The following is a 57,671-nucleotide window of genomic DNA, read 5'->3' as shown; positions in this document are numbered from 1 at the left end:
AATATGGAAGAACTTGACCAAATCGTCTTTTACTCCTTGGAAAAGGCAATTAAACTGTATCGTCAGTTTGCACAACGTAGACTTAATCAGCATGGCTTCGATATTACCATTGACCAATGGCTAATCTTGACAGCCGTTCGTGACCAGCCAGATTGGACTCAGCAACAAATCGCCAAAACCGTTTTCAAGGACGTTGCATCAGTCACTCGAATGATTGATCTATTAGTCAAAAAACAATACCTCACCCGAATCGGCAACTCGGACGATCGAAGACGATTTACTCTTACTCTTACCGATACTGCTCGGCAACTTCTTGATGCTATGCAACCCGTTATCGTCAATAACCGACAATGTGCTTTGCAGAATCTTGATGAACAACAACTCACCCACCTTCAGAATATGCTTCACCTATTAATCAAAAACTGTCAATCGTAAACACGATGAAAATCAACTATTGTTCTCCGAAAATTTTCTCCTTACCTGAGATATATCTCCTAAAAACAAGAAGGTTAACCAAAATGGCCAATTGTAGTTAGCAAGACGGATAATTTATAGTGTCGCTTCGACCACCCTGTAGCCTCATTATAAATGGGGTCGTAAAGCCATAATGATCTTGTACTTTCCTCCCGGAAACTCTGAAACTCTACATAAGCCTACTAATTGATCGTAATCTATGTTTTTAGAAAGACATCCCTCATCTCATTCCAATCACTTCCTGATCACTTCGCTTTTGAAAACTCTGCTGATCGTGCTGAGTGTGTGTTGTCATTTACAAACGCAAGCCCAACCGAAATTAGATACGTTATCTATTCTTTTCATCGGCAACAGCTATACCTACTTCAATAATCTTCCAGTAGTGGTCAAATCAATTGCTGCACATAACGGACAGCCTATAAACGCAGAGATGATTGTCGCCGGGGGCATGACGTTGAAAGGTCATTGGCACGACTCGACTCATGTGGCCCTTAAAAAGCTGCAAAGTCGCCACTGGGACTTTGTTATTATGCAAGATCAAAGTCAACTTGGTTTGGAAGGGGCGGGACCTGAACCAATTGATAAACATTGGATTGCCAAACCCGATACGTTTTACAGATATGCTCAATTATGGAGTGAAGAAATAAAGAAACAGCAAGCAACACCCTGTTTTGCCACGACATGGGCTAGGGAATATGACCCATCCGCTCAACCCTTGTTAACGCACGCATACACCACTATTTCTCGACAAACAAGGGCACTTCTCATTCCTGTCGGGGATGTTTGGCAATACTGCCTGACTACGTATAAGCAAATTAAGCTTTATCAATCCGACGGTTCCCATCCGACTCAGGCAGGCTCCTTCTTGATGGCGACTACGGTATTACAATCGCTCTTACCTACGCTCAAACTCAGAGTCGGGTATCCTGTTATAGGCTTACCTGTTGATATAAGGGGGAAAGTGCTGAATACAAGTATTCATATAAATGGGTCGCAAAACTATACGATATACCCTTCAACCAATGAAGTCGTTTTAATCGGATTAGCCAAGAAAGAGCAAGAGATCCTATTAACCGTTAGTCAGCAAACAGAACGTATTAGACGAAGTTTAATCAGTCATGACAACAAGCTTCCAAATGGTCTATTGTATCATTAGGATGATTCCAGGACAAGTCAATCTTTGTCAGGACGCGGTCTCTGAGAGAATGTTTCTTATTTTTCTCTCCTATAAAAGATAGCAAGTCCAGATGCTATTTAGTAAAGTTTTAGGACAATAAGGTAATCATTGTCTCACCCCCAATCACGAGGCAGATACATGAATAGTTCCTTGTCTCAAGTAAGAGCATATACCTGGAAAATGCTTTCGTCTCAAGGAGTAGCCATTTTTGAGAAGCACTATCTATGATCCCTTCTCTTAATTTTGGTGACCAATCTCAACCATATACACGAACCAGCCTACTAGTACAATATACATCACCGCTACAACTACCCATATCTTACCATCCTGGCGTAATAATTCCGTTATCTGACCCAAAGATGAGTAATCCAAAAACTCAGTAAAGTGAAGCCCACAAAAGCGGGTCTGATGATGCGCTTGATGGAATTAGCAGTATCATATTGGTTAAACGCTGGATTCCCTCCGTTACCAGGATGTAACGAATCCGTCAATCGGGGTAGGATGAGAGGGATGAAAACAGCAAAGGCAAAGATGTTATAAACAGCTGATATCCTGGCACGACGCATCTCATCATCCACTGACCCCGTAACACAAAATAGGCTAGATACAACAGCATGCCAACCGCGACTCCATTGGTTTTAGGATCGTTGGGCCACAAATCGCCCCAGGCGAAATAGGCCCACACTGATCCGGTATTACAGCCTAACACCCCAAATAACAGAGCCGTGTTAGCCAACTCAACCGAAATAAGATCGTCATCCAGCTTTCCCTTTCTTAAATAGCGGATCGAGAACATGGCCAATCAGGTGAGTAAAACGGCCGCTTTGGGGGTCCGATTTGAAATAGCCGGAAAACGAACTGAAGTATACAAAGGACTAATCGATTGGGCTATGATACTCGAAAAAAGCGGATAAGTCGTTTGTAATGGGAATCGGCTTTGGTCTGCTCATTAGCCAGGAGTTGAGGCAGGTAGTCCTTCAAGACATTCAAATTGGTGAACCGGGCCAGCGTAATGGCCAAACAGACCAATAATAAGTTTCGGAAAATGTGCTCTGGAATATCCGGAAAGAACCTCCTACATTTGGCAAAAACCGAGCCGCCGGAGCGGTGGCTTGGACAGGGTGGTAAACATGATAAGTTTTAGCGAACATAAACTTACCATCGGTCAGCCACTTTTCGGCTTTTTACCCTTCATGTCCAGTAATCTGGAGTTTTTGCCCCATTTCTCTAAACCAGGCTATCCATATTGGGAAAAGTATAGCATTTTTATTGTAGACATCTCCGATCTAATTAATAAGACTACGTTTATGGATTTTAATCCGGAAACAATGTTTACAAATGACCTGGCGAGTGACAGTAGAGTGGCAACGACAATAGAACAGTGGAGAAAAAAAGGGTTTATTGATCCTCCTACGATTTGTCTCTGCAGACAGTTTAAGAACAAACTATGCATTTCAGACTGAAGGGCATAGAACAAAATTGACTTATTTGTCAGGAGTGAAGCAAATTTAATAATCTCCCATCTTCACTTATTAGATTTTAATTAAAAATAATTTTTGTGCAATTTATAACTCGTTTGCTTACCTCCCATATGAAAATTGTGTCGATGCTAATCTTTAGCGTAATAGTATATCTTATTACGCCTCCATCTGTAATGACGGCTTCAGCACAGTCCCCTGGTGTTGCTCTGCCGGTAAAAAAAATAAGCAACGATACCCTCTTAACAGCTTACAAACAATCCATCAGTGATGTGTCACATGGCCGTTATCTGGGTGCCTCATTTGGATTACTCAAAAGGTTAGGCGTCGAGAGTGCAGCGCAAATTGATGATCCCGATGTTGTAGATCAATGGGCTCAGGTCATGTCCACCATGACTAGCATTCCTACATTTAATAAGGCGAAAGGCGCAGACTTCCATGTACCGAAAGAACAGATTGCCATGCTACAGTTGTCTACAGCAGTCTCAGCCATCGATGAAATAGTCAAGCGTGCGCGTAAAACACGTATCGTCATTCTTAATGAAAATCATCTGGATCCACGTGGACGTGCTTTCGGTCTTGAAGTGGCGCATGCACTAAAACCACTCGGTTATACAATTTTGGCAGTAGAAGCGCTTAGGCCATATGCAGATGACCAAGAAGAACGTAGCAAGATGGAGCAACTTGCGGCCGATGGCATCGTTAGAGGGTCGGGTGACTTTTATAGTGGATATTATTTTGACGATCCTGTTTTTGCCGATTTCATCAGACAATCACTCGCGATGGGATATCGTCCGGTGTCCTACGAAACTGCCAGTCGCGGATACACAGCTGAAGAGCGCGAACAGGCACAAGCCGATAATTTGATACGTCGAGCCGTGCAACCGTTTCCTGAGGGCAAAATTCTCATTTATGTCGGCGAACGTCATGCCGCTGAGGGGCCCATTGCAGGTGAAGAAAAGCCATATCGGAAAATGGCAGCAATCATTAAACATAAAACGGGAATTGATCCGCTGACAATTGATCAGGCTGGATTGTCCTCCGTTCCAATGAACCGGCCCGATGTTGACCTCTACAAAATTGCCGCGTTGAAGGCTTCGAATGTATCGGTTGTGTTGTTCGAGCATGGCAAGCCTTTAACCACTGGTCTTTTAGCAGGTGCGGTGGATTTGCAAGTGGTTCACCCACCGCTTAAACTGATCAATGAAAGGCCCGACTGGATGTTGAAAATGAATCGAGCTCCCAAACTCATTCCCAATGCGCTCCTGCCAAAATCAGGTATCCGACTGGTTCAAGTGTTCGTTGCAAATTCCCCTGCTGATGCACGACCAATAGATCAGGTACTAGTTGAGGCCGGTAAAACGCCGCCCGTTTTAATGCTGCCGGTTATCAATGTTCGCTATCTTACACAAGATTTTTAGATCCGACTGAGGCTGTTAGAACATAGTTTTTACTGGAATAGCCGATCCACTTCATTCTACGAGGAGCTACAAAGGAAGGGAAGCAGTCCAATAGATTGATTGTGCATCGTCTGTAATAATCGTATGCTACGGATAGTACCGCGGTGGCCGGTCCGCCGGTGCGGTACCACTTGACAGTTATTAAAATAAGCCGTCCAATTAAACACCCCATTTTTGAAGCAGACGAATGAAGATTCAACCGTCTCAAATAGGAGCGTTTGGTGAGCACAAGTAACGGATGGCTACAAATCTATTTTGGTGGAATTGCGAATTAGATAAATAGGTTGAGCCAGTACTTGATAGGATGATTACGACTTCAGTAACTTACTCGCTCTCTCTAAACAATCATTCCGGTTAGGTAAAGCCTCAATTCGGTTAATTTATCCAGTTGTCTGTCGTCAACCTTTGCAAAAACAAAAACACAGACATGAACATCGTACTTACTGGATCGATTGGCACCATCGGCAAACCATTGACAAAACAGTTGGTTGAGGCAGGCCATTCCGTAACCGTCATCACCAGCAAGCCCGAACGGCAAGCAGCTATTGAAGCATTAGGCGCCAGGGCGGCCACTGGTTCATTCCTCGACGTTGATTTCCTAATCAAAACATTCAACGGCGCTGACATCCTATACCTCATGGAAGCCTGGGAAGGGATCGGTAGCATTTTTGATAAAGATGTCGATTTTGTAGCCGCTTTTGAACAAATCGGTAACAATTACAAGAAGGCAGTTGAGGAGTCGGGCGTTAAACAACTGGTGCATTTAAGCAGTATAGGTGCCCACACCGAACAGGGCACAGGTAGCCTTTATCTGCATCATAAGGTCGAGAACATACTCCGACAACTAGCGGATAATATCTCCATTAAATTCATGAGACCCGTCGGCTTTTACACCAATCTGTATCGATCTATCGATTCCATAAAAACCCAGCATACCATTCTGCAAAGCTATGGCGGGGATAAAAAGGAACCCTGGGTATCTTCGTTGGATATAGCGGCTACCATCGCTCAGGAGATGGAAAAGCCATTTGTGGGCAGAACCGTACACTACCTGGCCAGCGATGAAGTGTCGCCCAATGAGGTGGCGCAGATGCTGGGCGAAGCGATTGGCCTTCCGGAATTGACGTGGACCGTCATAACGGATGAACAAATGCAACAGGGCATGTTGGCGGCCGGCATGAATGAGTGGATCGCCAAGGGCTTTGTCGCCATGCAGGCCGCTCAACAGAGTGGGAGCTTGTATGAGGACTTCTATCGCCATAAACCCACGTTAGGCAACATTAAATTGGCTGAGTTCGCCAAAGAATTTGCTCAGGTATACCACAACAAAACCAGGTAGACGATGAAAAAGGTACTCATTACGGGAGCCAATAAAGGTATTGGTTTTGAAACGGCCCGCCAATTGCTACAAAATGGCTATTATGTGTATATAGGTAGCCGAAACGTAGAAAATGGTCGGGCTGCAGTTGAGAAGTTGAACGCCGAAGGATTGATGCATGTGGAAGCGGTAAAGGTAGATGTTACCGATTCGGAATCCGTACGGGCAGCCCGCCAGGAAATAGGTCGTAAAACCGATGTATTGGACGTATTGATTAATAACGCCGGGATCAATGGGGGCATGCCCCAATCGTCACTGGAGGCTAGCGTTGACCAGTTCAAACGGGTATTCGATACGAATCTGTATGGGGTGGTTCGAGTGACGCAAGCTTTTATCGATTTGCTGAAAAAGTCTCCTGAGCCTCGTATCGTCAATGTATCCTCCAGTGGCAGTTCACTCACCTTGCATAGCGATCCTAACTGGCTCTATTATTCCCACAAAGCGGCCCTTTACCCTTCATCGAAAGCGGCCCTCAATATGTATACCATCGATCTGGCTTACCAGTTAAGAGACACGCCCTTTAAGGTAAATGCCGTTTGTCCCGGTTTTGTGGCGACCGACTTTAACAATCATCGGGGTACGGGTAGCGTTCAGGAAGGGGGCACTCGTATTGCCAGATATGCCATGATCGGCCCCGATGGACCAACCGGAAAATTCATTGCGGAGGAATATAGCCCCAAAACGGGAGAAACTCCCTGGTAAGTAAATTGCTTATAGACCCTACACCATTGCTCCATGAAAAAGGAAGAAAACTCATTGCACAAGGTTGACTCGTTGAGTCGCTTCCACCGGATGTTTGGGCTTCAACAGCCTAAACATCCGTTAATCAGCTTAATCGATATTGAGCAAATGAACTATGAGCCAGCCGCTTTACAGGGCTCTTTAGTGCTTAACTTCTACAAGATTGCCTATAAAGCAAGCCTTTGCGGCAAAGCCCGGTACGGACAAAACTACTACGACTTCAGTGAAGGCGGCTTAGTGTTTACCGCACCCGGTCAAGTGTTTGAAAGCCCCGATGGCAGGGCTACTAAGGGCAATATACTACTGATTCATCCCGATTTTCTGCTTTCGTATGAAGTAGCCAAAAAAATCAAGCAATATGGTTTCTTTTCGTACGCAGCTAACGAAGCCCTTCATTTGTCTGACGAGGAAAGAACGACAATCATGACGGTATTGAGGATCATTGATGATGAACTGAAGAGTCGGATTGATGATTTCAGCCAGGATGTTATTGTTTCCCAGATCGAGCTGCTGCTTACCTACAGCAACCGGTATTATAAGCGGCAATTCATTACTCGAAAAGCGGTTAATAACGACTTACTGCAAAAGCTGGACGATAGTTTAGATGATTACTTTGCCAGCGAAATCTCCCTGAAGCAAGGGGTTCCCACGGTTCAGTACCTTTCGGACTTGTTGCATGTCTCGCCCAGCTATCTGAGCGACATGCTGCGTTCGTTAACCGGCCAAAATGCCCAGCATCTGATTCATCATAAATTGGTTGAGAAGGCCAAAGAATTATTGTCAACGTCGACTCTATCGGTTGCTGAGATTGCCTATCAGCTAGGTTTTGAGCACCCTCAGTCTTTCAGCCGTTTGTTTAAATTAAAGACTACGCTTTCCCCACTGGAATTCAAACAGTCGTTCAACTAGCGGTTTATCAATAATCATAACGTCACCTGGCACGTCTCTTTCTGTTACTCGATCTATCTCTTTACTATGTAGGCTAATTAAACGCCCATTAAAAGAGATGATTCAGTAGTTGTTCTGTAAAATCATTCTGTTTTCGCTTCAGTCTCAAATTGTTATCTCACTAATCAAAATCAAAATCTCACATTTTAGCTGAGTTTGTGAGACTGATCTTTTCTCCAAATGATGACTTATCCGCTCAGGCGGCCCCGTCCCTTTCCGCAGAACTACCTACATTTATTGTGGCCTAACCGGCGACCATCCGAAAAGATGGGTACCTGGGAAAAGAGCTTCCTATATGACATGAATCAGGTTAGCAAACGAGCCTATAAAAATAAAGTGGTAAATAAGGCCTTTCCTGTTTCGAGGAACACAATAAAAGGCTAAGAGGGACGTTTTGTATCTGTTACGTTATTTCAGCCCCATTGGTCTTACCCGTGGGGCTTTTCCGTGGTCTCTATTACTGAATTACTGACTGTTTCCGGTATGGAAGGCGTGTCTGATCAACTCCCGGCTCAACCCGATCAACCAGCTCCAGAAAAGCTGAGGTTTGATGCCGCTAATGATTTTCTAACGATCTGCGATCGTCTGTCGACTGGTTATGACAGCGGCTATTAGTGGGAAGATGTGCAACGGGCATTACGCATTGCTGCTGGCTTAGAGAAATGGCCGGATTAATTTGTTCTCTACCGTACCTCCTCTCCCACTCGCTCAACAAGTAACTAAAAATAATAATTTAGATATTATACAATTAGTAAATCGGCAGGCGAAAGATTATTCTATGCATTTTACATTTTCTAAACGACCGTTTAAGGCCTGTTATAAGAAAAAATCTTGAAAAAGCTACCCGTCAACCTTCCTCCAGGATCCATGGCAAGAGTAGGAATTGACCAGTATGAACCCTAAATGACCGTTTAGCATTTGTAACAAGGATTCAATCAACTGCAACTGTCATCTGACGCCAATCACTCTCAGAATTTGTGGCCACTCCGATTGCTACATAACTGTGATTAAACGGCATCCACCGCCGTCTGATCACAGTCGTAGTCTCTGACTACAAGTCAAACGTAATCGGCAGATTATATCGACAGGCAACGACTAAGCCATTCACTTTACCCGGTGTCCAGGCAGGCATACTCTCAACAAGTCGAACGGCTTCCGCATCTAACGCTGGATCCAAGCTTTTCAAGGCACGAGCCTCTTCAATGCCGCCCCGCTCATTGACAATAAAGCTGACAAACACTTTTCCTTCTTTCTTGGCTTGGCGAGCAGCCTGGGGATACTTCATATTCTCCCGTAAATACGTTCTCAATTGGTTCATACCGCCCGGAAATTGAGGTGGTTCCTGAACGACAGTAAAGATTTTACGAACGGGGACCGAGTTGGAATCTAGGGGAGCTTGTTGGGCTTGAGCCGAAAGAGCCAGGCCGCTACCTAAAAGAATGATTAGTGCGTAAGAAGGCATAACTATAAACGTTTCTAGTTGACATCCACTGCGGCTAAGTCGTGTTCAAACGTAGTCATTCCCAAAAAGCCAAGGCCGTATTTTTGAGGTAGTGGTCATTTTCTTAGATGTCTATTCGGCCTTCAATTGGTCGGATACGATAGTTGTAAACTCTAGTTGTCTACGTTAAACTGAGGTGGTCCGATTTAGCGGCACACTGAATTTGTCAGGTTTTGTAATACTGGTTTTCAAACTGATCAGGGCTTTTATAGCCCAGCGACGAATACTTTCTCACTCGGTTATAGTATACCTCAATATAGTCGAAGAGTTCAGTCCGCGCATCCTCTACGCTTAAAAACGCTCCGTCTTCCAATAATTCCGCTTTTAGGCGGCTCCACAACGACTCCGCAAAGGCATTGTCGTAGGGATCGTCGGCCCGACTCATGCTGGGCCTGATATGCCACAAACTCGCTAACTCATTCAACTCAGTTGATACGTACTGCCCACCTCGATCCGAATGAATAATTAGACCTTCGGCAGGTTGACGCAACTGTAACGCACGGCGTAATGGAAGTATAACCAGTTCATCCTCCATCGTTTCACCCACTTGCCAGCCCACCACTTTGCGCGAAAATAAGTCCATCCAAGTAGCTAAGTAGGCCCAACCTCCATTGACCAAAGGCAGGTAAGTAATGTCGCTGACCCAAACCAAATTAGGAGCTTTGGGTAAAGGCTGATCTAACCGCAAATTTGGCCAGTAGCCTCTTCCGTGGGTGCTGTTAGTGGTGCGCGGCACAAATGATTTAGGCTGAATGGCTTGCAAACCAACTACTTTCATCAGCGTTCATACTTGATGACGACCTAACACACATCCCTTTTCCTGCAGCTCAGCCCTAATGCGTCGACTGCCATAGCGTCGTTTGTGCGCATAGAATACCTGCTCCACTAATTTTTGATGTGCTGCCTTTCCTGGCGTTGCTTGATAAGTCCCACCCCGCAGATACCGATAGTAGGCAGTTCGGCTCACTTCTAACACTAAGCACAGCGTTTCTACCTTAAATTGATCAGCCAGGCTCTTCACCACTTCATATCGTTGCCTCAGGTCTGCCGACTGATAATGCTTAAGGCTTTTTTTAAGATCTCGCGCTCTACCTCAAGTTGACTAATACGTTGCAACATTCGCTGATTCTCAATAAATACCTCCGAAGTCTGACTCGAAGAGTAGTGTTTTTCTTCCCCTTTGTTCCGCTGTTTACATTTGTAGATGAGGGCTTCACTAATGCCCAGTGCCTGAGACACATATGGCACGCTCTGACCGTTATCAATCATTTTCAGCACGTCGGCTTTGAAGGTAACGTCGTATTTACGACGTTTGAGCGGTTTGTTTTTTGGCTGCATGTTCTTGCAAGTTAAGCAAGTTCACTGTGCCGATAAATTAGACCATCTCATATAAGTCTACCATTGAACTGAATTAGCCAGCCATTTAGGAAGGAAAAACCGTTACCAACGATTCATAGACTATTTCCCGCCTTACAACATGAAATCAATACTATTCAACGACTAATTTTAGGTGATGACTGCCCCTGAGAGCTAGTTTTAGCCTCTCAATTAAACCTTCCCCTTCCTAAACTGATGACAATACTACGTATCTGCTGGACCATCGATGGCATCACCCTATTGGTCGCCCTTTATGTATTCTTTGACGGCCTAGCTACTGATACGCCTGAGTATGGGTTTTATATTGGTTGGTTTGCTTTATTAAGCCTACTGATGGCAGGCTTGTTGGGGAGTTACTGGTTGCTCAACCACGATCACCCCAGATGGGCTATTTTGGTGGCTAGTGTACCGGCTATTTTAGCCACTTTAGCTGGCCTGTGGATGCTATTGCTACTGTTGTTATATAAACAAGGTGGAAACAGTAAATAATGGATTTGTTGGCATTTCCTGACCGACAATAATCAATGCCTTGCTTCAAACCCAATTAGCTAACATAATTGCACTTATATAACAGAGACTGTATGCTAAAATTGGTCACTATGCTGCCCTTTTTGATGGCAACATACGGTTATAGTTTTTCCCTGTTTTCGAAAGAATCAATACCCCTATCGTATGGTTATTCAAAGAGAGAAGAGCTTGAAGATAGCTTAGATATTCAGTACGTTGATCTTCATGTTAACCAATTACTTTTTTCCGAGGTACAGAAGTATATAAGAGAGCAAAGGGATAGCTCTAGCTTATTTAAAAATGGCTATGGTTACGTGACCGTTGGCGGAATTATGTTAGATCACATAGGCCAACCCGTTTTAGCTGACTCGCTAGAAAATCACCTGAAGGACATTTCACTCAAGTTTAATATTGGACTAAGTAGTTTTTATCCACAACAAAATATGGGTAAGCCACTTTACTATTCATTTGTCGACGATAGATTAATATTAATCTTTGAGCAAAATGCAAAGTGGATTCACCATAATACATTTTCAGTTTCTAGTGTCAGCAACGTAAAAAAGCTAATTAAGCAAGCCCTTAAACTATCCTTCGATTCTAATTTTGAATTTAAGGATACGCTAGGAGACTCGTTTTTTCTTTCTGTAGAGCGCAGAGAAAAGATGAGCCAAGAGGAAATTTTAGAGACTGGTTCCTATAGTTTGCAAAAGCTTAAAACAGTTACCGTCTATTTCGACGGTTCAATTGACTATCAATACCTTCATATAGGGAAAGTACGTTAAATGTGATTATTTTGTTAATGGTATAATGTATTATACCTATCATATTGTGAGTTAATTCCCTTGACATATTGTTATTTATGCAACAGGTCTGGGAGAAGTACAAAATTTAGGGTCGTCTAAACTTTGTACATTTCCCAGACCCGTTCTATAACTAAGAATACGTTAATGAATTAAAGCTAGAACAGAGGCCTTTAGCTTTTATAAAGACTTCATAGAAAAATGTAACCTGTTTTTTCAATGGACAATATAGCCTACAGGAACGTCTGCCATGGCTTCTGACCAGTAAGGCCAAATTTTACTGTCGAGACTGCGACTATAACCAGGTTCGTACCAAACTGTTGGTCTACCGTTTTTATTACTTTTACTACGGTAGATAGCATATTCAACCCATGTACCATTGACTTTCATTACTCGACATAAATCATTGTCAGTGTATCTCCAAATCGCATTGGTACTATCGGTGAATCCCCACACTTGCTTTTTGGAAATCAACCTTCGTTTCGAGTGGGCATAGCGAACGATCAGATATTTACTCCATTCGCCACGCGGTTCAATCAAAGTAATCAGATTTGTTCGATCTAGACTGGTAGTTGTATCGGTAGGCTGAATAATATCTTGGCTCTTGTAAATAAGCCGCCACTGGGCACAAATTGGTTGGCAGGCCGAAACAATAAGTACCAGAAATAAAGCTTGTATCGATTTCATAAATGGCTAGTCTCTTATCAAATTATAGAAGCCAAATGTAAGATCAGTCTTAAAAAACTATATTAATAATTAATTATATCGATTAGATGATCTACTTCTAATAGTTAATCCCGTATGCGACGGATTACATTTGACAGATATTAGAAAAAATACTGTCTTATATAAACGCTCCATTATAACTACAAGGACTTTTCAAAGGCAAGTGACGGATTGTGTACGAAACGACTAACGTACCCTATTTTGTGGATCGGTGTAGCCAGTGCAGGAAATGCAGAGGTAAAGCCATCGTTTATCCTTGGCCACGGCCTGCTTGATTGACCTCAACCAGTACCCCAGTAGGTTAGCCATCGATTAAAGGCTACCTTTGAATATGAGTCAACTTACATATACCTCTATCCCTGATACCTCGGATAACAACTACTGGGCAACAAAGTCTGAGCCTGGCAATGTGCGCAGCACCACGTTTGTACCAAGAGATAAAGAACTACACCAGCAGCTAAAGATTAAAGCGTGGGCCCTAATTCAGGCTTCACTCAGGAAGAGTAATAGAAAAGTAAGCTACTAAGTATGCCCCATCAGCCTTTCTGGCTTTATAAGATAAGCTGTATAATCGGCGGCCTTTAGTTGGCTTCGTAATCAATACGCGGGGTCAAATCACGGCCGCCCTCGCCTTTCATTTAACCCGGCTCTTTTTGCGTTTAAAGCAAGGAGAGCCGGATTTTTATGGGGTCTGAGTTAGTACTGGACACTTTTGGGTAAATCTAAAAAAAGTTACTGTGCCGTGCCGCCGGAGCGGTAACTAAAGATAACGTATGCAACTGATTGAGTTTGAGAGATATTAAAAGTTAGTGTCTCGTAAAAACGCTCATAAGTGAGACGAGGTGATCTTCAACTATCTGCTGCGTAAATGGGGAGTTATTGATTACTTATCTTAAATGTAACAGTAGTCAATAGTCCTACGTGTGTATTTCAGAGATGCTGGTGCTGATTCAATCTCAGGGATGCGTGCAATTTGCTCGGATTCAGCCTGGCAAAAGCCCCTCTAAATCAAACGTTTCTGACCAGCATCCATGTCGTGTGTTGGCTTAGGAAAAGGGTTTCACCCACATTGCATCAGGATCACTTTGGCCGGAATACATATCGGTTAACCAACCGGGGGCGTACTAGGCAAAAAGAGTAAGTTTTTTCATAAATTACAAAGTCCAATAGCCGAACTAGTCGTTAGCCCATTCGGGCTGATAACACTCCCTTAAACAATGTGGAAAAATTTGTCCTAAAAACGGTGCTTTGTGCTTTCGTTTTGATACCCAATGCGGTATTCAGCCAATTTGCCCCCACCTATTTTGCTCTTAAGGATGTACAAGTAATCGACGGGATGTCGACCACTGTACTGGCTCATCAAACCATTATCATTCGAGGAAACCGAATTGAGAAAATTGGCTCCTCAAATCAGACCACTATACCGGACTCCTGCGTGACATTCCCCTTAAACGGAAAATTTGTTATACCAGGGTTAATTGATACGCACGTTCATCTGGCTACCGAGCCCAGTGGTACCGACAGCCGGGCTAGAGCGGAAAAAGATTTACTGGCTATGCTGCTGTCGGGTATCACCTCCGTTCGAGATATGGCCGGGGACGCCCGAGCCTTAGCTAGCTTGTCGCGAGATGCCTTGGTGGGCGATATTCAAGCCCCTGACATTTATTATTCGGCTTTACTGGCAGGACCGGCTTTTTTCACGGACAGCCGAACCCACCAAACCTCGAAAGGAGCAACACCGGGCCAACTACCGTTTATGCGCGCCGTGACCCATACTACGGACTTACCGCTAGTGGTAGCCGAAGCAAAAGGAACGGGTGCCCGTGCGATCAAATTATATGCCCAACTCGATGCTGGGTTAGCCAAGAAAATCACGACCGAAGCCCATCGGCAAGGCTTACTGGTTTGGAGTCATACTGATTTAACGATTGCCAATCCATTAGAGGTTATCGAGTCTGGGGTTAATTCGATTTCCCATGCGGGTATGATTGCTCGCTGGCCTGCTGGAACAATTCCTGAGGCTTGGTTAAAGCCTGATCTATCCGAAAGGTTCTGGGATGATGCGTTTAAAACCTTACCTGTGGACGATTATATTAAGGCCATGCTTCGTCACAAAACGATACTCGATGCTACCCTAGTTACCTATAAGAATGATTTGGATGATCCGTCTTCGAGTGGAGCGACAAACTATAGAACCCGAGCAAATTGGGAAATAGGGAAACGATTTACGACACTGGCTCTATCTAGAGGTGTACCTATCTGCACGGGGACCGATACGGATGAGAACAAGTTTGTCCAGCGGGAGATGAAGACGCTCGTCAAGGCGTGTGGTTTCACGCCCATGCAGGTTCTTATCAGCGCCACCAAGCATGGTGCCATGGCGCTCGGTATTCACGAAGGTACAGGTACGGTGAGTGCCGGAAAAGTGGCTAACCTGGTTGTGTTAGGGGCTAATCCGGTTGAAAGTATCGATAATATAGACAGCGTAGAATTAGTCATCAAAAATGGGCGATTATTCAATGTTCATTAACGAGTAAGCCACGAAACGCTACGATAGACAGGGATAAATACTTGAGTTAACTTGACTGTCGATTCCGCAGGGGATTGACCAAGTACATCCGTCCACTTTTAGGTATGCACCACTTCTTGGCCTGGCTGTATTTATGTGGACACTGAATTAAGCCTCATCCTGTCCCGTTTACCGTAGAAATTCCACCTTACTTTTTATGAAGCTTTGTTAACTCATGGTCGTCTGTCAACGGGTGAACAGAGTTTCTACTTTCGATCCAATTTCAATCTAAATCTGTCCTAAATAGTATTTTACCGCTAAAGCAGAAAGAAGGCTTTCCTCTTATGCCTTTTCAAAATTTTGTATTTTTTGAAGCTAGCGTTCATAAAAAGCAACCTTTTCGTGAACGTTTTCAAGCATCGGAGCTGAACGTTATGCTATCACTGCATGTCATGATAAGCGTTCATTTATTGAAGGGTTTTTGTGAACGATTTTATATTGATTTAGTATTTGTACTAAACCAATAAATAGGATTGAATTGGTGCCAAAAAATCTAGCCAAATAGATGGTCTATTTCCAAGATGGTAGCTCGCTTTAAAACAACCCAACTAGTGCTATTTAACTGAGTTGTCAAGATAGGAAAGAAGCGAATCCTATGACATACAAGGGTAATTAGAGATTTCAGTGTCCTTGACCAGCTGATTTCGTAGCAAACTGACCACTTGGCTTCTCAAGGCACGTTAAATCTAACAATAGAATTATCAATAGTTTATACTGGCAATTTTAAGGCAAAACAGCCTGTCAGCTCTATTCGAAATCAATTGATCAACCCCTCCGAAACTTCCACTTAAGGCATGAAACAGATCAACTATTTCATCACGCCGGAACGGAAGATTAAACTGCTTCGCTACTGTCACATGAGGGGCAATCCATTACCAGCCTGCTGTCGTCACTCACGGCACGGGAGCTTGAACAGAACTATGACAAAGAGCTCGTTCACTATAAACGCAAACAGCTGCACCGGCAAGCCAAAGCATATTAGGTATGTAAGTGCTCGTCTGAAAACTCGTTTAGCCTAGTCTACGGAATCAGCTGTTTAACCAGTTAGCAACAAATGAAGCCCGGTCACAATGACCGGGCTTCATTTGTTGCTAATGTACTCAAATTCAGACCGCTTGTTCGATTTTCAACCTTTCCAACCTGCTCATTATTTAATTTAGGCTTTACAAACTAATAGAATCCTCCCTTTATGGAAAGTCCACAAAAAAGATCCAAAAGTTCAGTACCTGCTAAATTTGTTCTAAAGAAGGAGGCACTGCAAAAACCTGAAAATAACGAACTCTACAAGGTTGGTCTTGAGATGTTAGTGAAAAAGCAGAATGAAATTATTACTCAAAGAAAAGGGGTAAAACAAAAGGCCGCCGAAGCCTTAAATGCAAACCCATCTAATCACAATCTTCAAAATAATTTAGCACAAGCGATTAAAGGTACACACATCACTAAGCAGGAATTTATAAATAAGTTAGGAAAAACTTTTACTGTTATAGATAATATCATTCATTACAAAGATGTACCAATAGCTAACCTGCTTGATAGTGATAATCAAAAGGCTTATTCAGAAGTACAAGCAGCACTGGCCCCTGGTCACTCTCCCGTTTATAAGCGTGTTAATTTAGATGGGCATACCGATAAAGAGTATGTATTAGTTAATGGTGCTATGATCAAAAGAATCGCTTACAGGGGAATAACTCCGCCTGAAAGCGAACTTTACAGAGATAAACAACCACTAACGCCTTATTTTATTGATAATCTTACCGGAGAGACGCCTGGAATGCACTTCAATGATGATGGTACCTCCTTCGAAAGAAAAGATTTTTCTAAATCAGATGTCAAATTTCTTCAATCTCTTGGAAGTATAAAAAACGATGCATTCCCAGCGGATGAAAAGGGACTTTTGGCTTTTACGCAAATTAGACAAGGAGCGAGTAAGGTACTATCAGCCACGTCAACAAAACAGGACATCAAATCTAATCATGGCCAAGGTTTTGGTAAGTTTGGTATGGTGAAGATTGATTTGGCTAAAGTACCGACTACAAACGTCTTACATCACTACAATGTAGAAGCTTATGATGCTGAAAATGTAAAAAGAATGATTCAAAAAATAAATGAGCAATCTATAAAGGCAAAATACAATGATAAAAATCCGGCACCTGATGACAAGGTAATTAGTGCGCAAGCAATTAGTACTATCAATCATGGAACCGTTGATGACCATGTTGATAGGGGAAACCTCTCCTTTATCAGAAATAGAGAAATACTATTTACTGCTATCCCTTTTGATTCTATAATTGAATACAAACCTTCAAAGAGTAAACTGGATTATAACGCTGCATTCCGAACCTCCTTCATAGCTAAAATTAACGCTTTAATAGGGGATGATAAATATGAAATTGTTTCCGAAGATATGATTGGTGATCCGAACGAAGTTATTGCAGCTTATTTAAAACCCAAAATTCAAGCATACACCCAAGAAAGAGGAAAGGTTGATGGTTTGTTTGCCGCAATAAACCACATGAATAAAATAAGGAAAGATGCCCAAGATGCGGAAAATGCGAGAAGGCGAAAAGAGCGAGAAGCAAGGTTTGCACAGAAACCAAATTATAATAATAAAAAAAGATATTAGGTAAAAGTGGAGATTTCAGTGTCCTTGACCAGCTGATTTCGTAGGAAACTGACCACTTGGCTTCTCAAGGCACGTTAAATCTAACAATAGAATTATCAATAGTTTATACTGGCAATTTTAAGGCAAAACAGCCTGTCAGCTCTATTCGAAACCAATTGATCAACCCCTCCGAAACTTCCACCTGGGGAGAATTGAATAGGGGAAAATAAATGTTACCTATATAGCCTGTTATCCAAGCGATTAGGCGTTTATCATTTATGGCTTCGGCGATTTTCAAGCCACTCAATTAAGCCGCCAAGGCATGTTGATAATCGGACTTGTTCGAATAACTGTTTCCTGACCATTAATAGGCGGTTGCCATTCCTCTTTTCCTGGTCAACCGCCGGGCCAGTGTCAAGGCTTGATTGGCATAGTTGATCCCTTTGTTATGGTGCTGATAACTTATCGCACAGAGCAGCTTAACGCGGTTGGTATCGGCTTTGGCACAGGGCAGTTCGGCTAGCAACGAATCCAGCCGGGCTTGTCCCTTTTTGCGTTGGGCGAATGAAGAGCTAACGGTTATACCGCAAAGCAGGATTGGTCGAAGCATGTAGTGGTGTGGCAGCAAAAGGAGGACAGTGGTTAAGCTAGCTTAATAAAGTTGGAAACTGCCTTAAGTGACCAAATCAGTAAGTAAATAGAAAAGAGGTGCCTCTCATTGATCATCATTTCTGCACCCTTGAGTGCGGGTCAGTATGAGGCAAGTCGCCCTCCACACAATCCAGACATAGGACCGTTGCTTTGTGGAATGGATTGACCATGTGCACCTAAGCGGGTTGAGTCAGTGCTGGTTTGAGCTCGGTTGGTTGACAAGCGGGTGAATTGAAGGATCACTGTTAAAGCCGCTAAACTGGCCAGTGAACGGGTAAGAAGGGAGGGGGTGTAAAGCGTTTTCATTGGGATAGATTAGTACATAAACCTGCTAGGCGGAGTATCCGCTTTGGTCGAGTTGAAGGTCTATCCCATTGCGAAGAAGATATGTTAGATTTGGGTCATTAGCGTATCAGGAACCCGTTACCGAAGTGTATACATAGGAAATCAATTGATACCTATTTACGCGGTAATAACCCACTTAGCAGGTTTCAAGAAATTGCATTTTACCATTATGCCATTCATTAAGTCGGCACTGCATTTCAATCGCGTTATTTATTACTTTTCATAGTGACCGTCCATAAAAGGCAACCATTTCGTGAACGATTTCAGGTATAAGTAGTCTAGGATAGTACAGTTTCTATGAAGTCTTTTTAATCACTAATATTCCGACTCTCTCGCTCAATAAACGCCTGGAGCTGTTCTTTCGCCGGCAAATTGGTCAAGTACTGAGAGACGAAAACCTCGTGAGCCAAACCGCTGGTGGCGTACTTTGCCATGGCGTTATTCTTACTGGCGCAGAGAATGATGCCAACTGGTGGATTGTCACCAAGAGTGGCTTCCTGATCAGCGTAGTAATTCAGGTACATGTTCATCTGGCCAGCATCCGCGTGGTCGAACTCGCCGATCTTTAAATCGATTAATACGTGACACTTTAGGACACGATGGTAGAAGACCAAATCTATTCGGTAATGGCGATTGTCGAAGCTAATGCGCTTCTGGCGGGCCTCGAAGCAAAACCCATGGCCTAATTCCAGCAGAAACTCTTGCAAGTGATTAATAATAGCTATTTCAAGGTCGTTCTCCGAAAATTCGGCCTTTTCTTCAATGTTGAGAAATTCTAGCAAGTATGGGTTGCGGATATAATCGGTTAGTCCGGCGGATAGATTGTCTTTGATGCGGGAGACTACGGCCGCTTTGTCGGTTGAGAGGCCAGTGCGTTCAGCCAGCAGCGTCGTGATGGCCCGATTCAGATCTTGCGCTGTCCAGGCGTTCTTGAGAGCTTCGACCTCATAAAATCGTCGTCGGAGTGGATCCTCGACTTTCATCAATTCAACAAAGTGCGTAAACGTCAGGCGCTCAATTAGCAGGTTGTAATCAATCGCCGGTACGCCATCTGGGTGATTGTACTTACTTAGTGATTTGTTATTAATCGACTCATAGCCAGTAAGATGGAATTTTGCAGTTAAGAACTGCAAAATGTTTGGGTAGGTTAGGTAGAAGTTTTTGAAGAGGTACAGGTTGCGGTCAGAGAAACCCCGGAAGCCTTGTTTCTTCATGGCTAGCGCAAGGCGGGGAATGGGATTTTGGCCGTAGGTGGCCCGGTCTTCCCCATGCTGTTCATATTCGACAATGTAAAACCCAATTAGCCAATTGCGTAGAGTCATTAACTGATCAGCTTGACGAATGGCCTGATGACTGAGTTGCTGATGTAAACCTTCCAGCGTGGTAATTAACTCTGAAAATTGCATAATGAACGGCAAAGAAACACTACCCAAGGTAGCCAAAAATAGCCATTTAGCTCTAGATGCAGAGTGATATTGTATTTGATACACTCATCAAAACGTTCAGAAAAACCTCAACCCAGCCAAAAGCGCTGAACGATTAAAGTGAACGGATTTATTGAACGCAAATAAGGTGGCTTTCGGTCTCTTCCCTCCTACCCAGTCACCGTCCAGAAAAACGTCGGTTTATTTACAGGACAAGACAGTCAACTGCCAAGATTTATACGGATGTCTACAGCAGACTGAATGAATGGGCGAAGCTGTTAAAATTTCCTTATAAATACGAAGTTTTCCTGGAAGATAATTATATGGGTTTTCAACGGAATTACGATAAACCGGTACTGATCCCTGACCAAGACGATAATCAAACTGATAGTATAACCTTGAATGTGAATAACTCAATGAAAACTAAAACCTCCTTTTGGAGCAGGCTATTGGCCCGTCTAAGGCAGCGAAGTCAATCCTAATGGAATAATTCTCCTTTCAGTATAGAATCGTATCGCTTAGCTATTAATAAATTTTTTTTGCAGAAAGGTGAATGCTTTTATCCCTTAAATAAAACGCTTCGTCCCCAAATAGTATGGGTTGATCCCCAAACAGAAAGCAAATTCAAAACCACTGTAATTGTCTGGTAATTAAGGATAACCGACTACCCATTTAAAATCGCCATATTTGATTATAGGGTAATTTATTCCCTACCTCAATCAAGTATGGAAACAAATCATTTTTCGCTTCGACTAAGCAGCCTTACGGCTGATGTGCCTATCAACGCCGATCAGCAGCAGTCAGCCGTCACCGCTGCCCAAACTACCTTCGAGGAGTTGCGTCGACAGGGAGTACCCCTTCATCAAGCCATCGAGAATGCCGAGTCGTTGTTACTCGAAACGATCACGCCGACCCTGGATGCCGCCAGTCGCCTGAAAGATATTCTGGCCAACGATTTTGAGCAGCAGCCCGAGCTGGCTAGCTCGCCCCATTTTCCTATTCTGCTCCAGAAATTCATGCCCATGCTGGTAGAGTCAGAGAGCCGGTTGGCAAATGCCTTCATTATTGGATTAGTCAGTGAGTACCGCGATAAACATTTGACCAATGGCTTATAATCATCGCGCACACCTAGCCGCCAATCTGGACGCTCTACGATTAGCATTTTTGGTCGACCAACGCACTAAAGCCGGTAACCCAGTTGAATTGACTGCCGAAGAACGCAACACACTAGCGGCTTATAGTGGCTTCGGTGCCTTAAAGTCTGTGTTGCTGCCAGTTCAGAATGATACCCTTTGGACAACCGCCTTGGATAACCAGTTACGTCCGGGTGTTCAGCAACTGCACGAGTTATTAACCGAGGCCGCTGGAGATCGGGCGGAGGACTTTCTATCGGGTATCCGGAACAACGTCTTGTCAGGGTTTTATACGCCCCCCCAGATCGTTGAGCAGTTAGGTAAGGAACTGGTCAGCGTGATGGGTTCTACACCCATTCAGTATTTAGACCCATCAGCGGGAACGGGCATCTTTCCTCAAGCTTTTGCCCAGGGTGGTCTACAGATCGGTTCCGCGCAACTGATCGAAAAAGATCCCGCGACCGCCCTAGTCCTCAAAGCCCTCTACCCACAGTACACGGTGGAAAATAAAGGGTTTGAAGAGAGCGGCCGTAAGCTCAATGATCGCTTCGATCTGGTGGCCAGCAACATCCCGTTTGGTAACGTCGCCATCTGGGACGAGGCCCTGGCCAACAGTAAGGACAAGCAACGCCGGGGAGCCTGCGCCCGGCTACACACCTATTTCAGCGTCAAAAGTGTAGACTGTCTTCGGGAAGGCGGTGTAGCGGCCATCCTGACCACGGATGCCCTGCTTAACTCTCCGGCTAATGAACCGGTGCGTCAGTACCTGATGAAGACCTGCGATCTGGTCTCAGCGGTTCGACTACCTCACAACCTATTTACCGACTTTGCCGGCACGAGTGTAGGAAGCGACGTCATTCTGTTTCAGAAACGAAGCGGTAAAACGGCCCTGACTGATCTGGAAAAGAAATTCATCCTGTCCAGCGTAAGCCCAGCAAAGACGGTTGTCAACGAACTCTTCATTAAGGGTGAAAACATCGTAGCTACTAGCCAAAAACTAGACACCGACCAGTACGGCAAACCCGCCCTGATCTATGAGCACCAGGGCGGTATCGATGAGATCGCCCGGCAGCTTGGTCGCTACGTAGGGAACGATATGGCCCGAACCTTTCGGCAGAAAAGCTTTGAGCAGCATAGGATGGAGCCTACCATTCAGCGCGTTCAGCCGAGCCGGGCCGCCGACCGCTCCGCAACACCCCTGTTTGTGCAGGGAGAGTTGTTCGCCATGAACGTCCCCGCTCCGGCTTTACCTCGTCCCTTAACGCTGCCATTGGACGATTTCCACCAGCCGGGGAGTCTGATCTACCAACAGGGCGAAGTAGGCCGGTTGGCGTCCGATCTACAAACACTGGAAACCTTACCGGGACAGGTAGACCATTCACGGCTGGGAGCTATGCTCCAGATTCGGGATGCCTACGAGCGGTTATACCGCCGGGAAACGGATTCCCAGCAGCCACAACCCGAATTACGCCTGGTACTCAATACGGCTTATGGTGCCTTTATTACGCGCTACGGAGCTATTAACGAAGGCAAAAATGCGGGCCTGGCTCTACTCGATCCCGATGGCCGCAGTATACTAGCCCTTGAAAATGCGGATGCTACTAAACAATTTGTCAGGGCTGATATATTCAACCAGCCGGTCAGCATCCAACAGGCGAAAGTAGAGCAGTTTACGGCCCAAGATGCACTAACCGCCTGCCTGAGCAAGCTGGGAAGGGTCGATATAGAGTACCTTCAGGAACTGACCAAGTTACCCAGGCCCCAGCTGATCAAAGACCTGGAAGGTCAGATTATTTATAATCCGTTAGAGCAGCAATACCAGACGCCAACAACGCTGGTCAGTGGGAACGTAGTGGAGAAGCTGGAAGCGATGGAAGCGCTGGCCGCTGATCCGCTGGCCGGGCCTGCGCTCAAGGCACTGCGTGAAGGTCAGCCCACGCCGATCAGTTTCGATGAACTGGACTTTAATCTTGGGGAACGCTGGATACCGACCGAAGTCTACGAGCAGTTCGCCAAGAACCTGTTCGGTAATAATGTGACGGTTACGTATCTACCCTCAACCGACGAATTCAGCGTCGATCTGCCATCGTGGGGCTATAAGAACGCGACCATCACCCAGCAGTACGCCGTGCAGGGGCAGTTCCGGATGTACGACGGTCTAACCCTGATGGAATATGCGTTGTACAATACAACGCCCAACATCAATAAGGAAGGGCCGGACGGAGCAAAGATGCTCGACAACGAAGCGACACAGCTGGCCGCAACTAAAATTGAGCAGATTCGTACCGCCTTTGTCGAATGGCTACCTACTCAGAACGCGCAGCTGAAGCAGGACCTGGCCGACCGCTACAACCGGTTGTATAACTGTTTTGTCAAACCCCAGCACGACGGCTCGCATCAGCAGTTTCCTGATTTGAATTTAAAAGGGCTGGGTATTACGGGCTTATATGGATCGCAGAAAGATGTGACCTGGATGCTGCTTCAAAACGGTGGAGGTATCGCCGATCACGAAGTCGGCACCGGCAAAACGCTCATCATGACAGTGGCGTCTTACGAAATGAAGCGGTTAGGGCTGGTCAATAAACCCATGATCCTGGCCATGAAAGCTAACGTCAACCAGATTGCCGAAACCTACAGAACGGCCTATCCAAATGCCAAGCTGCTTTATCCTGGCCAGGATGACTTCACGCCAGCTAACCGGGAACGATTTTTGAACTCGATTAAAAACGGAGCCTGGGATTGTATTATCCTGACCCATGATCAGTTTGCCCGCATTCCCCAGGCCCCCGACGTGCAGCAGAAAGTCATGCGCGACGAGCTGCGCAACCTGGAGAAAGATTTAAAGACGATAGAGAAAACGGGAGGCACCATTTCTAAATCTCTTCTGAAAGGATTAGAGACCAGAAAAGCCAACCTTACCTCAAAGTTGTTGAGGTTGCAAAGCGAGATGGATAAAAAGACGGATTCGGTGCCCCATTTTGGCAACATGGGTATCGATCACCTGTTCGTCGATGAATCGCATCAGTTTAAGAATTTACAGTTTACCACCCGTCACAACCGGGTAGCCGGACTGGGTAATCCGGAAGGCAGCCAACGGGCTACCAACCTGCTCTATGCGGTACGGAGCATCCAGGAACGAACAGGTAAAGACTTAGGCGCTACGTTCTTATCGGGGACCACCATTACCAATTCGCTGACAGAAATGTACCTGCTGTTTAAGTACTTGCGTCCGAAGGAAATGGCCCGGCAACACATTGATAATTTCGATGCTTGGGCAGCGGTCTACGCTAAGAAAACGTCGGATTACGAATACAGTGTTACCAATCAACTGCTGGTTAAAGAGCGTTTCCGCCATTTTATCAAAGTCCCCGAGCTGGCTCAATTTTATAGCCAGATCACGGATTATCGAACGGCGTCAATGGTGGGCCTCGACCGGCCTAAAGCGGTTGATGTGCTGATCAGCTTACCCCCTACGCCTGATCAGGCGGTTTTCAATAAAAAACTGATTGAGTTTGCCAAAACCGGCGACGGGACGATTCTGGACCGCGCGCCACTGTCCGAAAAAGAGAGCACGGCCAAAATGTTGATTGCGACCAATTACGCCAAGAAAGCAGCCCTGGACATGCGCCTGATCGACCCTACCCTGGACGATCACCCCAGTAGCAAACTATCCCGCTGCGCTGCGCTGATCGCCAGCCACTACCAGGAGAGCGCCCCCTATAAAGGCACGCAAATGGTATTTTGTGATACCGGTACGTATAAGCCAGGTAGCTCCTGGAATGCGTATAGCGCCCTACGGGACAAATTAGTCCAGGAATACGGCATTCCAGCGCATCAGATCCGGTTCGCTCAGGAGTGTAAAAATGACAAGGAGCGGATTGCGCTCTGGGATAAGGCCAATACGGGTGAGGTGCGGATACTCGTCGGCTCGACCGGAACGATGGGCACGGGCGTTAACGCGCAGAAGCGGGTCGTAGCCATGTACCACCTGGATATCCCCTGGAAACCGTCCGAACTTGATCAGCGTATCGGACGTGGCTCCCGTACTGGAAACGTCGTAGCGCGCGATCACTTCAACAACGAAGTTAAAAACTACGTTTTTGCTACCGAGCAGTCCCTGGATAACTATAAATTTAATTTGCTGCACACCAAGGCCACGTTTATTGCTCAGATCAAGAGCGGATCGACAACCGGTCGCCGGTTGGACGAGGGCGCATTTGACGAAGCCACCGGCATGAACTTTTCGGAGTACGTGGCGATCTTATCAGGCAATCAGGACTTGTTGCAAAAAGCCCGGCTGGAAAAGCAGATCACCGCCCTGGAGAGTGAACTGAAGCTATTTCAGAAGGAAGGCTATAAAGCAGGATCGATGCTTACCGACGTAAGTAAATCGCTGGAAAAGGCGCAGAAAACGGCAACCTTACTTCAAACTGACTATGCCAGGCTAACGGCCGTCACGCAATTCGGACCCGACGGAAGTTTGCCCAATGCTACCAAGATAACACTGACGAATACCCCTATCACTAAAGTCAAAGCCTTGGGGCAATACTTGGTTGAGTTGGACCGGCGCATAGATACCAAAGGCGGGGCAAAGCAGGTTGGAACGTTACACGGATTTGACTTGTACGTGCGAACCGATACTGGTTATAGCGTGAATGGGTTAATTGAGAAAGCCAATGCTTTTTTTGTCAAAAGCGACAACTTGACCTACAGCTACAATAACGGCTATCTATCGGGTCATACCCCGGAGATAGCGGCCCGGCAGTTCGTGCGTGGCCTGGAGAAAATACCGTCGCTTATTCAACACCAGCAGGAGAAAATCGACAATCTGACCAATCAGCAAAAGTTATTGACTGACATTGCGGCAAAACCCTGGGGGAAAGGGGATAGACTTCAGGAACTCAAATCGGAGTTGCGACAGGTTGAATCTCGTTTACAGACGATTGGTCAGGAAAAGGAACCGGAAAAAACGCAACAAAAAGAAAAAACGACCGCCAAAAAGCATCAGGATCAAAGCCTAGAAATCAGTTAGTTTTTTCTTCGCGCACCAAAATTGAGAGGCCCCTGGTTGGATGATTAATCAGATGCAAAATACCTCTTTGTTGAGTTTTTAAGTAAAGAACTTCCGTATGCTTACCAGACAGTAATCGGCAGATCTGTGGAGCCAATTCAGGTAAGACCATATCATTCTGAATGTCGATGTAAGGATCGATTAAGGATCGTAGTTGCTGAATCGTATACCGAGTACCGGCTAATGTATCTAAGGGGATGAAGGGCACAGACTTAATTAAGCGCGTTTTCATTGAATCAAAAGGGGAAAAACGGATTAGGGTTAAAAATAAGCTCAGTTCTGAATGATTTGGAAAAAAGCAGGCCGACATAATCGGCCTGCTTTTCGCCGCGCGGGCGGCCCCGTTCTATCCACACCATAGGAAAGCTTCCTTCCTTAAGTTCTTATTTACTTAGTTGAACTGGCAGGATGCCAGATTGTTGGTAACACGACACCAGCGCCAAAAGCAAAAATGAGCATACCCCGGATAAGAAAAATGTAATCGGGTTCCACATTTTGAGTAACGGCCGTCAGCAAATACATCAATAGGCCACTGGTAACCGAACAGCTCAGCAGCTGAGGAGTCAATAGCTGGTTACGAGGGCTCAGTTTGACTAATTGGTAAAAACAATACCAGAAGCCCCAGAGCCATACCCCATAACGAACCGTTTCGACAACGATCAGCGCGTAATAACCAGATGTATCGTCAGCTGGACTATCTAAGAATCCGTTCCAGAACCAACAAACAATATTGATCACTTGAACCAGTAATGAGGAAACAATAAATAAACACCAGAAACGCTGACCTGAGTGTGCAGGTATAATTCTATAAACCAAGGGCGATACCCATTTAAAGAAAATCGTTTGTTCAAAAGGTTTCATAGTCTGAGAGTAGTTAGTAGTTAAAAATAGATTATTTATTTCAAAATAGATAGGCCAACGAAAGCTAGTAAACCACCTAGTATGACAAGATAAGTTTTCATAAATTAAGGGTTAAAAGCTACGAGCCTGCAGGTTATGAAACCCTATATTGAAATGGACACGCTTAGAGGGTCTAGTTTTATAACTGCCGTTGAAACGTCCCAGGTCCAGACTCGCGGTTGAGTTGCTCGTAGTAGATCCGTTGCCAGAATTCCCGATGCCTGGCCACGGCTGTAATAGGGTCAGCAGTTTTGTTCTTGATGAAATACTTTACCTCAGAAACAGGCTTATCACCCTTACATATGGGACAATAGTAAGTCTTAGTTTTCTCCGAGTGAGCACGTTTAGCTACACTAACACTACCGCAGCATTGACAAGCCAAGCGCGGAGTGGTGGGTAAGCTATTCAGCAAAGTTTCATCACTTTGCTCAAGGATGTTTTCACGGATCTGGGCAGCAGTCATAAGCAGCTAGGGGAAGTGTTAGAAATCAAACTGGATGATGGGGTACGGGAGCAGAAATGAACGATAAATTCAGCAATCAGAAAACTGACAATGCAGAGTGAAACCACAACCAAGACCAGGCTTAAAAGGGCCATCGGTAGCGATTTTCGCTTAAAAATGTTAAGTTCCATACTGGTTATTGACGTGAAAAAGTTAGTAGTAGATCTGCTTTCTGCTGGGTGGCCTTAATGCCATAAACGATCGCTAAAGGTTCTGAGTCGATGTGCCTTTTGAAAAACACTTCTTTATAAGGCATCAAAGCCGGTGAAAGATTTTTGCCCACTGTAGTCAGAATATCATATTCCGACGAACTCAATTGCCAAAACTCTTCAGCACGTATGTTACGGCGATTAAGGTTACTTTGGTCAAACAGAAAAAGATTAGGAATATGAGTTAACGAGCGTTGTAATCGCTGTAAAGCGTCACTGTCGCGGGTTATGTCATAAATATCCACTGGGCATAATAACCAGATTTCAAGCCCTAGCTTGCAACCGGCTTTCAATAAATAATTTAAGCTTTCCCACAGGACTGATTGCCCAAGGGCAGCAAACCAAAACCGTTCAAGAATCAGAACTTTGGTATTTTTAGATGGGGGTAACTGAGCGATACGCTCCAATAAGTTGATTAGGAAGTTTACGATCCGACGCTCATCGTCGATCAGGTCGAGCGGTAAGGTTGCCCATTTAATACCCACAGAAACAAAGGGCTCTGAAAAAACGGCACCATACTCGATCTCTTGAAACGGCATCACCCGATTGTTCCACATAGCGAGGAAGTTCGTAGAAGCGTGTCCAAATGAATATTCCCAGTCCACGAACAAAACTGAAGCGTCCCGGTAGGACCTCATCAGTAAATATTTCGTTAAAAAACTTACACCATGTGTCGCAGGTCCTCGGGCAATTAGTTTATGGCCACCGCAGAGTACCGGCTTGAAATCTTCCTCACCCTGCTTAATGAGGGGGACGCTCCGAAGCACTGTATTGCCGCCATCAGGAGCCGTTAATTGAAATGATGACATAGTTCTGTTATAAAGAGTTAGGAATATCAATGCTTATGTGAAATGCGCCACAAGCCAAATGTTGGTGGAAGGGTTGTGCAGAGATGACAGACGAAAACAGCGATTCGCAACTTCATAAAGTAATCCTGACTAGCCTTGGCTGCCCAAATGCGTACTTCGTCACTATATAAAGAGCTTACCCCTAACAATGCTGTAAAAGCAATACCCCGTAAACCAATAGTGAATTCATCCCAAGGAAGTATTAATCCTCCAAACCGAGTGATGCCATACCAAAGGAATCAGAAAGCGAGGATAATCGATATAAGTTCGAACAACAGATCTAGGTCCGATAAAAAAACAGAGTTAAGACGCAGTAGCCATTCCGAGCTTATTACCAAAACCTGTATTGTTAAGAACAAACCCGCCAGAGCTAAAGCAGCAAAGATTTCATATAGGACTTTTAGTGGGGGCTCCAAATTGGTTTCCCCTTTTCCACGAGAAGGCCGGATATTAAACGACAGAACAAACTTTGACTGGAAGGTTTCATTAACGTATTCAGTAAGTTCTTAGCGTGACTTATTCTCTACTCTTGTCCTCGCCGGTGCTACCAAATGGGTTAATTCAGACAAACGCTGATGATTAAAATATACGTCTACACCCGCCATTATCTGATTAATTTCCTGCTTGTTAAGGCCAACCCGTTCAACAAACAGTGTTTTACATACTTCAACTGGGTCCGTATAATGATCCAGTATTTTGCCATTTTCCAGTACGTAGTGACAGCTTCGGCTAAGGTGATACATCCCCACGGCATCCGCATCAAGTTCTTTTGAACAAGTCAGATTGAAGTAGATATAAAAAGCAGCACTGTAGAGAACTGATGCCTGTATATGGGTAATTGCCTGATTCGCATTAATAAGCGAAATCATACGCTTAGCCTGAAAAACATTGCCGCCCGTTGAGCAAAGTTGAATCTGAAGTTTAGTCGTTGGTTCCAACCCAACATGGTCAGCATAATAGGCTTCGTACTTATTCGAAAGCGCTGTATAAGCTGATTCGTCTACAGAATCGATGCTGATAAAATAAGCTTTTCCCTTTAAATAAGGTGAAACGTGAAGCCGTTCCTGTCGGCGGAGGGCGTCGATTTTTTCGCTGCATCGGTCGGTTAGGTACTTGCGATGACGGCTGATGGCCACCTGGGGACTACTCGTACGGGATTCATAGTAGTAAGGCAGTGGACTTAACCAGACCCGCTTTCTACAGACGGAGCAGTAATGTTTACCTTCCTCATTTTGAGTCTTACGTTCGACTAAACTTTGATTCATACAATGGGGGCAGCCACTCACTAACTCATACGGCAAGCTATTGAGCAAATCCGTATCTGACATCGCTAAACGGGATAAAAATTGGGGTGTCGTAAAATCAGCAATACCAGCACTGGTTACCCAGGTGGACGAATGCAGATCAGGCGAATTTGTCAGTACATCATCTGTAGTAGAAACCTGGGCACTAGGCAGGGATGGTATCGTCTCAAAATTCCCTACAGACAACGGTACAAGTAGTTCAGGCTCTAACGGTAAATCGGGCCGGGTAACTACATTGATTGGTTCTGCCAGTAAATCCGGTTCAGGCTCTAATGTCAACGGCTCTTCCTGATCTAGCAGGTTATCAGAACTTGAGTGAGCTTTGAGCTGAACCAGTTCTTTTTTAATACTTTTCTTGGCCTGATCAAACTTATCAATACAGAAAGGTAAGCCAAGATGGAAATGAAACATACGTGCGAAGTCCATAGTAAATCCAGATTAATAATATATCGAAATCACCTTATCGGTACTGCAATCGCTTAACTAATTGGACCAATGGGTTATCAAACGTATAGCGTTCTATCCAGGGGGCTATGGTCCAATGATACAGTAGAAAAGCGATTACAAACAAGACAAGTAAAATCAGCCATTCTTTCCTGGAAGTACCTGATTCCCTTGTCCGCTCCGTATAAACAGGCACTTGGCAGACTTGCTCTGGAGATGATTTTGTCGCTACCATGTCATGTATGGCTGTTAAGGGTAAGATGAATACGGGGGCGAAGAATGAATACCCCTAAATTCTTCAGGGAGATCACAACACATCCTTAATATCAAGTCGACGAGAAGAAAGAATAGAAACCAAATAACTTTCATACCGAGTCGTTTCCAGAAGTGGTCGGTTTCCCAAAAGAGTTGCACTGATTTTTGGTCAACCTCCTCCAACCTATCCAGATCCGTCGCGGGAGACTTTTTGGGCGATTCCATATCATTTGACAGCGGTTACGGTGAACGTTGTGTCTTTAGCTTGACCCAACGAATCAAAGACCCGAAACGTCAGGGTATGTGAACCTGAATCAATGGGCATATACGTGAGCGTATCACTAAGTAACCGGCTTGTATTGGCTGCTACAACGATTTTACTGCCAGCATTTACTAGCTTATTGTTGAGCCACAGAACACCCTCCTGGGGAGCCGCTATCTGCCAGGAAAACGTATAGCTATTAGTTGTCGTGATATAATCCGGTTTAACGCCAAAGCCCACAGAAATAGGTCTTTGCCAGGGAATCGACGTAGGAAAGGCGTCTATCTCTAGTTGAAAGGGAAATGTGCGCTGAATGTCGAGCGATTCGGTTTGACAGGCCGCCCCAACCAGTAGTAGGCCACAAGCCCAGATTATTGATTTTTTCATCGGAAGAAACAGTAACGGATACCAATGTATCCAGTGGTGCGAAATTTGGAGACCTCCGAAAACGGGATATATCGTTCCGTGATCCCGCCCACGATGGCCAGCGATGGACCGACATATACCTCAGCTTCTAGTCCGAGCTGAGGGCCAATGGAAGCCGTAGATTTATTTTGAATGACCCCTTCCGCTAAATTTGATTGATTCCGGTTAACAGCCTCGTAGCCAACGTATAGACCCGCCGTAGGTGCAACATACAGCCAACGATGGGTTGTAAAGAAACCTCGGGGTACGTAATCCATCGACAGCCAATACTGCTCAACCAGAGGTTTAGCCAGCGTCTGGGCGTCGTAGTATTTACGCATATATGATACAGAGGCTTTCCAATAGCGCTCATTTTTTCGGTACCATACGTAATCAAGGGCGCCCATATAGCCGCTTCCCGGTGCATGTGGAGACGAAAATTTAGGGAAGTTATCGACGACTCCCGCCGTAAAACTAACAGCCGTCTGGCCCTTTATGTGTCGCTGGGCGTATCCTTGCCGACCAACTAGCGTGCTCACCAGGAGAAACAGAATCTGAAGGGATTTCATAAAATATCAGCGTCTAAAATGTCCTGATTGGCCATCGTGAAGGTCACCGTTCGGCCCCCATTCTTTTCGCCCATAATAACCTGTATAACCTTGTCATCCGGGATGGTGAATTTTTGGAAGACGTATATTTTTTCAACACTCTTCTGTCCAGGAATTATAACTAACGGTTGGTTGTATACGTACAGCGGAATGACTTCCAATTCCTGGTGTGACGTTTCTTTCGCCAGGGTTTTATCAACGATAAAAAAGCGAATAAAATCCAGGTCATAGCGGATGTTGGATTTATTCTTCACCCCTATTTTATAATAAAGCACATTGTCCTTGTAATACAGGCCCCGCAGACTCGCCTGAATGTCGTATTTATTAATACCAATGTGTTTAACCCGCCGGTTGTGTTCCATGATGGACGAGCAGTTTTGAACAATTTCCTGCTGTGAGGTATTCACGCCAGCAAAGCTGACAACTGTTCCTTTCTGGTTAACTGACCTTGCCTTTTGTTGGACCAACCCCTCCTCATTGACGGATAGATCCAGCGCCAGCATGGTCGGGTATTCATTGTAGTTAACCACGAAACTATAAAATTGCCCGTCGGCCGTCATGACCGAAAAATTGGTTTCATTAAACCCGATACTACTTGCCTTCACGCGTAGGACATTATCAACTGCGTTGGCTTTATCGGCAATAATATCCTTGGAACCCAGATCGACCGACCGGATGGGCGACTTGAAAATGATGCAGGTCGTCTTATTAAACGCCAAATCAAGATAGTAAGAACGAACAACGTTATGATCCTGTATTGAAAGTGATCCATAGGAAAATACCGGCACCTCACCCTGTGTGGAAAGACCTGGCCGCTCTGGGACGCTAATGGTCACACCCGGCGTCACCGCACCGGGTGCCACAGCGTTTCCGGCACCAACCCGTTTCCGGATTGAATCAAGTCGCATTGTTTGTGAAGTTGCCGTATTACGTGTGGCGCTTTTCAATGAATCAGCCATTTGAGCCGAGGCCAGGTGATGCACACTAAGGGCTAGGACCGAAATATAGACTACATGTTTCATCGCAGTTACTTATTTTAAAAGGACATAATAATTATTTTTCAGCGTAGCCTTTTGAACGGCCACTTTACGGGAGAGAAAGCTTCGTCCTCCCTGAAGCCCAGCCTGAACGGCGGAGGCTGCTGCCATTGCCGGCACATTTGCCGAATAGACGGGGGCACTCACATTAAAGCCCTGACCCGCCTGGGAAACCGCTTGACGCCCTTGTTGAACGCCGACAACGTTTGGGACGTAGATGCCCGATAACCCATCCATATCAAAGACCGTTAATTTCATCGGCAGAATACGTCCTTCGACCTGTAGCTGGTTAATGGCAATGTTAACACGCTGGCCACCAAAATTGGCAACCCCGTACAGGCGGGTACCTTCCGGAATCATCCGGCCCCGAAGGGTAATCGATTCAAGCAATCGTAGCGTTACACGACCTCCCGATATAATCGTTTGATCTGAAAACACCATTGCTTTAACCGTTACCGAGAGCGAGTCTTCCTTCGCATCCATCTGCTGTTTGCGCATGTCGGACTGGAGCCCATAAAAATTATTCTTACCCGCTGCTCCGTTTAGCGAAGAAACCGTGGAGATCGGAACCGTTTCAGGCTTGAGTGCTCTACCTTGCAGATCAGCTTGGCGCTTGATCTTATCAGCTTTATACTCCTGAAGCAGCGCCAGCAATTGTTTCTGTTTTTCAATTTCTGCCTTTGTCTTGGTCGGATCGACCTCATTGACCTCATCATCATCTGCCAGCTCCTCTTGCCCAGCCCTAGTCCCCGCTTTCTGATTCCGTTTTTTTGTGCGCGGGGGCGCGGGGGATTCTGGTTTTTCATAGATTTCATCCGGGACGTCATTTCCATAGATGTACGAATCGGCTTCACCACCACGTCGAGATTGATCTGGATGAAGGGTAGCCGGAACGTTTGCATTCAGGCCCCGTTCCATCGGCATCTGATCGGGCATCGATAACGGATGGGCATTCGTAGCCAGTTCAAGTTTTGACTGGGAAGGTAGGCCCGTTGAGTCGCCAGCGTTCGGCAAATCCGAATTTAAGCTCATGGTTGGTTTTACGGCGTCCTCCACCTTGGATTTGGTGTGGTTGAGAAAGTAGTAAATAATCAGGATTAAGCAGACCCCAGCACCCGTAAGGATGGTAACGAATCGTTTATCCTGCATCAGCTGCTTGATTCTACTTCCGTCGAAGCGATCCGGCTCCGGCGTGGTTTGATTGGTGCTCATGATGTTTTTGGGTTATACGAGTAAAAAAATGACCAGTGGCCGTGTAGTACACACTGAAAGAACCTAGAAAAAGCAACCCCGCCAGACAAATGACGGCTTGCCATTTACGGTGCTGAAGCGGCTGTTTTTCCCACTGTTTGACTCGCCTATCAAGATTCGAATAAACCCACAGGCAAGCCGAATGGTAGGCCAACAGGAGTCGTTCGGAAGGCGGCTTCTTTCGCCGTTTAAGGATGTTCAGAAACATAGATGTAGGGACGTTAAGGGGTTAAGGACGATGCCCTTCGTAATGATCCCGATTGATGGTTTCTATGTCCGAATTATCTGTAACCCGGAACCGCTCAATGACAAAGCCGTGCGGGTTATTATCCGTTCGGGTAGCGTCGATGAGGTAGCAATCAGCAATTAATTTACGCATCGTGATATTCGTCGCGCGAACCAGCATAATACGGGCATTAATCGTACAGTAATAGGGCGATTTATTCATGTCCAGGCTGACCGAATCAATCATCACTTTCTGAATGGTATTTCCTTGTAAAAGCTTGGTATAAAAGCCTTTTTCCCGCAAATCAAGGTAATGCCGGGTAATGGATTCATCCCCCAGGTAAGCCGCCTGCTTCATATTGGCGTCAATGGCTTTCTCATCGGGTTCCTGGTTGAAAAAAAGCTTTAAAAACGTCTTGACATGGTCTTTTGCCTCGGCTGGGCGATTTGTGTTCTGTTCCTGAGCCAGCGCCAGCATAATCGACTTACCTCCATTGTCGAGCACGTATATTTTCTCCCGTGATTCCCGATTTGTTTTGTACGAGAGGTAGGCCACCCAGGAAGCTACCCCAATACAGCCCAGGACGATGACAATGACTAAAATCCTGACTAATTGAAACGACGATTCGATATTTCGCAAATAGCGAAAATTGAAATTAGCATTCATACAAAGGAAAGTTTAAGCAGTTAGTAAGAGGTAGCGGCACCGGCTAAGCGACCCGCTGTATTACCCGAGGCTGCACCGGCTAGCTGAGTCGCCGTACGCGCCGGAGCCGACATCGCTCGTAAACCGTCTGAAACTCCGGTGGAATCCAATATCCAGGTAGCCAGTTTAGGGACCAGCAAGTACCCAAAAATACCAATGGCGTAGAAAAGCAAATTGGCAATCGATGAACTCGGCATTCCAGGGTTGCCCTGAAGCTGCTGGAATTCAACATGCAGGCTGGACAGGTGAAAACTATCCAGGATGAACCCATAGATATTGGCAATCGGCACCCATAAAAGGGTATGTAGCACCCGCCCCACCCAGGCCGCAATGGAGGAGTAAAACCAGTCGAAACAGCCTAAACCGATCGTCAAAGGACCAAACATGCCTAAAATGATCAGGAAGTAAGTCGATATAATTTTTATGCCAATGATCACAATGAAATAAATTAGCCGAAAAAGAGCCATCAGCACATAGTTCACGGTGGTATCGATGACAAAATTAACCGCATCAGCGGCTGCGGAAGTAACTGAATTCGCCATACCCATTACGCTGTCCGTCACCAGCTGAAACCAGGAGCGATTATCTTCTGCGGGAGCTACCGGTGGTGGAGCATTGGTATTACCCATATTTTCAATACGCGTTTTGGCGTTGGTTAACACCTGTTGTTCCACCTCATCCCGACGGAAAGCGCCCATTTCCTGCGTCGCATCATTCAGCGTGCGGCCCATATAAACAACGCCGGAGTATAAACCTGGATAGGCCAGCAGGATCATCGAAATAACAACCGGTCGAAGGAGTGGATATACATCAATGGCTTCATTTCGTGCCATGTGCGCCCAAACCCGGTAAAATACGTAGAACAGGGAGCCAATCAAGCCAATGGCCTGACCAATGGCAATGAAAGAAGAGAATTCAGGCAACATCGTGTCAAACAAGGCGTCAGCCGCTTCCTCAATACTGCTGATGGCCCCGTTGGCTAGTGTACCATTCCAGCCGGTTCCAGGGGATTGTAGTAAAATCATGGGTTGAATTGGAAGGAATTAACTTTTGAGAAAACTAACTGGCTTGAATTGAAGCCGCCAGGCCCCCGGCAGCTGGTGGCCAGCCACAGCGAATTGAGTTGCAATTTTGACGGACTCAGTAACTGTAACTTATCAAAACCATAGCCCTGCGTTGCGCCATGATCACCCAACGCAATATGGGTTGAGTCATCCCAACGGAATGGCATGAAAGCCATTTCCGGGCCACAAGGGATTTTATGATGCGTGGTCGTATCAACGAGTTGCGAAAAGTAACTCCACAATAGCGAGTCTCCGGACGGTTTAATCGTTACACCGGCGTAAAAAAGACGGGAGCTACCACCGGGTAAAACGGCCTCCCACTGGCCTACATACCCAACGGGGAAATCAGCTGCTGTTCGTCTGAAGCGATCTTGCTTTTGACAACTGCTTTGAGAGAAGGTTGCCAGTAGGCTGAGTACTACTAGGAGCTGTTTCATTTCTTTACGTAACGAATCATGTAAGGGTCAGAAATTCGCTTGCTAATCGCTGAACGCATGGCCTGTTCTGACTCTGCCATGCGGTAGTAATTGACCGAGGCTGCTACTTTCCTGCCAAAACTGGCTAAATCCGCGTGGTGCTGTTTTGCTTCAGCCAGGGATTTTTGTTGTAGTTTAAGCCGGTCATAGGGTGACAGAAAGACGGGCTTTCCTTTGGAAACACTAAAGGCATTCCGCGCCTTAATTATGTCGGTGCTACCTAGCGTGCCCATCACTATCGAGTTGTTGTAAAACGCGACATCCTCATTTTTACCTTTGTCGAGGTAGCGTTTAATCATTTTCGATGTTGGGCCCCCATTATCGTAACTTTGGTCAATGACATAGATTTCCGTTCCCCGAATGTTTTTGGTTATTTGGCTTTCAATCTGTTTTATTGACGATTCCTTAATGGCTTTATTCTGGTCATTGTGTTGAAGAGCCCATTCATAGCGCAGTTTGAAATCCTGATAGTTAAGTTTGTTGAGTCGTTCCTGGCCATCTTTCCAAACGGTGCGTAATGAGGCGAGTTTCTTCACCAATCGTTTGTCCTTGGTCTTTTGATAAATCGACATGATTTTTTCCGCTGCTGGAGCTACAACCACCGCATCCGCAATCGCTTTGATCATCTCATCGAGGGCTTTATTCACGGCTAGATTAACTAGGTCAACGCCGGGATCAACAATGCCTTTTTTGATTTTACTCTCCGTCATGCCAAGCACTTTGTCAATCTCGCCTTGCAAGGCGGGATCAGTAGGCATACCAGCGTCCAGTTGACCGGGAGCCCGGACATCCGTCGCTTCATCTTGGGCCTGTCCGGCTTGTGGACATACCACCAGTAATCCAACCAGTAGCAGCACGGCTACTAACCGGTTGTAGTTAGTTTGTATCGACATGATTCAGCCCCGATTTTTTTTGAAAACTACCCTGTTTGAACTCGTTGGCCTGCTGCTTGGCAATGCGATAGACATAGATTCTCCGAAGCTCGTCCCGAAGGCTCCCAACATCCTCAAGTCGTTTTTTGATCGCCGTAGCCGCCTGATCCAAGACATCCATGCGTTCCCCTTGCGCCATCCAGGAAACCGTAACGCCCTGTCCAGAACTGCCTAGGTTACAGACGATATTGACCGAAGAGGCTAAATCATTGGTTGCGCCAACGCTTTTAATCAGGGATTGATAGCCCTGACGCTCTTTGTCTGTGAAGACAGGTGAGGATAGTATTTTGTCCAGCTCCCGTACGTGAAATTTCACCGCATCAAACAGCCCCTTTATATTTAATTCCTTGTAATAGGAACAGAACTCCGGCGATAAGGTCGTATGGGATTTTTTCCAGGCATAATCCACCTTAAGGGTTTGATACGTAATTTTTTGTTGGCTGGTGTAGCCCTCCGCTACCATCTTTTTTAGCCGCTCGACCTCACCCGCTGGTGTCGTTCCAACATCGGCAATCGTGGAGGCTAATTGCGCAATTTTATCACTAATGCCCGACATGATTTGATCTTCCGCTTCACCAATCAGACCCGATACTTCGTCCGATAGCTCATCCTTCATGCTAGCAAAATAACCCGTCAGATCACTACCAATACTACTTAAGACATTATCCGGGGAGAGCTGATTTGACAAATTTTCAACGTAGTTGCCAATCACATCGCCTAAGTCGTCTTTACTCACTTTGATGGGTGCTTGGCCCGGAAAGGTTACCGTAGGCTTTCCAATTAGCGGTACGTCAACAATGGGCATGTACTGGCTATAGTCAGGCGTAGAACCCGAAGAATCCGTTTGACCCCAAGCTATAGGTTGACCCGCTATTGTTACAAGTACGCACACAAGCAGCCCTATGATTTTGTGATTTGTTTTCATACTGATTTAAGGTCTAAATCCTCCGCTACGACTTCTTTCAGCGCTATATCAAAGTTGCCACCGTTACTGGCCACCTTTTTCATCACCCTGAGTTTTTCACTCTCCTTGGTTGTAAATGCGTAATATTCGGGACGTGAAACTTCGAGGCCATACACCCGGTATCGTTGCCCGCCCCAGCTGACAAAGAATTCTTTATACATGCGATTCGGATCATTATCCCGGTTCATGGAAAGTATCAAATCCTTCTCCTTATTGGTTAAGCCCAATAGCTCCTTGACGGCGTTGAATTTGTTTTCATACTTTCGCTGATCCATCAGAATCTTCGTGTCCGCGTTGTTAATAATTGAATCTTTGACAATTGAACTACCAATAATGTCATCGACTTCCTGGGTAACAATCCAAGCTTCCCCATCAAACTTCCGCACGGTTTTATACAGGTACTTGATGTAACCCGCCATGTTCGGCGTCATGATGGCTTTCCAGGCTTCCTCAATCAAAATGATCTTCTTGATCCCTTTCAGTTTTCGCATCTTTGAAATGAACGTATCCATAACGATGATGGCCACAATTGGATAAAGAATGGGGTGATCCTTTACATTGTCCAGTTCAAACACCACAAAGCGTTCGTGTAACAGATCCAGATTTTTCTTTGAATTCAACAGAAAATCAAATTCACCCCCCTTATAATAGGGCTTAAGGTTAAACATGAAATTGTTGTAATCGAAGTAATCATCCCGTACCCCTTCTCGCTTCAGGTATTCGTTAAAATCCTGTTGCATAAATTCGTAGAAGGTATCGAAGCAGGGAAATATGGACTCATCGACCTGAAGTTTCAGGAAGTACCCTTTTACGGCTGAGGATAATGCATTGTATTCGGCACGGCTGGTTTTTTCCTCGATCGATTTCCAGAGCGTTAATAACAGGTTTTTAAGCGATTCCATTTTTTCGGTCTCCGGGAAAGCCCGTCCCTCCAGGAAAAATGGATTAAAATGGATGGGTTCTTCCATCGTATAGGTGATGTATTTCCCCCCCAGCATACCACACAAACCCCGGTAGGAATCCCCCACATCCACGATGACAATATGCGCGCCATGTGTGTGATAGCTGCGTAAAAAATGATTGGTTAGAAAGCTTTTCCCCGATCCACTGGGACCAATGATAAACTTGTTTTTGTTGTTGATCCAAGTCCTGTCCATTGGCTCATCGGAAAAATCAACCCACAGGGGTCGTCCCGAAAGCCGGTCTACAACGCGAATACTATTTCTGGCCGATTCCGAGGTATAGTAGTTCGTCTCATGATTAAATAAACAAGCCGCCTGGGGAGCAAACTGGGTAAAGGTGTCTTCGCGCGGTAAATCGGCCGCGTTGCCGGGAATACCCGCAAAAAACAGAAAGGCTGCATCCCGTGTATTTTCCCTCGGCTTTAGATTCATCTTGGCAATGGCCGCTGTCGTTTTATTCCGTAGTTCAGGCAAGCGAAGTTTGTCATCTGTCCAGACCTGTACGTTGGAATGAATGCGAACCGGTGTCCAGGACTTTTCAGCGGCCAGTGTAAGAAAGCCGTTAACTAAGTCCGCGTTAATCTTATTGGCTCGGTCAAAATTGGATAAAGCCACCATATTGCCCGCTTTCTTTTCTAACTCGGCTGTTATCAATGTTTTATTGTCAATAAATACATATTGATTATAAATATGATTGCAATCCAGCATGAGTCCAATTGGCGTGGAATACCCAACTGACAACGTAGAATTTTCAGTCGATAGAGCGCCAATCCGAACATTGGTACTGATCGAGTCCGGCATGTCATCGACCTGAGAAATAGTAAAAAACTTTGAGTATTTGTTGCCAATACGCAACTCATCCTCGGAGGTGAAATCAAAATCGGCGAGTGGCACAACCTCATCGTTCAGGGATAGGGTCATGTAGCGTTCGATCAAACCCGCTTTATCAACCGGGGCGTTCTTGTCCGGTTGCAATTCATCGTTACCAAGGCGACGACAGGTGATTAGCCGATTTGATTCCAGTATTGATTTTAACTGAAGTACAGCCACCATAAACTTGTCGATCTCCCCTTTGCTAAGCGCCCGTTTCGGCACTATATGGGCTTTGACCAGCGAGGTGAGTCCCGCGTGGGTACGGGTTCTTTCCCCCTGGGAAAACGTTAGGTAGACATAACATTTGTGATGCAGATACGGGCGCTCATTAAAATGCAATTCGGCAGATCGATCTAAATAGCTTTCGGGAAGTTCCTTTGTGCTAGGTTTATATGTCTCTTCTACAAACCAGTCTTGCTTATGAAGAATCGTACCCGCCGGTAAAACGCCAATGGCCTTACTCCACGTTTCAACCAACTCCCGGTAATCTCCCATTTCAACACCCTCTTCGATACGGGCATTGAGGGTGAAAATTTCCGGTAAGGTAATCTCAAAGGCAAGGGTCAAATCACCCCATTTTGTGAAAATACAGTTTTCTTCAACTGCCCCAAGAGGAAAAATTTTTGCTAATTCTTTAACCGAGTATTTCATGATGGTCCGCTTTAGGAGTTATTACTTGCGCAGATTCCGATAAACTGAATCTTGCCGAACCGTTACGATGCCAGGTAGTTTTTTGCGTGCTTGCTGACGGGCATACCCGCCTGCCCCCGATTTTGCGGACCGTCTAACCAGTCTCATATAAACCACATATATCCCTACGCCACAGGCGGCAAAAATCATCCAGCCTGGTAGGGGTACAAAGACGGCTGACACCCCCCCCGTTACAATTATGAAAATAATCCATTTGATCAGCTGGCCTAGGTAATCCATGCCTATAACCCCTCTGACCTGGGGAGGGCGGTCAGCCCCTTTGTTAATCGGGTAACCCATACGGCTGTGTATTATTTGCCAAAAGCAGAGGTTAACACCAAGCCCACAACCCCCGCAAAAACAATAGCTGCACCCCAGTTGATCACTGACTTTTTAAAATCGGGATCGTTATTAAAAAATTTACTGGTGCATTGAATGCCGCCTACGAACCCCATAATCAGGCAAAGAGGAAGCATCAAATCCCCAACGCTTTTTCCCACATCCTGTAGTTCGGACGTTGCTTTATCAACCCCTTTAGCAATCGCTCCGGATTGCAGTCCCTGGGCGAGAACTGACCCTGTTGACAGAAGGAATCCCAACACTAAGGAAAGGGCAGAAAAATAAATGGTTTTAACATTTTTCATGCGTATTAAAATTTAAACGGTTACGATTGAAATTGACTAGAAAATGTAGTTGCTAGCCTTGTTAAGTCTAGCTTGTTCACCGGACGTGATAGCAGGAACCCTACGGCTAGACAAGCCAGTAAAACCAGCCTTTGAATGGTGCCGCCTGTTGAGGCTAGGTCAGCGCAAGGGCCTTGGATCGTGTGGTGAGGAATGGCAACCGGTTTGTTAAACAAGCCAAGATTTGACCCCACTCCTACCCCGATGAGCCCTAAAAATGTCCCTCTCGCCAGCCAGTTTAAGTGTTTTTGTTTCATGGTGTTTTAATTTTAACTTTTTGGTGAAATGATAAAATTTAATTTAGTTTCTAGGCCGTTCAATCAACCTTACATAAACTATTATACAACTAACCTAGGGCTTGGAAATGGAAATACAAACACTTTAAGTATTCATCGTAGCTACATTCATAACTTTAAAGTGGCTATGTGCCACGTTAGTCCCTAAAAAAAAGGGGTTCGTCCCCGGTTGTTGTTGTTTCGTCCTCACAAAAATTTTTGTCATTTTTTGATTTTTTTTTAGTGGCCTACATTCTGGAAAAACATTTCCTGAAATAGATTCCGATTAGGTTCTCCCTCCTCATTTGAAATTTCCGAGGAAGCCGCCACAAAACTGGATTGAACAACATTTTTCAAATTAACGTCTCCAGGCATCCGCTCTATAAGCGAAGCTATGATGTTGAGTAGGGTTGCCTGGTGCTTTTCTTGTTGCTCCCTCAGTTGTCTGTCAGCTGCATCTAGTCGCATGATCAACATCTCCTTTGTCAAGGTCGCAAACGTATTCATCCGCTCCTGATATACGTCCAGTTCTTCTCCATCTTCCAGTTGATTATCCTGTAGGCGTTGATCCAAATGATCTTCTTCCTGAAAGTCAGATTCTGTAGCTTGACTCGGGCGTTTCCCGTCATAACCTTGGGACATATCAAACAAAGTTTGTTCCCGTTCGTAGTCGATGTCATTTTCTTTTTCACGCTCCAGTCTATAAGCTTGCTGCAAAGCATAAATTTCCTTCCAGGCATCGGACATCTCTGGCTCTTCCGACTTTGTTCCTGCTACCAATCCCTGTTCACCTGGTAAGTTACCAGGCTGGGGGGCAGCAACTGAAGTGGTTTGTAAAGGCTGATTAGGCTGGCCGTCTGGCTCAACTTTAGGTGAGTAGCCATTTTTTTCAAGTTCTGCTATACGCGCTAAGACACCTTGATGTTCTTCGGAGGTAACATAATTCATCGGCACTTCCTGGGAAGATGCTGACTGATCGGATTGGCTTTCGGTAGAAATTTCCGAAGGGGTTAATACCGAGGGGGTATTTAAAAAATACCCCCTTAGATACCAACCTGAGACACTCAATCCTACTACACCAACAACAAGTAGTATCGTATCCATTATTCGAAACGTTTACGGGCTTTCCATTTAGCAATTAACTCATCAACCTCACTTTTGTGTTCTGACCGGTGATGGGTTAACAAATTGTCGATTAAATCACCTACGTTCAGTTTATACCCTTGCCGCCGGGCCTCACTGACCAGGACAGAAAGTAAATAATGAGATTCTTCCGTAATACGCACCGGTTTACCATCACTGGCTAAACTAGTACCATTTTCTTTTACCGGCTTTTTAAAGAACGTTTCCAGATATGAACTGGACTTTATACCCTCCCCTCCCTTGTTTTTCGACTTCCGAGGAATTGAAGCTGCCGCGCTGGTAGCCACAGATTCTGGAGAAGTTGAAACGTCTTTCCCTTTAATACCTTCATCGGACTCGCTCGGTTGACTGGCTTCCTCAACTGTCGCATTACCCACGCTTTCAGGCTTTTCTACCACCTGTGTCTCCGTAGAAACTCCCGGTTGGGAATCTTCAACCTTCACTGTAGTTGTTTCTTCCCTGGTTGATGTTCCGTCGGCTATCGGCCCACTGGTAATCGGATCGTTTTGGTTTAACCATGCCCTCATTCCTCCACTGGGTGGATTGATCGTTGGAATGGTGTTTTTGTTACTCTTGGCCATAAAATTATACAGTTGGTGAATTAGAAGCAAATATTTTATTCATTTCCTGAATTAATGGATTTATTACTCCATTTGGGAACAAGGTTGATCGAGTATCCTTAATAGCAACTGTGTCAGGGATACGATGCTCCATAAAATGCACGTTCATTGGCGTTTTGCGAGTAGCATTCAAACCCTCTAAATAGTTAAGGGCTGCTTGCTCCAAGCCGGAATATCGGTCCTTCCGCTCGCGGCTGTCAAACTTGTTCCAAAGCAAATAGGTTGGAACCATACCCCCGTTTTTATTAGAATACTTGGCTATAGCTAAAATGGTATGCATCGTCGATTCAAACGAGAGGGGATCTGACTCTAATAGTAGAAATGCTGCATCCAACCGCTGTATCACTCCTGGCATCCCTTCGACATTCAGCGTACCCGGTAGATCGATTAGAACAAGTTCGTTCTTTCTTACATACGCATCCAGTTTAGGCAATGTGTTTGCAACAGAATCAGCATAGATTGGATAAGGTAGTTGTCCCAATTTTTCGGCCTTCCTTAGAAATCCTTCATCTGATTTCAACCGCGCAATTTCAGATGTACGAATAGATTGAATGTTGTGTTGAGGAAAGTCACAATCGAAGACAGCAACCGGTACCCGTTCAACCTGGTAAAAGTACGTAGCGACGTGGGTAGTGATACTGGTTTTCCCTACCCCACCCTTTTGAGAAAAAAACGAAATAAACTTTGCCATTATAAAATATTAAAATGTTGACTTGTTACATTTTTACAATGTAAGGTTAATACATTATTGCATTGTATTGTTATCACATTGTCACAATGTGATAACAATACAATGCAATAATGGCTAAATGTATAAAACTTGCAATGTATAAAACAAGCATTGTAAGAAAATTACTTTGTGTAAATGTAATAATGTAAAAATAGTACAATGTAACTTTACGACAAAGTTTATATAGTACAATGTAGCATTCTTACAATGTGAAAACTCCACAATGTCAAAAGCGTACAACGTGAGAAGTATGCAATGTAAGAAGTATACAATGTGAGAACTATACAATGTGAAAAGCACACAATGTAAAAGGTAGACAATGTGTACTTGTTACAATGTAACAAGTACACATTGTCAAAATGTAGCCTTATGCAGTCGAACTATACTTAGCCCAATAGATGTAAAAATGTTACATTATTACATTTTTACTGACAAGGTACACCTCTAAGTCAGTTATTCGATGAGTGTTCATTATGTAAAATTGTAACATTCTTACATTGTAAGAAATGTACATTGTTGACAGCTCTACCGGGTTTATCGAACCGGTTGGTGAGCGAAAGTAGATGCCTTATTATGTGAAAATGTAACATTATTACATTTTCACACTGTTACATACTATTAGTCCTCCCCTCACTATCCTCATAAAAAATTTCTCGTTGGTTTAGTTGGCTTCTCGTTTTACGGAGTAGCTTTGTTTGCAACAAAGAGCAAGATGTGTTTTGCGGCACGCAAAACATACCCTAGCGCTAACGCGACTACGGTCGGACCGCCGAAGCGGCAACATCTTGCCCAGGCGGGGGCCTCCGCTCCGGCGGCCCGGTTCTTTGCTACGCAGTCTGAACTACGGGAGGTAATGGAAAACGAAGCGGAAAAAAAACAGCTGAATCCAGGCGGACGCCCGAATCTTTCGGGCGAAGAGGTACTCGCCTACCGGCTAGTGACGCGGGTCAATGAGAAGGATCATTTGGCTATTCAACGAGATTTTAGCCTATGGCAAAGTAGTCGGGTAGGGCGGATAGCTGACTACCTACGGGAGATTATTTTAAACCGAAACACGCCGAAGCTAACGGTAGCCAAAGGAGATATTCAGAAAGACCAGGTTGTTGAGCTAACTCAGACCTTACATAACATCCGGCAGCACCTCAAGCATCTGGATACGAATTATAACCAGATCGCTAAACGAATCAACAGCATCGAACATACCGGAAAACTTTATTACGAGGTGCAGACAAGTAAGGTCATTATCGATAAAATAGGGCCAATAATCACACAGATAGATAGCTTAGTAAAGGCACAAACCGAAGAAATTTTTAAAAAATAGGATGGTTATTCGGCTGACAGTTGGGGCACAAATCGGCGGGGCACTACGCTATAATGAACAGAAGGTTGTTCAGAAGCAGGCCCATGTCCTGGGTGCAACCGGCTTTGCCAATAACGAGTTAGCTGAAAAAAGCCGTAATTATGCCACCAATGTTCTGGAAAGCCAAGCTAAAAAGAACTCGAATGTCAAGAAGCCTACACTTCATTTCTCGCTCAGTTTGCATCCAACCGAGCAGGTAAGTGATGAGAAATTCAAGGCGATGGCTCACCAGTTTATGGCCGAAATGGGCTATCAAAATCAGCCGTATATGGTCTATCGCCACCATGATACGGCCCACCCGCACATTCACATTGTAACCACCTGCGTAAACGAATCGGGCGAAAAAATAAATGATTCCTTTATCAAACGCCGGACCAATGCCGTGCGTCAGAGGCTTGAACTACGATTCGGCCTTATCAAAGCGCAGGGTCGTGGTAAGGAAAAAACGGCTGAACAGGGCCAACCTGTGACACCGGAGCACGCTCAGGAAGTCCAGTCGACGCAGGCCCAGAAAAAGGGAGGTTTTGAAAAGAAAGATCAACTGGAGGCCATCTTACGCCAGACATTTCAACAGGGTGCATTCGACAATATTGACGAATACCGTGCTTTGTTGAAAAAGCAGCATGTTCATACGGTCCTGCACCAAAGTACGCTGAATGGGAAACCCGTTCGGGGTATCAGTTACCAGTTCACCGACGAAGCGGGTAAAGTGGCAACTCCTCGTATCAAAGCCAGTGAAATCGGAGCCTGGGCGACCTGGAAGGAGATTGAAAAGCAGTTTGGTAACCCTGGCCAGCAGCAACAAAAAGGACAAGCTCAGAAGCAGGAGCAAAGTCAACCAAACCTGCTGACCTACGAGCAGTATAAAGCGCTTGCCACCCTACTGTCAGAGGAGTTAAGGGCTTATAAGAAAGAGCAGCATATCTATTATGAAAGCGCTCTGATCGAGAACTTCACAACGGCAGCTATGCAAGCCCGGCTTCACGCTATTACGCGAAAGAAATTAAGCGATGTAGAAATTAGTGAAGCTGTACGCTGTTTCGAAGAATATAAACGCGCACAACTGCCAGAAATCATCAAGAAGGAGCAGTTCGCCTTTATCCGCACGATGGACACCTATACCAAGATTGCCAGTGAGATTCAGGGCAGTGCTCAAAATAAGCGGGAATTCTTTTCGGCACTTAGTGTAGATGTTTCGGTTGATGGCTGGATTACTAGCCCCAGCAATCGCCATTTAGCTTATCAGATCGGGCCCGCGCATTACGACAGAATCCAAACCGATGACGGTCTTGAGTTGAAAATGCATAAAATTTACTCTCGCGGTGAGCGAACTGTTATGCTGCTTAGTGAATCGAAAAAGCCCTTTAAAGAAAGCTATTACGATGTTCGAGCGGAGCACCTGGAACGCATCCTTAAGCCAGAACGGATGAAGGTCATCCATGCGCAACTAAATGCCAACTACATAACCCGTCTACAAAAAGATGGGCCCGTATTAGGCGTAGATCAAGTCCGCTATTACTATCAGCGAGGCATTGTTATTGATCCTCAACAACTGGCTACGGGTAAGATGGATAACGAAGCTATTTGTACCATTAGGTATAACGCAGCCCCCGCTCAGTCGGCCGTATCTGCTGGGAACGTGTTTGAGAAGCAGATGCCTCACCTCAACCTAGAACACTGGCATAAGGGACTTTCTACCGAGGCCGGGCGATATATGGTCACTTTAGCGCAATTAATCGACCAGGCAAAGGAAACGAATGGAAAGTCGAACGATCTTACCTTCTTGCGTAAACAGATTCATCAGCGTGATCCAGCGTTAGCAAAATTCTCCAATGAAGAACTCCTCGGCGTATTAGAAAAGCGGAGTCTACAAGGAAAAGGCTGGATTAAACAAACCGATCTGGAGGCTAAAATTGATCCTAACACCTACATGAACGAGTACGCGATCAATGCCCAATTAGTAGACATTCGGGCAGCTGATGTACTTGGTTACGAACAAACGGGTAAGTTTAAGCATGTAGGAAAGGGAATAAAAAAACGTAGCAAAGGCCGCGAAATGTAAGATTGACTACCCGGCTAGGTCTTTATAGGGAAGACTCATTCTGAAAATGTGTAGACAGCGTTAAAAAAAATAGATTTCTTTTATGAGGACGAAGTAACAACAACGGGGGACGAACCCCTTTTTTTTGGGGACCAACGTGGCTGATAGCCACTTTTTAAGTTATGGATATAGCTACAGTCAGGAGGAAGATAATTTGATTTTTTCGAGGTAAAAAGTAGGTTAGGTATTTAATTATCAATCAATTAAACACACGGTTATGAGTAATCAAAATGAACAACAGCAAAATGATTGGGTACACAAAGGGGTACTTACCGTTAGTTTCGTTATCCTAATGGTACACGTATACTTCTTCTGTTTTGATAGCTTGGAGTCGCGTGGCTATACATGGAGTATCATCAACAATTTCCTGCTAAAGATCAATCGGCACATTCACATTTTTGATAGCACGATTTATACCAAGCTGATATGCCTACTACTTCTGCGGGTTTACGGCTGGGCTAACAAACCGAAAAAGGATTTGACAACCACCTGGGTGACCGTGTGGTCAAATGCCATTCCAGGGCTATTACTGTTCCTGGGAAACTTTTTTCTCTTACGGATGTCGGCTGTTCCAGTGGACATCCGGAATGGGCTTTATATCGCCACAACAATTGCAGGTTTCATTTTATTGCTAAGTGCAGTAAGTCTGGCTAGTCGAATACTTGGTTTCAACTTAAGGGATGATCCCTACAACGAGGAAAACGAACAATTCATGCACCAGGAAGAAAAACTGAAAAATGAGAATTCAGTCAATATTCAGATCAACTATATTTATGGCAAGAAACAGCGTCAAGGCTGGGTAAACATCACAAACCCATTCCGGGCTACGATGATTGTTGGTACACCGGGTTCAGGGAAGTCCTATGCCGTTCTTAATAATTTTATCCGGCAACATATTGAGAAAGGGTTTTCGATGATGGTTTATGACATAAAATACCCGACGCTTACCAAAATTGCGTACACCTATTATCTAAAAAATAAGGATAAGTACCCAGAGTTAAACAAAAATAAAAAGACGGGTGAGCTGGGGGCCATGCCCATGTTTTGCAATGTCAACTTTGATAAACCGCGTGAATCGCTACGGATCAATCCATTGCTACCCACTAAAATGACCGATATTCAGGACGCCCTAGAAGCCGCCAAAATCATCATGTATAATATTAACCGGGACTGGATCGGCAAGAGTGGTGATTACTTTGCTGATTCAGCCATTAACTTTCTCACCTCTGTTATCTGGTACCTGAAGCGCTACGACGACCGAATGCTACAGGAAGCCAAGGAAAAAGGGGTTGAACACGATGGTCGGTTCTATTGCACATTACCACACGTCATTGAGATGATTGCCACGGTTAAGGAACAATTGTTTCCAATCCTTCAATCAGAGGAAGACATTGAATTACTATTGAGCCCTTTTGCCTCTGCTTTATTGAAAGGCGCTAACAACCAGCTGGAAGGACAGATTTCGTCGGCGTTAATCGCACTCGGCCGCGTGGCCAGCCCAGCCTTATACTGGGTTCTGACAGGGAATGATTTTAGCTTAGATATCAATAATCCCAAGGAGCCTAAGATTCTATGTTTAGGAAACAATCAGGAACGAAAGGATACCCAAGGGATCATCATAGGATTAATTAACTCCCGAATGGTAAAACTGATCAATAAAGAAGGCCAGCTAAAATGCTCAATCATTGTTGATGAATTACCAACGATCTATCTGATGGGCTTGGATAACCTCATCGCTACGGCTCGTAGTAACAAGATATCCACCTGTCTGGGTATACAGGATTACACACAAATTAAGAAAATGTATGGTGACAAAGAGGCCGCAGCCATCTGGACAATTATTGGAAATATATTCTCAGGTCAGGTATTAGGAGAGACGGCTAAAGACCTGTCGAGTCGATTTGGAAAGATACGGCAGCAAAGCCGGTCTGTATCAATCAACGAACGGGATACGAATATAAGTCTGTCCGAACGGATGGAACCGTTGATCCCCGAATCTAAAATCTCATCCCTTTCCCAAGGATCGTTTGTCGGCAGCGTAGCCGATAACTTTGATCAAAAAGTGAAGCTAAAAACCTTCAATGGCGAACTGGTAGTTGAACCGGTAATGGTTGACCAGCTAAATAATCTAACCCCTATTCCGGAACGGCCAGAAATGGCTAAATACTTGGATGAAGAACTCAATAAGCTTGTAGCTGATAACTTTAAACAGGTTAAAAAAGAAATCAAAAAATTAGTGGATTCGGAATTGAATCGCCTGAACAATGATCCAAACTATCAGCACCTGGTTACTCAATACCAGGAATCCGAAGAGGACTAATGCAGAATATGTCAAGCCAATTTGATTATTTAGCAAATAATTTGAAACGGAATTGGCTCGACAGTAATGCAGGAACGTTTAAGTAACCGATTACGAGAAGCCCGGATTGTACTGGGCTTTACTCAGGCTGAGGCAGCCAGCGCCATCGGTATTAAACAACCCATGCTCCACCGGGCTGAAACATCGATGGAGATAAGTAGTAACCGGTTACTCCAAATAGTGGATTACTACGTTAACCAACGAAAAATTAATCCGGCTTGGTTGCTCAGTGAACCCAATTTAGCTTTTGACATCTTTGCTGGTGAAGATAAAGCCGATGAGCAGAAACTTAGGCTACTAAAAGGTTTTCTGGAAACGCTGGATGGGATCGACAAAACCGATGAATCCGGCAAATAGATTTACTTACGTGTTAGGGTAGCCAATGGTTTAATGGGCTTAGAGAGGAGAAAACAGTAGGGTAGGGGATCAACAACCTGCCCATTGTAACGAACGCCGTAGTGCAGGTGGGGGCCCGTAGTCATGCCCGAAGCCCCCACCCGCCCAATGACCTGGCCCCGGTAAACAAAATCACCGGGTTTAATCAAGGTCGATAGCAGATGGCCGTAAAGCGTCTGATGACCTCGGCCGTGAGTTAGGTAAATGGCTAATCCAATGCCTTCTGGTTGATTAATAATCTGTCGGCAAAAACCATCCGCTGTTGCATACACCGGATTTCCTAAGGGTGCCGGTAAATCAATACCCGTATGCGATGCAAGACTACCTAAAACCGGATGTTGGCGCATTCCAAATTTGGAACTCATTCGGGTTTTTACCAGCCCAGTAGCTTTGTCGGCAGCCACATGGAAGGGTAATATAGAAGGAACATCCCGTAACCGGTTTAAGGATCGATCTCGATCCGTTAAGGGATTACCCCCCACCTTTCTATTGACTAAATCTTGACTTCTGATTGCCGCTACCCGCCGTGTCGCCAAGCTGTCTATGTACCGTAAAAATTGCAAACTATCCTTAATGGGATCAAGTACTGGAAAAGAAGGAGCCGGTTTAGCGGAGCTTACCAGGTCTGGTGAAGAACCAGTCTTATCTAAATAGGTAACCGGAAACGAATGCCCGGTATTTGGCCGTATCCTATCCGTTGATACCTGTTGCGAATAGGGTGAAAGCTGGGCAGGAGACGTAAAAACGCCCTGGGCAAAAGCGGTTGGAGACCCAATCAAGAACAGAGAAATTGTGAGTAACTGTTTCGAGAAGCGCATTGACAAAAATAATAAAAAATTTTCTTGGATACTATTGTATTGTAGTATATACTAAAGAAATTAGCCTTCTTTAACGATATTTAGACCCGTAAAACTGAATCATGACGAACAATCCTTATGGCAAAACGAAACAGCCCTAAACATTCGCCAAGCTTAAGAATTAAAGCCGTAAGCGAGGTGGCCCCCGAATCCGAGCAACTCAAAGAACAGTTCTATGAACTGCTCTTACCCGAAGAATATCAGGAATTAAGGCAATACCTGGGAAACGACGGATTCTTAAGTAATGACGAAATCAGTGCTGCCTTACGAGATGGTCGATTAGTAAAAGAAGAGCTATCCGAAAAGCTTTCGACGTTAAATCTGCCTACCGATAATAAGGGCTTACAAGAGAAGCTGACGGCCTACCTCTGGGAGCTTCACCAAATCATTAAGGACCCAGCCTTAGAACGCATCCAGGCTGATAAATTCTACCAGGTAGAGACCATACAAGCCATTCCTGATGCCGAACGCAAGCAGGGAGAGGATGAACAATCCAAACAACGGGAACGGGACAGAAGTCTCGAAATTGTAAACGGCGGACTCATTGCGAACTTTCTTCACAATTTCAAGAAGGCGTACAACCTGGAAGATAATCCAGAAATAGACATGGGAAAGAAAACTCGTTTTCAATGGCAGGATGTGGAAGCTTCAATGGAAAAGATGGGTCTCACGCGTGAAATGCTAGCCGAAACAGGCAATTTGGACCGCTTATTAAAGGGTGAGAAAACCGGTGTCATTGACTTTAAATCAGAATACAATGGTCAGGAAACGGCCTTACGGGGTAAGATTTATTTGGTCAGTCAAGGAGATGAAGTAAAACCTTTTTTTCAATCGGTTAAGCAGACGCTGCAAGTGCCCGATCAGAAATGGGGGTACTCGTTTAGTCAGGAGGATAAAGACCTACTCAAGCAAAAAGGTGAGTTAGGCAAACAGGTCGAGTTGGATGACCGAATTACAGGAAAGAAATACAAGGCGTACGTCGGTGTCGATCAGGAAACAAACTCGCTGACCATTTGGCGCGCAGATAGGGTACATATCCCGATCCAGATCAAAGGGATTACCCTGTCAAAAGAACAGCAGGAATCCCTACAGCAAGGAAACCCCATACGGTTATCCGGTATGACGGGTGAGAATGGCCAAAAATTCGATGCTGATGTACAGGTATCTGCTGGCAGGCGGAGCCTCAGCTTTTCGCCCCCTTCCGAAGCGATCAAACAAACCATCGATGTAAAAACAGCGAAGGAGATGAACCGCACGTCGGACCAGCTGCAAGGCACATCCGTCGGCAGCCCAACGACCAAGACCCACCTACCCGCGCAGAAAAAACAGAGAGAAGAGTCAGAAAATAAGGGTATCGATCCGGAAGTAGCAAAAACCGGTGAACCAGCCGCTAAAAAAGAGCTGGATAAAAATAAGAGCCAGGCTAAAAACAAAAAGACCCAGAAGGATCAGGGTCTTGGTGTCTAATCGGAATACCGTTACTTACTGCCGAATCCAGGTCAGGGTTGCTTCGTGCGTTTTTTTGTCTTCGCTATCAATCAAGTCAATGTGACGGTGCCAGACCATCGTCGTCTGATCAACCGTCACATTGTGGTAGTCACCCGATTCATAAGGCGACAATACACTTAGATTTGATCCTGAAGCTTTCCAGGTTCCTTTTTCAGCAAACCCGAACAGTTCTAACGTGCGGGAGTCACAGGTTTCAGAAGTCGTCCGGGATATTTTACCGTTGCTGGTTAGGTTCATGCGAAAATCATTGATACAGGCATCTCCGATTTGTTGCCGGTAAGTAGCCAGTAGATCCGTGACATTAGTACCCCAGACACCGGTAGTGCCGGGATCGATTGTCAGGGCCTGAAGTTTCCAGCTGCTAGCGACTAAAGCCGGATCGAATGCCGGTGTAACGTCTCCTCCGCCTTTTTTGCAACTCCACAGTAGCGTAAGGGATAAGAAAAGAATCAAACGTTTCATAGTTGTCAATCTATTAACAGGTTATTACAATGCCTACCTACAACCAACCCAGTTTTCAGGATTACCGCAGCCAAATATCCATCATCGAACTGGCCTTGCATTCAGGGTACGAATGGCAACCCAAAAAAGGGAAAACGATGCCTGTTCTTTACAATCCTAGCTTCGATGACCACATCGTCGTGAAGAATCCCAATGATCCGGCAAATCAAGTTTATTTCCAAACTGGTTCCTACGCTGATCGCGGTACGTTGATCAATTTTGTCTCAAATCGTTTAACGAGTTGTTTCAGTCAATTCAATAACCCGAATCGTACCCCAGCCCAATGCATCAACGATGTTCTGAAAGACTATCTGGGCATTGTTCCGGAACGGAAACAATCGGTGAAAAAGTTGGAAGACTTCATCCACCAGAGTTTTCGGGAAGCCGCTACTGAACAAGAATTCTCCCTGGAGCATTATAAGCTTAGCCAACTCCCCGCTAAGAACTACCTGACCCAAGAACGTTACATCCTGCCTGATCTACTCAACTCGCCCCAGTTTTCGGGGACAGTAGCCACTCAGCGAATTTATTTCAACGAAGGCAAACCCGTTTCACTGGCCGGTAATGAGCAGTCACCTAATGGCGAACGGGTTCTTGAAAATATTGCCTTTCCATACATTCCCGGCGATGGAGAGGCTATAAATGGGTTGGAACTAAGAACCGCTACCTTTAAAAGTCACGCAGCCGGTTCAGATCGTAGCCACGGCGTTTGGATTTCCAATGCCAATGAACTACCCACCCTGCGGCTTGTCGTCGGAGAAAGCGCCATTGACCTCTTATCGTTTCGACAGATGGAGATCAGTACGGGCCTGCATCCCCAGGCTGACAGCCGGTACGCGTCCATCGGTGGAAGCTTGTCCCTGGATAACCTGACGACGCTGGAGAAATTCATGGATACCTCAACGCAGCTGGTGTTTGGCTTTGATAATGATGATAAAGGGGCACGGTATGCACTAACCGCCTTAACCGCGATGTCGAAAGATAATTTGTCACTAACCCAGGCCAGCCAGCAGGGATACGTTTCCCTACAGGTTCCCTCACCCGCCTTACAGCAAGGCTTTACAAAATTGATTGAGGACCATAGCCGGGCTATACAAACCTACATGCCTCAGGCGTCGAGCGATTTAAGCGAAGACCTGAAAAAAAATATGTTTCATTGGCGAACGGATACGAAAGTGCCTACCCTTGAAATTCCGCTCAACACGGCACTGCTGAACACGGTAAATAACCAACTCATCCACCAAGGTCAATTCTCGCGCTCGGTAGCCATTGTGCGGCCCAGGGGAAAGGATTTCAATGAAGATCTGAAAGCGGAACAATTACGTCAGCTCAAACGGCCAGTTCTGCTTATCAATCCAGCCAAGGGGCAAATAGTAAACCGTTTTTCGACGGAGGAGGATGCCCGTCAGTTCATTGAGAAGGACCTAACTAAAAAATTACTGCCCATTGGTACAGAACTACAGGTACTGAAAGCAGGTCCAAATCAGCTACGCCCAACCGCACTAGGTGAAATTCGGGTAACCTCATCGGGCTTAGAAAAGACGTATACGGACACCTTCAAAACGCAGGCTAAACGGCAGCGTCACGAACCAAGTAAAACGAACGAACAAACTTTATAGAAGGGATAATTATAAATCGTTATGTATTTAATAAATAGAGATTTATACTTATTTATAAAAGCACATAGGCTTAGATTTAATTGTTTCTCCCCCTAACTTATAATTAGTTATGAAACTACTGATAGTCGAATCACCCAATAAAATTAAGAAGCTTAAATCCCTGCTGGGATCAGAGTATGAAGTAGCGGCAAGTGTTGGCCATATCCGCGATTTGCCCACTAAAGAGTTAGGCATAAACCGCCAGGCCGGGTACAAGATGGACTACCAGGTGTACGACGAAAAACAGGATGTTGTCAAACGTATGCTACTAGAATAGGTTTACAAAGGGGAACAAGACTGATTATCAGCCTGATATTGCACATTTCCAAACCGCACTTTTTTATACGGGTACCATTTTAGTGACTGATGGCCTTGACTTTGGTGAACTTGATTCGGCGTTTTATAGCCTAAAGACGCATGCGGTCGGACCGAATTGTAAGCACAAATGGCTTGCTCAACAGCCGTCTCGGCCATGACAAAAGTAGGGAAGCCCCGAAGATGAAAGTCTTCCTTTAAGGTTCGAAAAACCCGCTCCGCTAACGCATTCTCATTAGGGTCACCCGACTCGGTCATACTGATAGTGATCTTCGCCTGACGTAGCCGATCCACATAAGCGCCCGAGCAATACTGAACGCCCCGATCGGACGGGGCCGCCCGTGCGGTGGTGAATAAGCGCTTGATCAGTTCGCGTACGCGTTTTCAACGCCATCTCCAGGGCGGCTACCGGCCCTTTAGCTTCCAGGGTCTTATGGAAGGACCAACCGATGATTTTTCGGGAGTAGGCATCCATCAGCACCGACAAATAGGCAAAACCAATTCCTACTCGGATGTAACTCAAATCACTCACCCAGAGCTGACCAACTCCATCTGGTTTTAGCTCCTTAACCTGGTTAGGGTACTTTTCCAAATTATGATCAGAGTCGGTTGTCTTGATTCTAGATCGTTTCTTTGTCAGTAACAAGCCATTGACTTTTAATAGATTATGCAGTTTATCACGCCCTAGCTTGATTTGATGAGATGCCAAAAAGTCCTGCATCAATTCATACAGTTTAGTCGTCCTAAGCCCGCAACCTGTCTTCGCAAACGCCTAACTTCAGCCAGCACAATCGCGGCCTGAAAGCCTTGTTTTTCTTGACGCCGGGTAGCCGCATACCAGGCTTGTCGTGTTAATCCAAACGCCCCACACAACTGCTCCATCCCCACTAAGGGGTAGCGACGAGTTAGTTGGTTGACCGTTTGGTGCCGCACGGGCGGCCCCGCAGACTTTTTTAAGATCGGGATCTGAAACTGCTTTTCAGCAATTTGGATGGCAGTTTCAAAGGCTTCGGCTTTGAGTTTAAGCCATTTATTCTCGTCTTCGGTAGCGGCCAGGCGTCGCTCAAGGGCTTTGACGTAGGCGTCTTGGTTGTGCTTTTTCATGGCTTTGTAACAGCGATAGGGGTATAAATATGGCGCTAATCGGTGCTTGAAATACCGCACGGGCGGCCCCGCATCGGTTCAACTGACGTAACTCAGTCAGTGAGATGTGCAAGTATTGTTGGATGTCGGCAGGCTGAGCGATTTCGGCTCGATAGACTTCGACGACCTTTCGCCTGAAATGAAGCGATTTTCTATTTTTCTTATTTCGTTGTAATACGCTAATATACATAAGCTTACCGGTTTACTGTACACAGAAACCAGTAGCATACGAGGTGTTGTATGTTAAACTCAGCGAGACCGTCCCCGGTCCCGCTGGTCTTCAAAACCGTGCATGCCACTTTCGCGGCACACGGCTCCTCAGTGGGTTGGTAGTTGTCACCTACATCTGGGTCGACACCCTAAGTTCAGGGTATTTCGCCAGACTTTGACTATGTGTGTTTGCCGCTCAAAGAACCTTCGTTCTTACAGTCCATCATCAGGGTTACCCCTGTGATTTTAGCCATATACACGGGTACTAACTCCTAGTCACTCCAACTCACCGTGCCTACGTCAGCCTATCCCACCCATTACAGTGGGCTTTTGCTTCTTAGGTAATCCTGCCCTAAACTGGCTTACGGTTAGCACCTACTGGGCAATTTACATTGCCGAGAGCCAATAAAGGGTTACCTCGTTCCTGATCGTCGTTGATCGAGTGGTTAGGATGATGCTATCTGCCGGGTTTATCGGGAATGCAATCTGGTCGTACACTTACCGCCAGCCCCTTATCCGTGCCATTTTGGCC

At 45.2% G+C, this 57,671-nt stretch carries 55 protein-coding genes and 1 pseudogene; 20 read left to right on the top strand and 36 right to left on the bottom strand.

Annotated features, from left to right (window positions below):
- Positions 1–3: 3 nt before the first annotated feature.
- Both ACFS25_RS16850 and ACFS25_RS16845 read left to right on the top strand, forming a co-directional pair.
- On the top strand, positions 4–435 hold the full coding sequence (locus ACFS25_RS16850) for a MarR family winged helix-turn-helix transcriptional regulator (protein ID WP_381503404.1): 432 nt from the start codon (positions 4–6) through the stop codon (positions 433–435).
- 295 nt (positions 436–730) lie between these two features.
- On the top strand, positions 731–1,630 hold the full coding sequence (locus ACFS25_RS16845; RefSeq protein ID WP_381503402.1) for a hypothetical protein: 900 nt from the start codon (positions 731–733) through the stop codon (positions 1,628–1,630).
- 258 nt (positions 1,631–1,888) lie between these two features.
- On the opposite strand, the gene ACFS25_RS16840 is transcribed toward ACFS25_RS16845, so the two are convergent.
- Together ACFS25_RS16840 and ccsA are read right to left on the bottom strand one after the other, a co-directional pair.
- Entirely contained in the window at positions 1,889–2,008 is a 120-nt protein-coding gene (locus tag ACFS25_RS16840) for a CcmD family protein (RefSeq protein WP_381503400.1), read from the bottom strand.
- A pseudogene (gene ccsA / locus ACFS25_RS16835) lies at positions 1,996–2,450 on the bottom strand (cytochrome c biogenesis protein CcsA); the annotation flags it as partial. The pseudogene ccsA and the gene ACFS25_RS16840, both read right to left, overlap by 13 nt.
- 792 nt (positions 2,451–3,242) lie before the next feature.
- On the opposite strand from ccsA, the gene ACFS25_RS16830 reads away from it, so the two are divergent.
- From ACFS25_RS16830 to ACFS25_RS16810, 5 genes are all read left to right on the top strand, one after another.
- Positions 3,243–4,550: a hypothetical protein gene (locus tag ACFS25_RS16830; RefSeq protein WP_381503398.1), complete on the top strand. Its 1,308-nt coding sequence runs from the start codon at positions 3,243–3,245 to the stop codon at positions 4,548–4,550.
- A 466-nt stretch (positions 4,551–5,016) separates the two neighbouring features.
- Positions 5,017–5,928: an NAD(P)H-binding protein gene (locus ACFS25_RS16825; protein WP_381503396.1), complete on the top strand. Its 912-nt coding sequence runs from the start codon at positions 5,017–5,019 to the stop codon at positions 5,926–5,928.
- 3 nt (positions 5,929–5,931) lie between these two features.
- Complete coding sequence (locus tag ACFS25_RS16820; protein ID WP_381503394.1) at positions 5,932–6,669, top strand: SDR family oxidoreductase; 738 nt, start codon at positions 5,932–5,934, stop codon at positions 6,667–6,669.
- A 33-nt stretch (positions 6,670–6,702) separates the two neighbouring features.
- Positions 6,703–7,617 (top strand): helix-turn-helix domain-containing protein, encoded by a 915-nt coding sequence (locus ACFS25_RS16815; RefSeq protein WP_381503392.1) that lies wholly within the window; start codon positions 6,703–6,705, stop codon positions 7,615–7,617.
- A 486-nt stretch (positions 7,618–8,103) separates the two neighbouring features.
- Positions 8,104–8,271: a hypothetical protein gene (locus tag ACFS25_RS16810; RefSeq protein WP_381503389.1), complete on the top strand. Its 168-nt coding sequence runs from the start codon at positions 8,104–8,106 to the stop codon at positions 8,269–8,271.
- Between the two features lie 436 nt (positions 8,272–8,707).
- Here the strand turns inward: ACFS25_RS16810 and ACFS25_RS16805 are convergent, their stop codons facing one another.
- The 4 genes from ACFS25_RS16805 to ACFS25_RS16790 all read right to left on the bottom strand — a co-directional run bounded on the left by ACFS25_RS16805 (position 8,708) and on the right by ACFS25_RS16790 (position 10,495).
- Positions 8,708–9,118 carry an energy transducer TonB gene (locus ACFS25_RS16805; RefSeq protein WP_381503387.1) on the bottom strand — a complete coding sequence of 137 codons (411 nt, stop codon included), beginning with the start codon at positions 9,116–9,118 and terminating at the stop codon, positions 8,708–8,710.
- 205 nt (positions 9,119–9,323) lie between these two features.
- Entirely contained in the window at positions 9,324–9,935 is a 612-nt protein-coding gene (locus tag ACFS25_RS16800; protein WP_381503385.1) for an IS3 family transposase, read from the bottom strand.
- A 6-nt stretch (positions 9,936–9,941) separates the two neighbouring features.
- Positions 9,942–10,043 carry an IS3 family transposase gene (locus ACFS25_RS16795; RefSeq protein ID WP_381503409.1) on the bottom strand — a complete coding sequence of 34 codons (102 nt, stop codon included), beginning with the start codon at positions 10,041–10,043 and terminating at the stop codon, positions 9,942–9,944.
- 152 nt (positions 10,044–10,195) lie between these two features.
- Entirely contained in the window at positions 10,196–10,495 is a 300-nt protein-coding gene (locus ACFS25_RS16790; protein ID WP_381503383.1) for a transposase, read from the bottom strand.
- A gap of 234 nt (positions 10,496–10,729) precedes the next feature.
- Between ACFS25_RS16790 and ACFS25_RS16785 the strand changes: the two genes are divergently transcribed.
- On the top strand, positions 10,730–11,023 hold the full coding sequence (locus tag ACFS25_RS16785; RefSeq protein ID WP_381503381.1) for an osmoprotectant transporter permease: 294 nt from the start codon (positions 10,730–10,732) through the stop codon (positions 11,021–11,023).
- Between the two features lie 110 nt (positions 11,024–11,133).
- Positions 11,134–11,823, top strand: coding sequence for a hypothetical protein (locus tag ACFS25_RS16780; protein WP_381503379.1), 690 nt, complete (start codon positions 11,134–11,136; stop codon positions 11,821–11,823).
- Between the two features lie 234 nt (positions 11,824–12,057).
- On the opposite strand, the gene ACFS25_RS16775 is transcribed toward ACFS25_RS16780, so the two are convergent.
- Positions 12,058–12,528: a hypothetical protein gene (locus tag ACFS25_RS16775; protein ID WP_381503377.1), complete on the bottom strand. Its 471-nt coding sequence runs from the start codon at positions 12,526–12,528 to the stop codon at positions 12,058–12,060.
- 1,258 nt (positions 12,529–13,786) lie between these two features.
- Between ACFS25_RS16775 and ACFS25_RS16770 the strand changes: the two genes are divergently transcribed.
- Positions 13,787–15,097: an amidohydrolase family protein gene (locus ACFS25_RS16770; RefSeq protein WP_381503375.1), complete on the top strand. Its 1,311-nt coding sequence runs from the start codon at positions 13,787–13,789 to the stop codon at positions 15,095–15,097.
- Between the two features lie 1,228 nt (positions 15,098–16,325).
- Positions 16,326–17,759, top strand: coding sequence for a hypothetical protein (locus tag ACFS25_RS16765; RefSeq protein ID WP_381503373.1), 1,434 nt, complete (start codon positions 16,326–16,328; stop codon positions 17,757–17,759).
- A gap of 343 nt (positions 17,760–18,102) precedes the next feature.
- Here ACFS25_RS16765 and ACFS25_RS16760 read toward each other — a convergent pair whose 3' ends face one another.
- From ACFS25_RS16760 to ACFS25_RS16750, 3 genes are all read right to left on the bottom strand, one after another.
- Complete coding sequence (locus tag ACFS25_RS16760; RefSeq protein ID WP_381503370.1) at positions 18,103–18,348, bottom strand: hypothetical protein; 246 nt, start codon at positions 18,346–18,348, stop codon at positions 18,103–18,105.
- Positions 18,349–18,488: 140 nt separating this feature from the next.
- Positions 18,489–18,695 carry a hypothetical protein gene (locus ACFS25_RS16755; protein WP_381503367.1) on the bottom strand — a complete coding sequence of 69 codons (207 nt, stop codon included), beginning with the start codon at positions 18,693–18,695 and terminating at the stop codon, positions 18,489–18,491.
- Positions 18,696–19,042: 347 nt separating this feature from the next.
- Complete coding sequence (locus tag ACFS25_RS16750; RefSeq protein WP_381503364.1) at positions 19,043–20,140, bottom strand: PDDEXK nuclease domain-containing protein; 1,098 nt, start codon at positions 20,138–20,140, stop codon at positions 19,043–19,045.
- Positions 20,141–20,883: 743 nt separating this feature from the next.
- Here ACFS25_RS16750 and ACFS25_RS16745 point away from each other — a divergent pair.
- Both ACFS25_RS16745 and ACFS25_RS16740 read left to right on the top strand, forming a co-directional pair.
- Positions 20,884–21,273 carry a hypothetical protein gene (locus tag ACFS25_RS16745; protein ID WP_381503361.1) on the top strand — a complete coding sequence of 130 codons (390 nt, stop codon included), beginning with the start codon at positions 20,884–20,886 and terminating at the stop codon, positions 21,271–21,273.
- Positions 21,263–26,323 (top strand): N-6 DNA methylase, encoded by a 5,061-nt coding sequence (locus ACFS25_RS16740; protein WP_381503357.1) that lies wholly within the window; start codon positions 21,263–21,265, stop codon positions 26,321–26,323. The genes ACFS25_RS16745 and ACFS25_RS16740 overlap by 11 nt, the downstream gene beginning before the upstream one ends.
- On the opposite strand, the gene ACFS25_RS16735 is transcribed toward ACFS25_RS16740, so the two are convergent.
- From ACFS25_RS16735 to ACFS25_RS16635, 21 genes are all read right to left on the bottom strand, one after another.
- The gene (locus ACFS25_RS16735; protein ID WP_381503354.1) at positions 26,316–26,594 is read right to left on the bottom strand and encodes a hypothetical protein; all 279 of its coding nucleotides are present in this window, start codon (positions 26,592–26,594) and stop codon (positions 26,316–26,318) included. The genes ACFS25_RS16740 and ACFS25_RS16735 overlap by 8 nt on opposite strands.
- 155 nt (positions 26,595–26,749) lie before the next feature.
- Complete coding sequence (locus ACFS25_RS16730) at positions 26,750–27,223, bottom strand: hypothetical protein (protein ID WP_381503351.1); 474 nt, start codon at positions 27,221–27,223, stop codon at positions 26,750–26,752.
- A gap of 178 nt (positions 27,224–27,401) precedes the next feature.
- Complete coding sequence (locus ACFS25_RS16725) at positions 27,402–27,725, bottom strand: hypothetical protein (RefSeq protein ID WP_093831097.1); 324 nt, start codon at positions 27,723–27,725, stop codon at positions 27,402–27,404.
- Positions 27,726–27,900: 175 nt separating this feature from the next.
- A complete protein-coding gene (locus tag ACFS25_RS16720) occupies positions 27,901–28,782 on the bottom strand; it encodes a hypothetical protein (RefSeq protein ID WP_381503347.1) in 882 nt (293 codons plus the stop codon).
- A 545-nt stretch (positions 28,783–29,327) separates the two neighbouring features.
- Positions 29,328–30,551, bottom strand: a complete 1,224-nt coding sequence (locus tag ACFS25_RS16715; RefSeq protein WP_381503344.1) for a hypothetical protein — start codon at positions 30,549–30,551, stop codon at positions 29,328–29,330.
- Positions 30,552–31,050: 499 nt separating this feature from the next.
- The gene (locus tag ACFS25_RS16710; RefSeq protein ID WP_381503341.1) at positions 31,051–31,473 is read right to left on the bottom strand and encodes a hypothetical protein; all 423 of its coding nucleotides are present in this window, start codon (positions 31,471–31,473) and stop codon (positions 31,051–31,053) included.
- A complete protein-coding gene (locus ACFS25_RS16705; RefSeq protein ID WP_381503339.1) occupies positions 31,470–32,060 on the bottom strand; it encodes a conjugal transfer protein TraO in 591 nt (196 codons plus the stop codon). Before ACFS25_RS16705 ends, ACFS25_RS16710 begins: the two co-directional genes overlap by 4 nt.
- Complete coding sequence (traN, locus tag ACFS25_RS16700; RefSeq protein WP_381503337.1) at positions 32,057–33,121, bottom strand: conjugative transposon protein TraN; 1,065 nt, start codon at positions 33,119–33,121, stop codon at positions 32,057–32,059. Before traN ends, ACFS25_RS16705 begins: the two co-directional genes overlap by 4 nt.
- 9 nt (positions 33,122–33,130) lie before the next feature.
- The gene (gene traM, locus ACFS25_RS16695) at positions 33,131–34,348 is read right to left on the bottom strand and encodes a conjugative transposon protein TraM (protein ID WP_381503334.1); all 1,218 of its coding nucleotides are present in this window, start codon (positions 34,346–34,348) and stop codon (positions 33,131–33,133) included.
- Entirely contained in the window at positions 34,299–34,595 is a 297-nt protein-coding gene (locus tag ACFS25_RS16690; protein WP_381503331.1) for a hypothetical protein, read from the bottom strand. The genes traM and ACFS25_RS16690 overlap by 50 nt, the downstream gene beginning before the upstream one ends.
- 21 nt (positions 34,596–34,616) lie before the next feature.
- Positions 34,617–35,279 carry a conjugative transposon protein TraK gene (gene traK, locus ACFS25_RS16685; RefSeq protein ID WP_381503328.1) on the bottom strand — a complete coding sequence of 221 codons (663 nt, stop codon included), beginning with the start codon at positions 35,277–35,279 and terminating at the stop codon, positions 34,617–34,619.
- A gap of 20 nt (positions 35,280–35,299) precedes the next feature.
- Positions 35,300–36,343: a hypothetical protein gene (locus tag ACFS25_RS16680; protein WP_381503325.1), complete on the bottom strand. Its 1,044-nt coding sequence runs from the start codon at positions 36,341–36,343 to the stop codon at positions 35,300–35,302.
- On the bottom strand, positions 36,340–36,819 hold the full coding sequence (locus ACFS25_RS16675; protein WP_381503322.1) for a hypothetical protein: 480 nt from the start codon (positions 36,817–36,819) through the stop codon (positions 36,340–36,342). The genes ACFS25_RS16680 and ACFS25_RS16675 overlap by 4 nt, the downstream gene beginning before the upstream one ends.
- Positions 36,816–37,751, bottom strand: a complete 936-nt coding sequence (locus ACFS25_RS16670; protein WP_381503320.1) for a hypothetical protein — start codon at positions 37,749–37,751, stop codon at positions 36,816–36,818. The genes ACFS25_RS16675 and ACFS25_RS16670 overlap by 4 nt, the downstream gene beginning before the upstream one ends.
- Positions 37,735–38,715 carry a zinc-binding metallopeptidase family protein gene (locus tag ACFS25_RS16665; protein ID WP_381503317.1) on the bottom strand — a complete coding sequence of 327 codons (981 nt, stop codon included), beginning with the start codon at positions 38,713–38,715 and terminating at the stop codon, positions 37,735–37,737. Before ACFS25_RS16665 ends, ACFS25_RS16670 begins: the two co-directional genes overlap by 17 nt.
- Positions 38,712–41,240 carry a TraG family conjugative transposon ATPase gene (locus ACFS25_RS16660; RefSeq protein WP_381503313.1) on the bottom strand — a complete coding sequence of 843 codons (2,529 nt, stop codon included), beginning with the start codon at positions 41,238–41,240 and terminating at the stop codon, positions 38,712–38,714. The genes ACFS25_RS16665 and ACFS25_RS16660 overlap by 4 nt, the downstream gene beginning before the upstream one ends.
- Before the next feature lie 21 nt (positions 41,241–41,261).
- On the bottom strand, positions 41,262–41,579 hold the full coding sequence (locus ACFS25_RS16655) for a DUF4133 domain-containing protein (RefSeq protein ID WP_093831125.1): 318 nt from the start codon (positions 41,577–41,579) through the stop codon (positions 41,262–41,264).
- An 11-nt stretch (positions 41,580–41,590) separates the two neighbouring features.
- Positions 41,591–41,923, bottom strand: coding sequence for a DUF4134 family protein (locus tag ACFS25_RS16650; protein WP_381503309.1), 333 nt, complete (start codon positions 41,921–41,923; stop codon positions 41,591–41,593).
- A 554-nt stretch (positions 41,924–42,477) separates the two neighbouring features.
- A complete protein-coding gene (locus tag ACFS25_RS16645) occupies positions 42,478–43,341 on the bottom strand; it encodes a hypothetical protein (RefSeq protein ID WP_381503306.1) in 864 nt (287 codons plus the stop codon).
- A complete protein-coding gene (locus tag ACFS25_RS16640; protein ID WP_381503303.1) occupies positions 43,341–43,961 on the bottom strand; it encodes a hypothetical protein in 621 nt (206 codons plus the stop codon). The genes ACFS25_RS16645 and ACFS25_RS16640 overlap by 1 nt, the downstream gene beginning before the upstream one ends.
- A 4-nt stretch (positions 43,962–43,965) precedes the next feature.
- The gene (locus ACFS25_RS16635) at positions 43,966–44,691 is read right to left on the bottom strand and encodes a ParA family protein (protein ID WP_381503301.1); all 726 of its coding nucleotides are present in this window, start codon (positions 44,689–44,691) and stop codon (positions 43,966–43,968) included.
- 730 nt (positions 44,692–45,421) lie between these two features.
- Here ACFS25_RS16635 and ACFS25_RS16630 point away from each other — a divergent pair.
- From ACFS25_RS16630 to ACFS25_RS16615, 4 genes are all read left to right on the top strand, one after another.
- Positions 45,422–46,051 (top strand): plasmid mobilization protein, encoded by a 630-nt coding sequence (locus tag ACFS25_RS16630; RefSeq protein ID WP_381503299.1) that lies wholly within the window; start codon positions 45,422–45,424, stop codon positions 46,049–46,051.
- A gap of 1 nt (position 46,052) precedes the next feature.
- Positions 46,053–48,152: a relaxase/mobilization nuclease domain-containing protein gene (locus ACFS25_RS16625; protein WP_381503297.1), complete on the top strand. Its 2,100-nt coding sequence runs from the start codon at positions 46,053–46,055 to the stop codon at positions 48,150–48,152.
- Positions 48,153–48,408: 256 nt separating this feature from the next.
- Positions 48,409–50,511 (top strand): YWFCY domain-containing protein, encoded by a 2,103-nt coding sequence (locus ACFS25_RS16620; RefSeq protein WP_381503295.1) that lies wholly within the window; start codon positions 48,409–48,411, stop codon positions 50,509–50,511.
- A 66-nt stretch (positions 50,512–50,577) separates the two neighbouring features.
- On the top strand, positions 50,578–50,907 hold the full coding sequence (locus ACFS25_RS16615; RefSeq protein ID WP_381503293.1) for a helix-turn-helix domain-containing protein: 330 nt from the start codon (positions 50,578–50,580) through the stop codon (positions 50,905–50,907).
- Between the two features lie 2 nt (positions 50,908–50,909).
- Here ACFS25_RS16615 and ACFS25_RS16610 read toward each other — a convergent pair whose 3' ends face one another.
- The gene (locus ACFS25_RS16610) at positions 50,910–51,764 is read right to left on the bottom strand and encodes a M23 family metallopeptidase (RefSeq protein WP_381503290.1); all 855 of its coding nucleotides are present in this window, start codon (positions 51,762–51,764) and stop codon (positions 50,910–50,912) included.
- Between the two features lie 117 nt (positions 51,765–51,881).
- Between ACFS25_RS16610 and ACFS25_RS16605 the strand changes: the two genes are divergently transcribed.
- A complete protein-coding gene (locus ACFS25_RS16605) occupies positions 51,882–53,270 on the top strand; it encodes a DUF3945 domain-containing protein (RefSeq protein WP_381503288.1) in 1,389 nt (462 codons plus the stop codon).
- A 15-nt stretch (positions 53,271–53,285) separates the two neighbouring features.
- Here the strand turns inward: ACFS25_RS16605 and ACFS25_RS16600 are convergent, their stop codons facing one another.
- Complete coding sequence (locus ACFS25_RS16600; protein ID WP_381503286.1) at positions 53,286–53,774, bottom strand: hypothetical protein; 489 nt, start codon at positions 53,772–53,774, stop codon at positions 53,286–53,288.
- 29 nt (positions 53,775–53,803) lie between these two features.
- Here ACFS25_RS16600 and ACFS25_RS16595 point away from each other — a divergent pair, with 29 nt between their 5' ends.
- Together ACFS25_RS16595 and ACFS25_RS16590 are read left to right on the top strand one after the other, a co-directional pair.
- Positions 53,804–55,432: a toprim domain-containing protein gene (locus ACFS25_RS16595; RefSeq protein ID WP_381503281.1), complete on the top strand. Its 1,629-nt coding sequence runs from the start codon at positions 53,804–53,806 to the stop codon at positions 55,430–55,432.
- 109 nt (positions 55,433–55,541) lie between these two features.
- A complete protein-coding gene (locus ACFS25_RS16590; protein WP_381503276.1) occupies positions 55,542–55,748 on the top strand; it encodes a toprim domain-containing protein in 207 nt (68 codons plus the stop codon).
- Positions 55,749–55,750: 2 nt separating this feature from the next.
- Here ACFS25_RS16590 and ACFS25_RS16585 read toward each other — a convergent pair whose 3' ends face one another.
- From ACFS25_RS16585 to ACFS25_RS16575, 3 genes are read right to left on the bottom strand one after another with little or no spacing between them, the layout of a single operon-like run.
- Entirely contained in the window at positions 55,751–56,044 is a 294-nt protein-coding gene (locus tag ACFS25_RS16585) for an integrase core domain-containing protein (protein ID WP_381503273.1), read from the bottom strand.
- Positions 56,028–56,507, bottom strand: coding sequence for a transposase (locus ACFS25_RS16580; protein ID WP_381503271.1), 480 nt, complete (start codon positions 56,505–56,507; stop codon positions 56,028–56,030). The genes ACFS25_RS16585 and ACFS25_RS16580 overlap by 17 nt, the downstream gene beginning before the upstream one ends.
- The gene (locus tag ACFS25_RS16575) at positions 56,507–56,890 is read right to left on the bottom strand and encodes a hypothetical protein (protein ID WP_381503269.1); all 384 of its coding nucleotides are present in this window, start codon (positions 56,888–56,890) and stop codon (positions 56,507–56,509) included. Before ACFS25_RS16575 ends, ACFS25_RS16580 begins: the two co-directional genes overlap by 1 nt.
- Positions 56,891–57,671 lie beyond the last annotated feature (781 nt).

The sequence above is a fragment of the Spirosoma flavum genome, from assembly GCF_042686045.1.
Classification (GTDB): domain Bacteria; phylum Bacteroidota; class Bacteroidia; order Cytophagales; family Spirosomataceae; genus Spirosoma; species Spirosoma flavum.
Note: the sequence above shows the minus strand (reverse complement) of the source record. Positions and strands in the feature narration are given on the sequence as shown.

Coding starts and splice junctions, on each gene's coding strand:
- ACFS25_RS16850 (WP_381503404.1), top strand. CDS start 4: ATGGAAGAACTTGACCAAATCGTCTTTTACTCCTTGGAAAAGGCAATT.
- ACFS25_RS16830 (WP_381503398.1), top strand. CDS start 3,243: ATGAAAATTGTGTCGATGCTAATCTTTAGCGTAATAGTATATCTTATT.
- ACFS25_RS16825 (WP_381503396.1), top strand. CDS start 5,017: ATGAACATCGTACTTACTGGATCGATTGGCACCATCGGCAAACCATTG.
- ACFS25_RS16820 (WP_381503394.1), top strand. CDS start 5,932: ATGAAAAAGGTACTCATTACGGGAGCCAATAAAGGTATTGGTTTTGAA.
- ACFS25_RS16815 (WP_381503392.1), top strand. CDS start 6,703: ATGAAAAAGGAAGAAAACTCATTGCACAAGGTTGACTCGTTGAGTCGC.
- ACFS25_RS16805 (WP_381503387.1), bottom strand. CDS start 9,118: ATGCCTTCTTACGCACTAATCATTCTTTTAGGTAGCGGCCTGGCTCTT.
- ACFS25_RS16800 (WP_381503385.1), bottom strand. CDS start 9,935: ATGAAAGTAGTTGGTTTGCAAGCCATTCAGCCTAAATCATTTGTGCCG.
- ACFS25_RS16790 (WP_381503383.1), bottom strand. CDS start 10,495: ATGCAGCCAAAAAACAAACCGCTCAAACGTCGTAAATACGACGTTACC.
- ACFS25_RS16785 (WP_381503381.1), top strand. CDS start 10,730: ATGACAATACTACGTATCTGCTGGACCATCGATGGCATCACCCTATTG.
- ACFS25_RS16780 (WP_381503379.1), top strand. CDS start 11,134: ATGCTGCCCTTTTTGATGGCAACATACGGTTATAGTTTTTCCCTGTTT.
- ACFS25_RS16775 (WP_381503377.1), bottom strand. CDS start 12,528: ATGAAATCGATACAAGCTTTATTTCTGGTACTTATTGTTTCGGCCTGC.
- ACFS25_RS16765 (WP_381503373.1), top strand. CDS start 16,326: ATGGAAAGTCCACAAAAAAGATCCAAAAGTTCAGTACCTGCTAAATTT.
- ACFS25_RS16760 (WP_381503370.1), bottom strand. CDS start 18,348: ATGCTTCGACCAATCCTGCTTTGCGGTATAACCGTTAGCTCTTCATTC.
- ACFS25_RS16755 (WP_381503367.1), bottom strand. CDS start 18,695: ATGAAAACGCTTTACACCCCCTCCCTTCTTACCCGTTCACTGGCCAGT.
- ACFS25_RS16750 (WP_381503364.1), bottom strand. CDS start 20,140: ATGCAATTTTCAGAGTTAATTACCACGCTGGAAGGTTTACATCAGCAA.
- ACFS25_RS16745 (WP_381503361.1), top strand. CDS start 20,884: ATGGAAACAAATCATTTTTCGCTTCGACTAAGCAGCCTTACGGCTGAT.
- ACFS25_RS16740 (WP_381503357.1), top strand. CDS start 21,263: ATGGCTTATAATCATCGCGCACACCTAGCCGCCAATCTGGACGCTCTA.
- ACFS25_RS16735 (WP_381503354.1), bottom strand. CDS start 26,594: ATGAAAACGCGCTTAATTAAGTCTGTGCCCTTCATCCCCTTAGATACA.
- ACFS25_RS16730 (WP_381503351.1), bottom strand. CDS start 27,223: ATGAAACCTTTTGAACAAACGATTTTCTTTAAATGGGTATCGCCCTTG.
- ACFS25_RS16725 (WP_093831097.1), bottom strand. CDS start 27,725: ATGACTGCTGCCCAGATCCGTGAAAACATCCTTGAGCAAAGTGATGAA.
- ACFS25_RS16720 (WP_381503347.1), bottom strand. CDS start 28,782: ATGTCATCATTTCAATTAACGGCTCCTGATGGCGGCAATACAGTGCTT.
- ACFS25_RS16715 (WP_381503344.1), bottom strand. CDS start 30,551: ATGGACTTCGCACGTATGTTTCATTTCCATCTTGGCTTACCTTTCTGT.
- ACFS25_RS16710 (WP_381503341.1), bottom strand. CDS start 31,473: ATGAAAAAATCAATAATCTGGGCTTGTGGCCTACTACTGGTTGGGGCG.
- ACFS25_RS16705 (WP_381503339.1), bottom strand. CDS start 32,060: ATGAAATCCCTTCAGATTCTGTTTCTCCTGGTGAGCACGCTAGTTGGT.
- traN (WP_381503337.1), bottom strand. CDS start 33,121: ATGAAACATGTAGTCTATATTTCGGTCCTAGCCCTTAGTGTGCATCAC.
- traM (WP_381503334.1), bottom strand. CDS start 34,348: ATGAGCACCAATCAAACCACGCCGGAGCCGGATCGCTTCGACGGAAGT.
- ACFS25_RS16690 (WP_381503331.1), bottom strand. CDS start 34,595: ATGTTTCTGAACATCCTTAAACGGCGAAAGAAGCCGCCTTCCGAACGA.
- traK (WP_381503328.1), bottom strand. CDS start 35,279: ATGAATGCTAATTTCAATTTTCGCTATTTGCGAAATATCGAATCGTCG.
- ACFS25_RS16680 (WP_381503325.1), bottom strand. CDS start 36,343: ATGATTTTACTACAATCCCCTGGAACCGGCTGGAATGGTACACTAGCC.
- ACFS25_RS16675 (WP_381503322.1), bottom strand. CDS start 36,819: ATGAAACAGCTCCTAGTAGTACTCAGCCTACTGGCAACCTTCTCTCAA.
- ACFS25_RS16670 (WP_381503320.1), bottom strand. CDS start 37,751: ATGTCGATACAAACTAACTACAACCGGTTAGTAGCCGTGCTGCTACTG.
- ACFS25_RS16665 (WP_381503317.1), bottom strand. CDS start 38,715: ATGAAAACAAATCACAAAATCATAGGGCTGCTTGTGTGCGTACTTGTA.
- ACFS25_RS16660 (WP_381503313.1), bottom strand. CDS start 41,240: ATGAAATACTCGGTTAAAGAATTAGCAAAAATTTTTCCTCTTGGGGCA.
- ACFS25_RS16655 (WP_093831125.1), bottom strand. CDS start 41,579: ATGGGTTACCCGATTAACAAAGGGGCTGACCGCCCTCCCCAGGTCAGA.
- ACFS25_RS16650 (WP_381503309.1), bottom strand. CDS start 41,923: ATGAAAAATGTTAAAACCATTTATTTTTCTGCCCTTTCCTTAGTGTTG.
- ACFS25_RS16645 (WP_381503306.1), bottom strand. CDS start 43,341: ATGGATACGATACTACTTGTTGTTGGTGTAGTAGGATTGAGTGTCTCA.
- ACFS25_RS16640 (WP_381503303.1), bottom strand. CDS start 43,961: ATGGCCAAGAGTAACAAAAACACCATTCCAACGATCAATCCACCCAGT.
- ACFS25_RS16635 (WP_381503301.1), bottom strand. CDS start 44,691: ATGGCAAAGTTTATTTCGTTTTTTTCTCAAAAGGGTGGGGTAGGGAAA.
- ACFS25_RS16625 (WP_381503297.1), top strand. CDS start 46,053: ATGGTTATTCGGCTGACAGTTGGGGCACAAATCGGCGGGGCACTACGC.
- ACFS25_RS16620 (WP_381503295.1), top strand. CDS start 48,409: ATGAGTAATCAAAATGAACAACAGCAAAATGATTGGGTACACAAAGGG.
- ACFS25_RS16615 (WP_381503293.1), top strand. CDS start 50,578: ATGCAGGAACGTTTAAGTAACCGATTACGAGAAGCCCGGATTGTACTG.
- ACFS25_RS16610 (WP_381503290.1), bottom strand. CDS start 51,764: ATGCGCTTCTCGAAACAGTTACTCACAATTTCTCTGTTCTTGATTGGG.
- ACFS25_RS16605 (WP_381503288.1), top strand. CDS start 51,882: ATGGCAAAACGAAACAGCCCTAAACATTCGCCAAGCTTAAGAATTAAA.
- ACFS25_RS16600 (WP_381503286.1), bottom strand. CDS start 53,774: ATGAAACGTTTGATTCTTTTCTTATCCCTTACGCTACTGTGGAGTTGC.
- ACFS25_RS16595 (WP_381503281.1), top strand. CDS start 53,804: ATGCCTACCTACAACCAACCCAGTTTTCAGGATTACCGCAGCCAAATA.
- ACFS25_RS16590 (WP_381503276.1), top strand. CDS start 55,542: ATGAAACTACTGATAGTCGAATCACCCAATAAAATTAAGAAGCTTAAA.
- ACFS25_RS16585 (WP_381503273.1), bottom strand. CDS start 56,044: ATGACCGAGTCGGGTGACCCTAATGAGAATGCGTTAGCGGAGCGGGTT.
- ACFS25_RS16580 (WP_381503271.1), bottom strand. CDS start 56,507: ATGCAGGACTTTTTGGCATCTCATCAAATCAAGCTAGGGCGTGATAAA.
- ACFS25_RS16575 (WP_381503269.1), bottom strand. CDS start 56,890: ATGAAAAAGCACAACCAAGACGCCTACGTCAAAGCCCTTGAGCGACGC.